53 protein-coding genes (1 of these 53 running past the window's edge) are annotated in these 50,746 nt (G+C 61.6%); 30 read left to right on the forward strand and 23 right to left on the reverse strand.

The genetic code is table 11. The features are described 5' to 3' along the window. Window positions 1–1,452 carry the 5' portion of a S1 family peptidase gene (locus AC13F2_RS13360; RefSeq protein ID WP_482965475.1) on the reverse strand. 93 nt of this gene lie to the left of the window's left edge, so 1,452 of the gene's 1,545 nt are visible here — the first part of the coding sequence; its start codon is at window positions 1,450–1,452; its stop codon lies beyond the left edge, outside the window. Between the two features lie 83 nt (window positions 1,453–1,535). Between AC13F2_RS13360 and AC13F2_RS13365 the strand changes: the two genes are divergently transcribed. After that, window positions 1,536–2,579, forward strand: a complete 1,044-nt coding sequence (locus AC13F2_RS13365) for a bifunctional transcriptional activator/DNA repair enzyme AdaA (RefSeq protein ID WP_482965476.1) — start codon at window positions 1,536–1,538, stop codon at window positions 2,577–2,579. A gap of 71 nt (window positions 2,580–2,650) precedes the next feature. Continuing rightward, the gene (locus tag AC13F2_RS13370) at window positions 2,651–3,412 is read left to right on the forward strand and encodes a siderophore-interacting protein (protein WP_482965477.1); all 762 of its coding nucleotides are present in this window, start codon (window positions 2,651–2,653) and stop codon (window positions 3,410–3,412) included. Window positions 3,413–3,482: 70 nt separating this feature from the next. Here AC13F2_RS13370 and AC13F2_RS13375 read toward each other — a convergent pair whose 3' ends face one another. From AC13F2_RS13375 to AC13F2_RS13385, 3 genes are all read right to left on the reverse strand, one after another. Continuing rightward, a complete protein-coding gene (locus AC13F2_RS13375) occupies window positions 3,483–4,388 on the reverse strand; it encodes an OmpA family protein (RefSeq protein ID WP_196846517.1) in 906 nt (301 codons plus the stop codon). Window positions 4,389–4,643: 255 nt separating this feature from the next. Then, a complete protein-coding gene (locus AC13F2_RS13380) occupies window positions 4,644–6,209 on the reverse strand; it encodes a cryptochrome/photolyase family protein (RefSeq protein WP_482965478.1) in 1,566 nt (521 codons plus the stop codon). Between the two features lie 34 nt (window positions 6,210–6,243). Beyond that, window positions 6,244–6,840 (reverse strand): FMN-dependent NADH-azoreductase, encoded by a 597-nt coding sequence (locus AC13F2_RS13385; RefSeq protein WP_482965479.1) that lies wholly within the window; start codon window positions 6,838–6,840, stop codon window positions 6,244–6,246. Window positions 6,841–6,920: 80 nt separating this feature from the next. Between AC13F2_RS13385 and AC13F2_RS13390 the strand changes: the two genes are divergently transcribed. Beyond that, entirely contained in the window at window positions 6,921–7,307 is a 387-nt protein-coding gene (locus AC13F2_RS13390) for a winged helix-turn-helix transcriptional regulator (protein WP_103024824.1), read from the forward strand. Here AC13F2_RS13390 and AC13F2_RS13395 read toward each other — a convergent pair. Then, window positions 7,304–9,469 (reverse strand): primosomal protein N', encoded by a 2,166-nt coding sequence (locus AC13F2_RS13395; protein ID WP_482965480.1) that lies wholly within the window; start codon window positions 9,467–9,469, stop codon window positions 7,304–7,306. The genes AC13F2_RS13390 and AC13F2_RS13395 overlap by 4 nt on opposite strands. A gap of 65 nt (window positions 9,470–9,534) precedes the next feature. On the opposite strand from AC13F2_RS13395, the gene AC13F2_RS13400 reads away from it, so the two are divergent. From AC13F2_RS13400 to AC13F2_RS13445, 10 genes are read left to right on the forward strand one after another with little or no spacing between them, the layout of a single operon-like run. Continuing rightward, on the forward strand, window positions 9,535–10,230 hold the full coding sequence (locus tag AC13F2_RS13400; RefSeq protein WP_482965481.1) for a DUF4197 domain-containing protein: 696 nt from the start codon (window positions 9,535–9,537) through the stop codon (window positions 10,228–10,230). Between the two features lie 45 nt (window positions 10,231–10,275). After that, window positions 10,276–11,121 (forward strand): sugar phosphate isomerase/epimerase family protein, encoded by an 846-nt coding sequence (locus tag AC13F2_RS13405; protein WP_482965482.1) that lies wholly within the window; start codon window positions 10,276–10,278, stop codon window positions 11,119–11,121. Further along, a complete protein-coding gene (fsa, locus tag AC13F2_RS13410) occupies window positions 11,118–11,777 on the forward strand; it encodes a fructose-6-phosphate aldolase (protein WP_475209474.1) in 660 nt (219 codons plus the stop codon). Before AC13F2_RS13405 ends, fsa begins: the two co-directional genes overlap by 4 nt. Next, window positions 11,778–13,601 (forward strand): cobaltochelatase subunit CobT, encoded by a 1,824-nt coding sequence (gene cobT / locus AC13F2_RS13415; RefSeq protein ID WP_482965483.1) that lies wholly within the window; start codon window positions 11,778–11,780, stop codon window positions 13,599–13,601. Continuing rightward, window positions 13,602–13,874, forward strand: a complete 273-nt coding sequence (locus AC13F2_RS13420) for a hypothetical protein (protein WP_482965484.1) — start codon at window positions 13,602–13,604, stop codon at window positions 13,872–13,874. Further along, window positions 13,871–14,545 (forward strand): nitroreductase, encoded by a 675-nt coding sequence (locus tag AC13F2_RS13425; protein WP_221597704.1) that lies wholly within the window; start codon window positions 13,871–13,873, stop codon window positions 14,543–14,545. The genes AC13F2_RS13420 and AC13F2_RS13425 overlap by 4 nt, the downstream gene beginning before the upstream one ends. 26 nt (window positions 14,546–14,571) lie before the next feature. Next, window positions 14,572–16,017, forward strand: coding sequence for a cysteine--tRNA ligase (gene cysS / locus AC13F2_RS13430; RefSeq protein ID WP_482965485.1), 1,446 nt, complete (start codon window positions 14,572–14,574; stop codon window positions 16,015–16,017). Continuing rightward, window positions 16,005–16,325 (forward strand): DUF559 domain-containing protein, encoded by a 321-nt coding sequence (locus AC13F2_RS13435; protein WP_158246665.1) that lies wholly within the window; start codon window positions 16,005–16,007, stop codon window positions 16,323–16,325. The genes cysS and AC13F2_RS13435 overlap by 13 nt, the downstream gene beginning before the upstream one ends. Before the next feature lie 37 nt (window positions 16,326–16,362). Beyond that, window positions 16,363–17,301, forward strand: coding sequence for a D-2-hydroxyacid dehydrogenase (locus AC13F2_RS13440; RefSeq protein ID WP_482965486.1), 939 nt, complete (start codon window positions 16,363–16,365; stop codon window positions 17,299–17,301). Window positions 17,302–17,350: 49 nt separating this feature from the next. Next, a complete protein-coding gene (locus AC13F2_RS13445; RefSeq protein ID WP_482965487.1) occupies window positions 17,351–18,784 on the forward strand; it encodes an aldehyde dehydrogenase family protein in 1,434 nt (477 codons plus the stop codon). Window positions 18,785–18,806: 22 nt separating this feature from the next. Here AC13F2_RS13445 and AC13F2_RS13450 read toward each other — a convergent pair whose 3' ends face one another. Both AC13F2_RS13450 and AC13F2_RS13455 read right to left on the reverse strand, forming a co-directional pair. Then, window positions 18,807–19,160: a hypothetical protein gene (locus tag AC13F2_RS13450; RefSeq protein ID WP_482965488.1), complete on the reverse strand. Its 354-nt coding sequence runs from the start codon at window positions 19,158–19,160 to the stop codon at window positions 18,807–18,809. Further along, a complete protein-coding gene (locus AC13F2_RS13455; RefSeq protein WP_482965489.1) occupies window positions 19,150–19,368 on the reverse strand; it encodes a hypothetical protein in 219 nt (72 codons plus the stop codon). Before AC13F2_RS13455 ends, AC13F2_RS13450 begins: the two co-directional genes overlap by 11 nt. A gap of 139 nt (window positions 19,369–19,507) precedes the next feature. Between AC13F2_RS13455 and AC13F2_RS13460 the strand changes: the two genes are divergently transcribed. The 3 genes from AC13F2_RS13460 to AC13F2_RS13470 all read left to right on the forward strand — a co-directional run bounded on the left by AC13F2_RS13460 (window position 19,508) and on the right by AC13F2_RS13470 (window position 21,407). After that, the gene (locus AC13F2_RS13460) at window positions 19,508–20,197 is read left to right on the forward strand and encodes a LexA family transcriptional regulator (RefSeq protein WP_482965490.1); all 690 of its coding nucleotides are present in this window, start codon (window positions 19,508–19,510) and stop codon (window positions 20,195–20,197) included. Window positions 20,198–20,339: 142 nt separating this feature from the next. Continuing rightward, window positions 20,340–20,675: a hypothetical protein gene (locus tag AC13F2_RS13465; protein ID WP_103024812.1), complete on the forward strand. Its 336-nt coding sequence runs from the start codon at window positions 20,340–20,342 to the stop codon at window positions 20,673–20,675. Between the two features lie 90 nt (window positions 20,676–20,765). Beyond that, window positions 20,766–21,407, forward strand: coding sequence for an MBL fold metallo-hydrolase (locus AC13F2_RS13470; RefSeq protein WP_196848128.1), 642 nt, complete (start codon window positions 20,766–20,768; stop codon window positions 21,405–21,407). A gap of 29 nt (window positions 21,408–21,436) precedes the next feature. Here the strand turns inward: AC13F2_RS13470 and AC13F2_RS13475 are convergent, their stop codons facing one another. Beyond that, on the reverse strand, window positions 21,437–21,835 hold the full coding sequence (locus tag AC13F2_RS13475; RefSeq protein ID WP_103024811.1) for an MAPEG family protein: 399 nt from the start codon (window positions 21,833–21,835) through the stop codon (window positions 21,437–21,439). A 242-nt stretch (window positions 21,836–22,077) separates the two neighbouring features. Between AC13F2_RS13475 and rpmF the strand changes: the two genes are divergently transcribed. From rpmF to AC13F2_RS13500, 5 genes are all read left to right on the forward strand, one after another. Next, the gene (gene rpmF, locus AC13F2_RS13480) at window positions 22,078–22,257 is read left to right on the forward strand and encodes a 50S ribosomal protein L32 (RefSeq protein ID WP_067464131.1); all 180 of its coding nucleotides are present in this window, start codon (window positions 22,078–22,080) and stop codon (window positions 22,255–22,257) included. Window positions 22,258–22,284: 27 nt separating this feature from the next. Then, entirely contained in the window at window positions 22,285–23,322 is a 1,038-nt protein-coding gene (gene plsX, locus AC13F2_RS13485; RefSeq protein WP_103024810.1) for a phosphate acyltransferase PlsX, read from the forward strand. Continuing rightward, a complete protein-coding gene (locus tag AC13F2_RS13490; RefSeq protein ID WP_482965491.1) occupies window positions 23,319–24,284 on the forward strand; it encodes a beta-ketoacyl-ACP synthase III in 966 nt (321 codons plus the stop codon). Before plsX ends, AC13F2_RS13490 begins: the two co-directional genes overlap by 4 nt. A gap of 129 nt (window positions 24,285–24,413) precedes the next feature. Next, complete coding sequence (locus AC13F2_RS13495) at window positions 24,414–24,710, forward strand: integration host factor subunit alpha (protein WP_103024935.1); 297 nt, start codon at window positions 24,414–24,416, stop codon at window positions 24,708–24,710. Window positions 24,711–24,720: 10 nt separating this feature from the next. Further along, on the forward strand, window positions 24,721–25,089 hold the full coding sequence (locus tag AC13F2_RS13500) for a MerR family transcriptional regulator (RefSeq protein WP_482965492.1): 369 nt from the start codon (window positions 24,721–24,723) through the stop codon (window positions 25,087–25,089). A gap of 10 nt (window positions 25,090–25,099) precedes the next feature. Here AC13F2_RS13500 and AC13F2_RS13505 read toward each other — a convergent pair whose 3' ends face one another. Together AC13F2_RS13505 and AC13F2_RS13510 are read right to left on the reverse strand one after the other, a co-directional pair. Beyond that, a complete protein-coding gene (locus AC13F2_RS13505) occupies window positions 25,100–25,258 on the reverse strand; it encodes a hypothetical protein (RefSeq protein ID WP_482965493.1) in 159 nt (52 codons plus the stop codon). Window positions 25,259–25,836: 578 nt separating this feature from the next. Then, complete coding sequence (locus AC13F2_RS13510; RefSeq protein WP_482965494.1) at window positions 25,837–26,397, reverse strand: hypothetical protein; 561 nt, start codon at window positions 26,395–26,397, stop codon at window positions 25,837–25,839. An 812-nt stretch (window positions 26,398–27,209) separates the two neighbouring features. Here AC13F2_RS13510 and AC13F2_RS13515 point away from each other — a divergent pair. Further along, on the forward strand, window positions 27,210–28,241 hold the full coding sequence (locus AC13F2_RS13515; protein ID WP_482970472.1) for a DUF6624 domain-containing protein: 1,032 nt from the start codon (window positions 27,210–27,212) through the stop codon (window positions 28,239–28,241). Between the two features lie 459 nt (window positions 28,242–28,700). Continuing rightward, window positions 28,701–29,423 carry a hypothetical protein gene (locus tag AC13F2_RS13520; protein WP_482965496.1) on the forward strand — a complete coding sequence of 241 codons (723 nt, stop codon included), beginning with the start codon at window positions 28,701–28,703 and terminating at the stop codon, window positions 29,421–29,423. 415 nt (window positions 29,424–29,838) lie between these two features. Here the strand turns inward: AC13F2_RS13520 and AC13F2_RS13525 are convergent, their stop codons facing one another. The 7 genes from AC13F2_RS13525 to AC13F2_RS13555 all read right to left on the reverse strand — a co-directional run bounded on the left by AC13F2_RS13525 (window position 29,839) and on the right by AC13F2_RS13555 (window position 37,998). Further along, entirely contained in the window at window positions 29,839–30,369 is a 531-nt protein-coding gene (locus AC13F2_RS13525; RefSeq protein WP_482965497.1) for a GNAT family N-acetyltransferase, read from the reverse strand. A gap of 119 nt (window positions 30,370–30,488) precedes the next feature. Further along, window positions 30,489–30,926: a hypothetical protein gene (locus AC13F2_RS13530; RefSeq protein ID WP_482965498.1), complete on the reverse strand. Its 438-nt coding sequence runs from the start codon at window positions 30,924–30,926 to the stop codon at window positions 30,489–30,491. A 132-nt stretch (window positions 30,927–31,058) separates the two neighbouring features. Beyond that, on the reverse strand, window positions 31,059–32,432 hold the full coding sequence (locus AC13F2_RS13535; RefSeq protein ID WP_482965499.1) for a M24 family metallopeptidase: 1,374 nt from the start codon (window positions 32,430–32,432) through the stop codon (window positions 31,059–31,061). A 33-nt stretch (window positions 32,433–32,465) separates the two neighbouring features. Further along, window positions 32,466–35,888, reverse strand: a complete 3,423-nt coding sequence (locus tag AC13F2_RS13540; protein ID WP_482965500.1) for an AAA family ATPase — start codon at window positions 35,886–35,888, stop codon at window positions 32,466–32,468. 27 nt (window positions 35,889–35,915) lie between these two features. After that, window positions 35,916–36,656: a thioredoxin domain-containing protein gene (locus AC13F2_RS13545; protein WP_221597689.1), complete on the reverse strand. Its 741-nt coding sequence runs from the start codon at window positions 36,654–36,656 to the stop codon at window positions 35,916–35,918. Window positions 36,657–36,766: 110 nt separating this feature from the next. Then, window positions 36,767–37,471: a thioredoxin domain-containing protein gene (locus AC13F2_RS13550; protein WP_482965501.1), complete on the reverse strand. Its 705-nt coding sequence runs from the start codon at window positions 37,469–37,471 to the stop codon at window positions 36,767–36,769. Further along, window positions 37,468–37,998 (reverse strand): DUF721 domain-containing protein, encoded by a 531-nt coding sequence (locus AC13F2_RS13555; protein ID WP_234003093.1) that lies wholly within the window; start codon window positions 37,996–37,998, stop codon window positions 37,468–37,470. Before AC13F2_RS13555 ends, AC13F2_RS13550 begins: the two co-directional genes overlap by 4 nt. Before the next feature lie 29 nt (window positions 37,999–38,027). Between AC13F2_RS13555 and mutY the strand changes: the two genes are divergently transcribed. Next, window positions 38,028–39,050 (forward strand): A/G-specific adenine glycosylase, encoded by a 1,023-nt coding sequence (mutY, locus tag AC13F2_RS13560; RefSeq protein WP_482965502.1) that lies wholly within the window; start codon window positions 38,028–38,030, stop codon window positions 39,048–39,050. Here the strand turns inward: mutY and AC13F2_RS13565 are convergent. After that, window positions 39,047–39,268 (reverse strand): hypothetical protein, encoded by a 222-nt coding sequence (locus tag AC13F2_RS13565; protein ID WP_103023102.1) that lies wholly within the window; start codon window positions 39,266–39,268, stop codon window positions 39,047–39,049. The two genes, mutY and AC13F2_RS13565, sit on opposite strands and share 4 nt — an antisense overlap. Window positions 39,269–39,379: 111 nt before the next feature. Here AC13F2_RS13565 and AC13F2_RS13570 point away from each other — a divergent pair, with 111 nt between their 5' ends. From AC13F2_RS13570 to AC13F2_RS13580, 3 genes are all read left to right on the forward strand, one after another. Beyond that, window positions 39,380–40,690 carry a serine hydrolase domain-containing protein gene (locus AC13F2_RS13570; RefSeq protein ID WP_196848124.1) on the forward strand — a complete coding sequence of 437 codons (1,311 nt, stop codon included), beginning with the start codon at window positions 39,380–39,382 and terminating at the stop codon, window positions 40,688–40,690. A 78-nt stretch (window positions 40,691–40,768) separates the two neighbouring features. Then, the gene (gene nudC / locus AC13F2_RS13575; protein ID WP_482965522.1) at window positions 40,769–41,551 is read left to right on the forward strand and encodes an NAD(+) diphosphatase; all 783 of its coding nucleotides are present in this window, start codon (window positions 40,769–40,771) and stop codon (window positions 41,549–41,551) included. Then, window positions 41,548–42,231, forward strand: a complete 684-nt coding sequence (locus tag AC13F2_RS13580; RefSeq protein ID WP_482965503.1) for a DsbA family oxidoreductase — start codon at window positions 41,548–41,550, stop codon at window positions 42,229–42,231. Before nudC ends, AC13F2_RS13580 begins: the two co-directional genes overlap by 4 nt. A gap of 16 nt (window positions 42,232–42,247) precedes the next feature. Here AC13F2_RS13580 and AC13F2_RS13585 read toward each other — a convergent pair whose 3' ends face one another. From AC13F2_RS13585 to AC13F2_RS13595, 3 genes are all read right to left on the reverse strand, one after another. Beyond that, window positions 42,248–42,493, reverse strand: coding sequence for a hypothetical protein (locus AC13F2_RS13585; protein WP_221597684.1), 246 nt, complete (start codon window positions 42,491–42,493; stop codon window positions 42,248–42,250). Between the two features lie 62 nt (window positions 42,494–42,555). Beyond that, on the reverse strand, window positions 42,556–44,325 hold the full coding sequence (locus tag AC13F2_RS13590) for a methyl-accepting chemotaxis protein (protein WP_482965504.1): 1,770 nt from the start codon (window positions 44,323–44,325) through the stop codon (window positions 42,556–42,558). Window positions 44,326–44,495: 170 nt separating this feature from the next. Then, window positions 44,496–44,885 (reverse strand): DUF1489 family protein, encoded by a 390-nt coding sequence (locus AC13F2_RS13595; protein ID WP_103023108.1) that lies wholly within the window; start codon window positions 44,883–44,885, stop codon window positions 44,496–44,498. Window positions 44,886–45,015: 130 nt separating this feature from the next. Here AC13F2_RS13595 and AC13F2_RS13600 point away from each other — a divergent pair, with 130 nt between their 5' ends. Further along, window positions 45,016–46,737: a serine hydrolase gene (locus AC13F2_RS13600; RefSeq protein ID WP_482965505.1), complete on the forward strand. Its 1,722-nt coding sequence runs from the start codon at window positions 45,016–45,018 to the stop codon at window positions 46,735–46,737. Between the two features lie 9 nt (window positions 46,738–46,746). Here the strand turns inward: AC13F2_RS13600 and mgtE are convergent, their stop codons facing one another. Then, complete coding sequence (mgtE, locus tag AC13F2_RS13605; protein WP_482965506.1) at window positions 46,747–48,201, reverse strand: magnesium transporter; 1,455 nt, start codon at window positions 48,199–48,201, stop codon at window positions 46,747–46,749. Between the two features lie 101 nt (window positions 48,202–48,302). Between mgtE and AC13F2_RS13610 the strand changes: the two genes are divergently transcribed. Both AC13F2_RS13610 and miaB read left to right on the forward strand, forming a co-directional pair. Further along, on the forward strand, window positions 48,303–48,764 hold the full coding sequence (locus AC13F2_RS13610) for a peptidylprolyl isomerase (RefSeq protein ID WP_482965507.1): 462 nt from the start codon (window positions 48,303–48,305) through the stop codon (window positions 48,762–48,764). 93 nt (window positions 48,765–48,857) lie between these two features. Further along, the gene (miaB, locus tag AC13F2_RS13615) at window positions 48,858–50,207 is read left to right on the forward strand and encodes a tRNA (N6-isopentenyl adenosine(37)-C2)-methylthiotransferase MiaB (protein ID WP_482965508.1); all 1,350 of its coding nucleotides are present in this window, start codon (window positions 48,858–48,860) and stop codon (window positions 50,205–50,207) included. Here miaB and AC13F2_RS13620 read toward each other — a convergent pair. Further along, on the reverse strand, window positions 50,196–50,543 hold the full coding sequence (locus AC13F2_RS13620) for a hypothetical protein (protein ID WP_482965509.1): 348 nt from the start codon (window positions 50,541–50,543) through the stop codon (window positions 50,196–50,198). The genes miaB and AC13F2_RS13620 overlap by 12 nt on opposite strands. Window positions 50,544–50,746: the final 203 nt, after the last annotated feature.

Here is a 50,746-nt window from a genome sequence, read left to right on the forward strand (position 1 = left end):
GGCGGCACCTTCGCTTCCACACTGGGGCGCTTCGAATTTGGCCCGGGCTTCGCGCGCCTCGCTCATTTCGCTACGGGGAAGAAGATACCGTTCGCTGCGGAAGATGCGGCGGTCGGGATCGAAGCTGTTGACCGACACCGCCGCCTCGTCGTTGGGCACGAACACGCGGCTCCACGAACCGCCGGCAAAGCCATATTGCGTGCGTTCGTTGACGCAGCCATCGGCGGTCCAGTCGAATTCCACGTCCTGCGTATCCGCATTGGTAATACGGCTGCGTTCGGGCACGAGCGTGCACAGCAGGGCCAGATCCTTGGCCTCGCCAGGTTCCGCATCGGACCCATCGGCGCCTTCCTGCATGGATGCCGCGACGCGGCGGTCGATTTCATCGAGGCCCGGGCGGGTCAGATAGGCGGCGAGGGCGATCAGGACGACGACAGCCGTCGCACCGCCGACGATACGCAGGCGCTTCTCGTCACGCTCGCCTGCGTCCTGCTGCCACAGGGTGAGCGCCCACTGGCCCAGGCCGAAGGCGACGAGCAGGAGCACGAAGGCCAGGAATACCCGGTCTTCACGCTCCATGATGACGGCCTGCTGCGCTTCGATCTGGGCGCGTTCGCGCCTGGCACGCGTGGCTTCGGTGCGTTCGGCCAGATCGGCGCGTGCCGCCATCTGTTCGCTCTGCATGCGTTCCCGCTCGGCCGCGTCGAGATCGGCCATGGAGCGGCAGGTGGTGTTGTTGACGCGGGGCTCGACCTCGTTTTCGCGCAGGAAGGGAAGAAGCTCGCGATTGGATACGGCGAAATAGAATTCCGCATCGCCGCCATCGTTGTCGGCACCGAAACTGTTCACCCCGACCACGCGGCCGCAGGCGTCGAGCAGGGGACCCCCGGAGTTTCCGCGCGCGATGGGGGCGGTGTGCAGGATGGTGTCGAACTGACGGCTGGGGCGCGCGCCCGAAATGAAGCCGCGACTTTTCACCGGAGGCTGGCTGCGGAAGATGTCGCTGATGTCGAGCCCCTGGGCGCGGTCGACATTCATCGGATAACCGACGCTGGTTACCTCGCCGCTGTCGGGCGGCAGCCCGCCGGCAATCGCCAGTGGGGGCAGGCGCAGATCGCCCGTGATCCGTATGAGCGCCAGATCGTTGCGCGTCGAAACGGCGATAAGCTGGCCATAGACCGCCTCGCCGCCGCCAGTGGGGACGATGCCGATCTTCATCACCTCGTCACGCAGCGCGTCGCGCACGACATGGGCGTTCGTCACGACCTTGTCCGGGGCGACGGCGAAGCCCGTGCCGTGGCTGATCGGGAACAGCTCGCCATCCTCTTCGCCGATGATGACGACGCGCACCACACCGCGGGCGGCCGCATCGATATCGGCAGGATCCGCATGGGCCATCGCCGGCGCGAGGAGCGTGAGCAAGGCGGCAAGGAGGAGTGGAAGGCGTCCCATCGGAGCCGCCTTGTGAAGATCATTGGCTTTGATCGCAAGATGCGGGATGCATCGCGCGGGGGACTGGCGCACATCGGCGTTCCATGCGCTATAGGGAGGCTGCCGTGACCATCACCGACGACACTGCCTGGGCCGCCGTCATGCGGCGCGACCGAACCTATGACGGGCGGTTCGTCACCGGCGTGCTGACCACGGGTATTTATTGCCGGCCATCCTGCGCCGCGCGACATCCGGACCGGGGCAATGTGCGCTTTTTTACCGATTGTGCGGCGGCGCGGGCGGCCGGCTTGCGGGCGTGCAAGCGCTGTCTGCCGGACGACGTCGGGCGGGACGAGGCAGCCGTGCTGGCCGCGATCGACGAGATCCGCAATGCGCAGGACGTCCCTTCGCTTGCGGTTCTGGCCGAGTTGACCGGCTATTCGCCGACGCATTTCCAGCGCATCTTCAAGCGCGCGATCGGTCTTTCGCCGGCGAGCTACGCCCGGGCCCTGCGCGAAGAACGTGCGCGCAATTCCCTGTCGGCCGGTGAGAGCGTGACCGGCGCAATCTATGAGGCCGGCTATGGATCGGCATCGCGCTTTTACGAGAATACGAAAGGACGGCTGGGGATGACGGCAAGTGCATGGGCGAATGGGGGAGCGGGCGTGACGATCAACTGGGCGGTGGTCGAAACGAGCATGGGGCCGATGCTCGTCGCGGCGACGCAGAAGGGCGTCTGCCGCCTGTCGTTCGGCGAGGACGAGAGCGAGCTGGCACGCCGGTTCCCGAAGGCCGAGCTTGTGGAAGGCGGAGACGCGTTCGCAAAATTGCTCGCCGAGGTCGTGGCCAGCGTCGAGGCACCGGGAGATTTTTCGCATATCCCGTTGGACGTGAAAGGAACCGCTTTTCAGGAGGCGTGCTGGGACGCGCTGCGTGCGATCCCCACCGGCGAAACGCGCACCTATTCCGAAATCGCCGCGGCGGCGGGCAATGCCAAGGCGGTACGCGCGGCAGGGAGCGCGAACGCAAGGAACAATGTGGCCGTTCTGATCCCGTGCCACCGCGTCGTGCGCAAGGGCGGCGACCTCGGTGGCTATGCCTATGGCCCCGATATCAAGCGCGAATTGCTGAAGCGGGAACGGCGGTAAGGGGCGCCTGCCCTGAGAACCGGCGGAACGATCGGGCTTGAACTGCGAATGATTCGCATTAACTAAAGGCGATGAGCACGAGACCAAGCCCGCGAACCCTTACAGTCCAATCCAGCCAGCGCCTGTCCCCATCGATGATCCGCATCACGCTGGGCGGCGATGAGCTAAGAGACTTTCCCACCGGCTTTGTAGGCGGTTATATCAAACTCATCCTGTCGCCACCGACTGCGACATCGAAAGCGGTTATACGAACCTATACGATCCGCCATCAACGCAGCGATGCGATCGACGTCGATTTCGCATTGCATGGAGGAGAAGCCGCAGGACCAGCGACACGCTGGGCGCTGTCGGCAATGCCGGGCGATACCGTCCTGGTCGGAGGGCCGGGATTGCCCAAGCCCCTGCCGGAAGGTCGCGACTTCTATCTTGTCGCCGGTGATATGACTGCTTTGCCAGCCATCTGCGTCAACCTTTCTGCTCTTTCTGCGAATGCTCGGGGATTAGCCGTCATCGAGATACAAGATGAGGCAGACCGACCGGACATCATCGCTCCCGAAGGCGTGCAGATCCGTTGGCTTATCAATCCGGAACCGGGACGGCATCCCGATCTCTTGGTCGAGGCGCTGCGATCGATCGGGCAGCCTGAAGGAAAGCTCGCCGCGTGGGCAGCGTGCGAATTCACCTCCATGCGGAAACTGCGCGATTACCTGCGCGGCCAGATGGGCCTTGGCGGGGACGATCTTTATATCTCGAGCTACTGGAAGCACGGACTGATCGAAGACGAACACAAAGAGATCAAGCGGGCGGATGCAGATGCTCAGCTGGTATCCTGACTGCATGAACGACCGATAGAAAAAGGGCGGACCGTGAGGCCCGCCCTTTTCGCTGAAAGATCGGTTCGGATCAGAACCCGGAACCCATCCCGTCTACACTCTTGCTGACGAGGATGTTGACGGCAACGCGGCGGTTCTGCGCTTTGCCGGCTTCGGTCGTGTTATCCGCCGCAGGATCCGCCTCGGCCATGCCGGTCGGCGTCATCATGCGATACGGGGCCCATTTGCATTCCTGCTGGAGGAAGTTGACCACGCGCGCCGCGCGCTTTTCGCTGAGTTCCTGGTTGAACTCGTAATCGCCGGTCGAATCGGTGTAGCCGACGACAAGGAGCAGGGCGTTCGATGTTGCATCTGCCTGGCCAGCGGTCTGACAGAGTTCGGCCCGCGCCGAATCCGACAGGGCGTACTTGCCCGTGTCGAAATAGACGTTGGTGACGCCCTTCACGTTGTATTCGTCGATATTGGCGACCCGGCCACGCAGAGCCTCGGTGGCGGCTTCGTTGGAAGCAAAGCGCTGATCCGTTCCGTTGTGGATCATCCGCGCCGTCTTGAGGTCCTTGCTCTTGAGCGCGACCTTGGTCGCGATCAGACCGCGATTGGCCCATTCGACCGTTTGGACTTCAACAGGCAGACCATTCAGGAGATCTGCAGGGGGCAGGGTATCCTTGTTAAGGCCGAGGAAACCGCCGCTGCTGCGGATTTCAGTCGCCGGGCTGATCGCTACGATGGTGCGCGCGCCATCGACAGTGGTCACCTGCATCTTGTCGTCCGTGCGGGCGGAAATGACGCCTTCGACGGTCGGGCCATCGGGCATGCCGGACAGATCGCTGGGAGTGGTGCCGGTGACAGTGGTTAGAACTTCACCTTCCTGACCATCCTGCGGTGCGATTTCTTGTGCGTAGACACTACCGGTCACGGGCAGAGTCAGTGCGGCAATTATGGCCAATGTCTTCGAACTTTTGGAAATGGCAGTCATAATCTTCTCCTTAAACCGTCAACCGCATGTGCCATGTGCCCGGACCAAACCTGTCCGATGCACCCCCTCCGTTAAGCATATGCGGGCAAATGAGCCCCCTTTGTCCATCATCAATCACATGCGGCACACGGCCGCGGGTCGGCACCGGTGTGCAGGTCGACCTTATGCGCAAATGAACGTCCCCCCATTTGTCTCCAAACGAGTCGTCAATCTGACCTCAATATGCGGTGAAGCGACGTTCAGGCGGTCGCAGCGTTAACCATCTTCGCGCCGGGCCCAGCCCGAACCGGCCGGAGTCAGTGTGTCGAGGAAGCGATCTGCACTGCGCAGATAGTCCTGCTGCTTTTCAGACCCCATCCGATCCCAATTGGCGTAAATCCGGCCGATCCGCCGGTTCTTTTCCAGCCGGTCACGGTGCCGGTGCATAAAGTGCCAATATAGCGGGTTGAACGGGCATGCGCCTTCGCCGGTCTTCTTGTTCGGCGCGTATGCACAGCCCGCGCAATAATTGCTCATCTTGTTGATGTAGTTTCCGCTGGCGGCGTATGGTTTGGACGCGAGCTTCCCACCGTCGGCATAAAGGATCATGGCCGACACATTGGGCAGTTCGACCCATTCGTAAGCATCGGCATAAACGACAAGGAACCAGTCCTGTACGTCGCGCGGAGTTATACCCGCGAGCAATGCAAAATTGCCCAGCACCATCAGGCGCTGGATATGGTGCGCATGCGCGTTATCGCGTGTCGAACGGATACAGTCGGCAAGACAGGCCATGTCGGTTTCGCCTGTCCAGTAGAATTCGGGCAGCCCCCGTTGCGCATTGAGTTCATTGGCAGTCTGCAAATGCGGCATCTGGTTCCAATAGAAACCGCGCACATATTCCCGCCAGCCGATGATTTGCCGGATGAAGCCTTCCACCGAATTGAGTGGCGCCTTGCCGTCACGATAGGCTTGCTCGGCGCGATGGCAGAGATCGAGCGGGTCGAGCAGACCGAGATTGAGGCTGGTGGACAGCATAGAGTGAAACAGGTCGTCCTCGCCCGCGAGCATTGCATCCTGATAGGGACCGAAGCATTCGATCCGTTCGGCGAAAAACGCGTCGGCAGCGTCTTCTGCTTCCTCGCGCGTGACGGGCCATTCGAATTTCTCGAGGCTGCCGAAATGATCGCGAAATCGATCTTCGACCAGTTCGATGACCTGCTGTGTGATCTGGTCTGGTTCGAACTTCGGGCGTTCCGGCGCGGCAAGGCCTTCCTTAGGTGGCTGGCGGTTTTCGCTATCGTAGTTCCATTCTCCGCCTTCGGGCCTGTCCCCATCCATAAGCAGGCCGGTCTTTCGGCGCATTTCGCGATAAAAGAACTCCATCCGCAATTCGGTGCGGCCTTCGGCCCATTCATCGAATTCCGGCTGGGGGCAGATGAAGCGGTCGTCTCGCAGGATCTCCACGTCGCAGGGAAATTCATCGGGCCATTGTTCCATATCCTGGCGGACCCGCCATTCGCCCGCTTCCACGACCCTGATCAGGCGCGGTGCATGGTTTTCGACCGCGCGGGCCAGCTCGCCAGTAAAGCTGCCCGCATTGTTCTTGTCGTCGAGCTTGACGTAATCCACCGTCCAACCAGCTTCGCGCAACTCGTCGGCGAAGTGGCGCATGGCTGAAAAGATCAGGGCGATCTTCTGCTTGTGATGTTTGACGTATGTTGCCTCGTCCCAGACCTCCATCATCAGGAGGACGGTGTCGTCCTTGGCGCACCCACGGATCGACGCGATTTGGCGACTCAGCTGATCGCCGAGTATGGGAACGAGAACGGGGCCGGGCATTGCCGTTTCAATGCCCGGCGTCCGTCTTGGTGCCTCAGAGTTTTGCGATCGTTTCTTTTGCCGCTTCCATTCCGGCGGCGATCGCGTCCGGACCGAAGCCGGCTTTTTCGACGCGCACGAAATGAAGGTCGTCGACCCCGATGAAACCGAAGAAAGTCGTCAGCAGGCTTTCCTGGTTTTCCGCCATTTGATCGTTGGAATATTCGCCGCCACGCGCCGATGCGATCACGACCTTGCGCCCGCCCGCCAAGCCTTCCGGTCCAGCTTCCGAATATTGGAACGTGACGCCGGGCACGCCGAGGCGATCGAGCCATGCCTTGAGCTGCGAGGGGATGGTGAAATTGTACATCGGCGCACCAACGATCACGATGTCGCTCGCGAGAAATTCGTCGAGCACGGCGCGCTGGTCGGGATAGGCAGCCGCGACGGCTTCTTCATGCGTTTCGGGCGCGGTGCGGATCGCCTTGGTGGTGATCGGGTCGATGTGGGCGAGCGGTTCTGCGACGAGATCGCGGGTGACGAGAGTGGCGTCGGGATGTTTGGCCGTGAAGTGAGCGACCAGCTCGTCGGTCAGCTTGCGGCTGATCGATTGATCGCCGGTGGTCGAACTGTCGATGCGAAGGATTTGCACTATTGAAACTCCGTAGTTACTATCGATAACTTGGAGGCTATATGGAAACTACAACCCGACTTGCACAAGAAGGCACTTTTGTGTCCGATAGGGACACCGGTGTAACCCTTGAAGTTCACGACGCGCCGCAATGTACGGCGGTGAACGACATTCTCGCCCGTGTCGGGGATAAATGGTCCGTGCGCGTGGTGATGGCGCTGACCGAGGAATCGCGCCGGTTCAATGAATTGCGGCGCGAAATTCCCGGTATTTCCCAGCGCATGCTGACCCGGACGCTGCGCGGGCTGGAGCGGGACGGGCTCGTCAGTCGCGCAGTGACGCCGACAGTGCCGCCCCGTGTCGATTACGCGCTGACCGCGCTCGGCAAATCCTTGTGCAACCCGGTCGCCCAGCTCGGCAATTGGGCTATCGCCAACATCGGCAAGGTAGAAGCCGCTCGCGCCGTGTTCGACAGCGAGCAGGATTAGACGAAACTGTAAGGATCGATATCGACCGCTACGCGCACGCCTGCGGGGTGATCGACCTGTGTCAGCCACCGCCGTATGACGTGCTGTAGTTGCACACTGCGACGGGCATTGATGAGAAAACGATAGCGATAGCGCCCGCGCAGCAGGGCCATGGGGGCAGGGGCCGGTCCCAGGATCATGCAGTCCGCCACATCCGGCCGGAAAGCACCAAGGCGATTGGCCGCCTCACGCGCTTCGCCGTCGTCTTCCGACGATATGATGATTGAGGCCCAGCGACCGAACGGCGGAGCGCCGGCCTCGCGCCGCATTTCGGTTTCGGCAGAATAGAAAGCGTCCCGGTCCCCCGCAGCGAGTGCGGCAATCACCGGGGCCTCGGGATGGCGCGTCTGGATCAGCACTTCACCCGGCTTTGAACCGCGTCCGGCACGCCCGGCCACCTGGGCCACCTGCTGATACGTCCTTTCGCCTGCACGCAGATCGCCGCCCTCCAGCCCCAGATCGGCATCGACAACGCCGACCAGCGTCAACTCGGGGAAATGGAACCCCTTGGTGACCAGCTGTGTACCGACGATCACGTCGATTTCACGCGCTTCGACCGCAGCGATAAATTCTGCGGCACGGCCCGGTGAATTGAGCGTGTCCGACGTGGCCACGAATACGCGGGCCTGCGAGAGCCGTTCGGCCACTTCGTCGGCAATCCGTTCCACGCCCGGGCCGCAGGCGACGAGGCAATCGGGTTCGCCGCATTCGGTGCAGGCTTGCGGTGCAGGCGCCTCGTGCCCGCAATGGTGGCAGGCCAGCCGGCGGGTGAAGCGATGCTCGACCAGCCAGGCGCTGCAATTGGGGCATTGATACCGGAAGCCGCAATTGCGGCACAAGGTCAGCGGTGCATAGCCGCGCCGGTTCAGGAACAGCAGCGATTGTTCGCCGCGCTCCAGCCTTTCCTCGATCCCGTCGACCAGCCGCTGCGCCAGCCACATGCCATGAGGCGGCTTTTCTTCGGTCAGATCGATCAACTCGATCGCCGGCAATTCCGCGCCGCCAAAGCGGCTGGGTAGATCGACCTTCTCGTAAATCCCGCTTTTTGCCATCTGAAGGCTTTCCAGCGCGGGGGTGGCGCTTGCGAGAATGACGGGCACCTTTTCGAAATGGCCGCGCATAACGGCGACATCGCGCGCATTGTAGCGCACCCCGTCTTCCTGTTTGAAACTCGTTTCATGCGCTTCGTCAACGACGATCAGCCCCAGCTTTGCGAAGGGCAGGTACAGGGCAGAGCGGGCGCCGACCACCACCTGCGCCGAGCCTTCGCAAACCGCGCGATAGGCGCGCCTACGTTCGGTCGATTTGAGCGAGGAATGCCACAGGATGGGGGCGGCGCCGAAGCGTTCTTCGAACCGGTGGAGGAAGTTCTCGGTCAAGGCGATTTCGGGCAGCAGCACAAGCACCTGCCGCCCCATGCGCAAGGCTTCCGCCACAGGTTCGAAATAGGTTTCCGTCTTGCCCGATCCGGTGACCCCATCGAGCAGGAACGGTGCGAAGTCGCGCTTGCGCACCGCAGCGGAGAACACGTCGGAGACCGCTTGCTGCTCGTCGCTCAGATCGACCTGTACGAAATCCGGGCGTGCGGTGTCGTAAGGCCGGTCGCAATCCACCTCGACAGGTTCGAGGACGCCCTGATTGACCAGCCCGCGCAGGACTCCTTCGGACACGCCTGCAATGCCCGACAGTTCGCGGATATTGGCCTGCTCACCGTCCAGTGCGTCGATGGCTGCCTGGCGCTGGGGCGTCATGCGTTCCGGCAAGCCGCCGGTGAGGCGATATTCGGTCATCGTCGCCGGGCCCTTCAGCGCTCCCCCTGACGACAGCGCCATTCTTGCCACCCCGGCGAGAGAGGCGACGTAGTAATCGGCTGTCCATTCGATCAGGCGGCGCAGAGGGGCCGAAAGCGGCGGGACGGGTAGTATGCCGCGTAGCGGTCGCAGCTTTTCGGCCGGAACCTCGGTACCCGGCAGCCGTTCGGCCTCCCAGACGATTCCGATGACGGTCCGCGGCCCGAGCGGGCATTCGACCACCGATCCGGGTTCGACCCTCAATCCTTCCGGCACCTTGTAATCAAGGGGCCCCAGGGCAGCATTGAGGACAAGGCAGCGCACGCGGTTCATCGCTCGGCCATATGGGCGGCGCAAGGCTATGGAAACAAGGGTGGGACGAAATGAGGACCAACAATATGAACGATATTCTCGTGAAACCCACCGGGCGACGTGCCCTGCTGGGCGGCATGGCGGCATCGGGCGGGCTGCTTTTGCTGCCGGCCTGTACGTCGGTGCCGCGCTTCAGTCTCGTCGATGCCGTGCAGCGCATGCTGTTCCTGTCGAGCGAGCGGGCCTTCGCACGCATGCTGCAGGCCGACGGGTTCTGGGACCAGCAGGTTGCGCAGGTCGGTTTCAGAAATCTGCTGGGCGCCCGCGGGGATGTCCTGTCGCGGATACTGACCTCGGCCCTGTTCAAGGACCGACTGGACCGCGCGTTCGGCGACATCGCCTATGAAGGAGCAGCGCGGGCCGCGCCGCTGGTTTCCGACGCCGTTCGCGTAGTCGGTATCAACAATGCCCTAGACCTGGTGCGCGGCGGGCCGACGGCGGCGACCACGTTCCTGCGCGGTTCGATGGGGGCCACGCTGGTGGAAGCGATGGTGCCGGAACTGGGCGAGGCGATACGAATTTCGCAGGACCCCCTGGTCGGCGAACTCATCCAGGGACTGACGGGTATCGATTTTGCTGGCGCGACCAATCGTTTCGCGACCAGTCTGGACAACACGATCTGGCGCGAAATCGGTGCGGAGGAAGCGGCGATCCGCCGTGATCCGAGGGCGACACGTGATCCCCTGATCATCGGCGTGTTTGGAGCCGCTGCGCAATATTGATCTAGACGGCTGGGCGCGCGGGGCTGGGAATGGCATAGAACATCCATGCGAACCCTTCTCGCCGCTTTCCTTCTGGGCACCACAGCCTGTAGCACACCTGTGGTCGAGCCCGGCCCGATCGTCGGCGCGCAGCTTTACACGGTGCGTGAAAGCATGTCGGCCAATCCTCTCGCAACGCTGCGTCGCGTTGCCGATCTGGGGTATCGCGAGGTGGAAATTGCCGGGACCTTCGATGCCAAGCCCGAAGCGATTTGCCAGCAAGCGCGTGCGCTGGGAGTGCGGGTTGCGGCTGTGCATGCAGACTGGCAGTTGCTGCGTACGGATCCGGCGGCTGCAATCGCGGAAACCAGGGCGCTATGCAGCGATACACTCATTCTCGCCTGGTTGCCTGAAGATCAGCGGCAAACCTTGGCTCAATGGCGCGACTGGGTGGAGCATTTGAACCTGATCGCCGACCTGGCAGAGCGGGAAGGCGTGCGGATCGCGTATCACGCCCATGATTTCGAGTTTGCAGAGTTAGACGGGATCCGGCCCATCGATCTGCTCATGGACGAGCTCGATCCGCGTATCGGCTTCGAACTGGACACATACTGGCTGGCGTATGCGGGCGAAGATCCTCTGCGTTTTCTTCAACGGCATGCCGATCGGGTCACCCATCTTCATCTTAAGGATATGGCGGGTGACGGAAGCATGGCCGATGTGGGCGAAGGCACGCTGCCGCTGGCTCAAATCATCATTCAGGCGCAGCGACAGGGTGTGCGACACTTTCTGGTCGAGCGCGACGATGCATCCGATCCGTGGGCCAGCCTAGCCGCAAGTCTTGACTCGCTGCGCGCTATGCCCTTGCAGCAGGACACAACTTCAAACGCCTTCCGGAGCGCGAATCCATGAAATTCTTCGTCGACACTGCCGACATCGCCGACATCAGGGAAATGGCCGACACCGGCCTGCTCGATGGCGTCACCACCAATCCGTCGCTGATCGCAAAGTCGGGCCGCGATTTCATGGAAGTAACCAAGGAAATCTGCGACATCGTGGATGGGCCCGTGAGTGCCGAAGTCGTCGCGCTCGATCACGACACGATGATGAAGGAAGCGGAAACGCTGCGAAAGATCGCCGACAATGTCTGTATCAAGGTTCCGCTGACGATCGACGGCCTGAAGACCTGCAAGAAGCTCACCAGCGACGGCACACAGGTCAACGTAACGCTGTGTTTTTCGGCTAATCAGGCGCTGCTCGCAGCCAAGGCCGGCGCGACCTTTGTTTCGCCCTTCGTCGGGCGGCATGACGATAACGGCTTCGACGGCATGGAGCTTATCGCCGACATTCGCCAAATCTATAACAACTACAGTTTCGGCACGGAAATTCTCGTCGCCTCGGTTCGCAACCCGGTTCACGTGCTCAAAAGCGCGCTGATTGGCGCCGATGTCGCTACAATGCCGCCCGCCGTCATCAAGGGTCTGTTCAAGCATATCCTGACCGACAAGGGCATCGAGGGCTTCGTCGCCGACTGGGCGAAGACCGGTCAAAGCATTCCGACGCAGTAAATGACCGACCAGACGCCCCTCGACCGTTTCAAACAGGCGCTGACGAGCGCGTCGCGCGCGCTCGCGAACGAGCCTGAGGTCGAGGTGGCGTGGAGCGCGGATGCTCCTGCGCAATCGGGCAAGAATTTTCGTGTCCCGCTGCCTGGCCGAAATCTGCCCCGCGATCAGGCGATCGAGGCGCGCGGTTTCGCTGACAGCTTCGCGCTGAAGCTGCGCCATCATAACGAGGCGCTTCATAACAAGGGCGCGCCGCCAGAGCCCATCGCACGCGCTTGTTACGATGCCGTCGAACAAGTTCGCTATGAGGCGATCGGTTCGACCCGCTATGCAGGCATTCGCGATAATCTGAATTCGGCAGTAAAGCTCCGTACGGCATCGGATCCGATAGTGCGCGCGGACGAAGCGAAAGACGTGCCGCTTCCCACGGCGCTGTCGCTGATGCTGCGCGAGGCTTTGACCGGCGAGGCGATCCCCGAACGGGCTCAAGCGGCCGTCGATCTGGTTCGAGACGATATTCTTGCAAAGATCGGCACCGATATGGACGGGCTCGCCGATGCTCTCGACGATCAGCGCGCCTTCCAGGATCTGACGCTCGATATGCTGCGGCATCTCGACCTTACCCTTCCCGATAGTCCCGAACCGACCGATGCCGAAGATGGCGAGGACGAGGAAGGCGAAAAACCGGAAGAACAGGATACCGACGAGGAAGACGAAGGCGGGGCCGAACCGCAGGCTGCCGATGCGCGCAGCGAAGTCACCGACGGTGAGGCGGAAGGCGATGCCGATCAGGATGTCGATGGCGAGCAGGAAATGGCCGACGGCGACCCTTCGGACGACGGCGAAGAAGGCATGCAGCCCGTCCGGCCAAATCGGCCATGGACCGATCTTCCCGATACTTTCGAATACAAGGCCTATACCGAGAAATTCGACGAGATCGTCGAAGCACCGGAACTGTGCGACAACGAAGAACTCGACCGGTTGCGGACCTATCTCGACAGCCAGCTCGCCGGATTGCAGGGCGTGGTCACACGTCTAGCCAATCGCCTTCAGCGCCGCCTCATGGCGCAGCAGAACCGCAGCTGGGATTTTGACCAGGAAGAAGGCCTGCTCGATGCCGCGCGTCTGACGCGGGTGGTCGTCAGCCCCGGTCACGCGCTTAGCTACAAGATGGAGCGCGATACCGAGTTCAAGGACACGGTCGTCACGCTGCTGATCGACAATTCGGGTTCGATGCGTGGGCGGCCGATTTCCATTGCCGCAATCAGTGCCGACATACTTGCGCGCACGCTCGAGCGGTGCGGCGTGAAGACCGAAATTCTGGGCTTTACAACCCGCGCCTGGAAGGGCGGTCAAGGTCGCGAGATGTGGCTGGCCGATGGGCGGCCTGCCAATCCCGGTCGCCTCAATGATCTACGGCATATTCTCTACAAGAAGGCGGATGAGCCTTGGCGCCGTGCGCGCCGCAATCTCGGCCTGATGATGCGCGAAGGTCTGCTGAAAGAGAACATCGACGGCGAAGCGCTGCTCTGGGCGCACGACCGCCTGCTGCGCCGCCCCGAGGACCGCCGCATCCTGATGGTGATTTCCGACGGTGCGCCGGTCGACGACAGCACGCTCTCGGTCAATCAGGCGGGCTATCTCGAAGGCCATCTGCGCAAGGTGATCGACTGGATCGAGAAACAGTCGCCGGTGCAACTGGCGGCCATCGGGATCGGCCACGACGTGACCCGTTATTACAAGCGATCGGTGACGATTATGGATGTCGAGCAGCTTGGCGGGACCATCATCGAGCAGTTGGCGGATTTGTTCGAGGTGGACGGCTGAATGGATTGGACGCTAGCACTCACCGGCATGCTAATAATTATTTGGTCTTTATCCGGTCTTTGGCGGCCTGAGAAAAATATCGCTAGCGTAGAAGTGTGGCGGAAGAGGCTGAACGAATTAAAGGCCGGTGCGTCCGAAAGCTATTTTGAAGAACGGCGGCAATTGGAGGCGTATCCTCCACCAGAACATGCAACAATCACAAAGTTACGTGCTGTCAGCCTTGTGGGTATGAGCATTGGGGCAATACTGATCGTGATTTCAGCATTCAGATGAACGTCACCGAAGCCGTTCAGTCGCGCCGTTCCGTCCGCGCATTTCTCGACACGCCTGTCGAGCGTGAAATGCTGGCACGTATCCTAGAAAAGGCGCAGCGTTCACCGTCGGGTGGCAACACCCAGCCGTGGCACGGCATCCTCCTGACCGGCGATCCGCTGCAAAAGTTGTTCGACCGGATTGCGGAGGAATTTCCCAAGGGCCGCGCGGCGCATGCGCCCGAATATCACGTCTATCCCCCCGAACTGGATGGCGCCTACGAACAACGCCGCCGCGGGGTGGGCGAAGATATGTACGGCGCGCTCGAAATCTCCCGTGAGGAGAAGGCCAAGCGCCTGATGTGGTTCGCACGCAATTTCCAGGCCTTCGGGGCACCCGTATTGATGCTGGTCCACACGCCGAAATACATGGGGCCTCCACAGTGGAGTGATATCGGTATGTGGCTGCAGACCATCGCCCTGCTGCTGCGCGAGGAAGGCCTCGATTGCTGCTTCCAGGAAGCCTGGGCGGTCTATTCGCCGCAGATCCGCGAAGTGGTCGACATTCCCGAAGACCACATCTTCTTCTGCGGCATGGCAATCGGCTACCGCGATACAGAAGCGCCGGTGAACAATTTCGACGTCAAACGCGCCGGGACCGACGAGAGCGTGCGCTGGGAGGGTTGGCAGTAGGCGTGCCGCCACCTAATGCGCGTTTCATGACCGACGCGCCCCTGAAGCTGTTCAATTCGCTCACCCGCAAGCTGGAGGAATTCCGGCCCGTTCACGAGGGGGAAGCGCGCGTCTACAGCTGCGGGCCGACGGTCTACAACTACCCCCATATCGGCAACATGCGGGCCTATGTCTTTGCCGATGTCCTTGGCCGCACACTGAGCTGGAAGGGCTACGAGCTCACCCACATCATCAACATCACCGACGTGGGTCATCTGACCGATGATGGCGATGCGGGCGAAGACAAGATGGAAAAGATGGCTGCGGCCAAGGCGCAGTCGATCTGGGACATCGCCAAGCATTACACCGAAGCCTATTGGGCGGACGTGAAGGCGCTCAACATCCGCGAGCCGGCCAAGTGGTCGGTGGCGACCGATTACATCGACGAGATGATCGATTTCGCAAAGGGCATTGCCGACAGGCATTGCTACGAACTCGAAACCGGCCTCTATTTCGACGTGTCGACAGTCGCCGATTACGGGAGGCTTGCTCGCGCGGTAACTGAAGAGGGCGAGGGACGGATCGAAACGGTAGAAGGCAAGCGCAACGCTGCCGATTTTGCGATCTGGCGCAAGACACCTGCGGGCGAGACACGGCAGATGGAATGGGACAGTCCGTGGGGGAAGGGCGCGCCCGGCTGGCATCTCGAATGCTCGGTCATGGGCGAAAAGCTGCTCGGCTTCCCCTTCGATATCCATACCGGCGGCATCGATCACCGCGAAATCCATCACCCCAACGAGATCGCGCAGAACCAGGCCTTCTGCGGTTGTGGCGGGCTCGACGTGGCGACCCATTCGGGCGCGAAGATCTGGATGCACAACAACTTCCTCGTCGAACGGTCGGGGAAGATGTCGAAAAGCTCGGGAGAATTCCTGCGTCTGCAATTGCTGATCGACAAGGGCTACCACCCGCTCGCCTACCGCATGATGTGCCTCCAGGCGCATTACCGCAGCGAGCTGGAGTTTTCGTGGGAGGGGCTTGGGGCCGCCCTCACGCGGTTGAAGCGGATCGTCATGGCGGCGGAAAAGCTGCAGAACGCGCCCTTAGGCGATCCCTCGCACCTGAAATTTGCAGCCCTGCGGGACAAGTTCGCGGCCGCCATGTCGGACGATCTGAACACGGCGGTCGCGCTGGTCGCACTGGAAGAAACGCTGGCGATGAAAAAGGTCGATGCCAGTGTAAAGCGCGCTGTCATCGAAGAGATGGATCAGGTCCTGGGACTGGGCCTGTTCGACCTGACCCGCACAGATCTTCGCATCCGCCCCAGCGATGCCCGGATTACCGAAGCCGAGATCGAGGCCGAACTGTTCCGCCGCAAGGAAGCGCGCGTAGCCAAGGATTTCGCTGCGTCGGACGCGATTCGGGAAAGTCTTGCAGACAGTGGCGTAGAGGTTATGGATGGCGATCCTCTCGGATGGGAATGGAAGCTTTGACGAAGGCCGATCCGCAAGCACTCCTGTGGCAACATTTGAAAGACACGCCGCAGGGCTTGTTTTTCGTCCGCGACCATCCGGCAGAAGATTTCGTTCTGCCGTTCTATTGCGAAGAAGCGCATCTCGCCATCGAAGTGGATGACGATCCGTTCCGCCCACGGGACGATGCCGCGCGCGAACGGTGGCAGGATCGGCACAAGGTCGACATCATGCAGGTTCCGCCCAGCCACGTGCTGCGCAATGCCGGCGAAGTTGCGGAAGCAATCCTCGACATCGCTACCCGTCGCAAGGAACGGTTTGCGAAATAGTTTCTGAGCGGCAATGACAGGCGTCGAGGAGAAATCGATGACCAAAGCCGCCCTGTCCGCCATGATCCGCCCACTGGTCGAACCGCGCCTTCCCGAATGGGTCGAGCCGCTGTGGTTCACCAGCAAGGAACAGGCGCTGGATTTCGCGCCGCAGGCAGCGATCGGCTGGTTCGATCTCAACGAGAAAGAACCGATGATCGAAATTGCCCGGGCGGCGACCAACCTCAAATGGTTAAATTCGATCTATGCCGGGCTCGACTTCATGCCTCTCGACGTTCTGAAAGAACGCGGTGTGGTCGTCACCAACGGGGTCGGCATCAATGCCATCACCATCGCCGAATATGTCGTCATGCTCATGCTATCCCATGCCAAGGGATATCGCGATGTGGTGCGGGCGCAGGATCGTCATGAATGGCTGCGTGACAGTCCGGGCAAGCGGGAATTGTCGGGCGAGCGTGTGCTTCTGCTCGGCATGGGCGCCATCGGTTCGCTGATCAAGACACGCCTCGAAGCCTTCGACATGACGGTCGTTCCCGTGCGCCGTTCGGGTGCCGACGGTGCGCTTCGTCCGGGCGAATGGCGCCAGAAACTGGGCGAATTCGACTGGGTCGTGCTGGCCCTGCCATCCACCCCCGAAACGAAGCATATGATCGGCGCGCTGGAACTTGCTGCAATGCGCCCGAACGGTGTGCTGGTGAACATTGCGCGCGGCGATGTCGTCGATCAGGAAGCACTGGTCTCTGCCCTGAGGGAAGAAAAGATCGAAGCGGCGCTGCTCGACGTGACGGATCCCGAACCACTGCCCGAAGATCACCCCTTGTGGGAACTTGGCAATGCGCAGGTCACCATGCATCTGTCGGGCAGAGCGCAGACGAAGATGTTCCAGCGGTCCGCCGATCGCTTCATCGAAAACCTCGAACGCTGGCACAAGGGCGAACCCGTCCAGCCGCAGCTCGACCTCGAGCTCGGCTACTGACGGAACGCTCCCGCTTGTCGCGCCGTTGATGCTCCGAACAGGAGATCACATGCCCAGCCTCAAGGAAACCTACCCGCTCTATCTGAACAACAAGGCGCAGCAGCCGAACACCGATCTCGAGGTGACGGACAAGTTCACCGGCAAGGTCGCCTTCCGGACCGCCCTGGCGACGCCCGAAATCATCGATCAGGCGATCGCGGGGGCGGTGCAGGCCACGGAACCGATGGCGAAGCTCGCCAGCTACGAACGGCAGGCGGTGCTGCAGCACTGTGTCGATCGCTTCAAGGAACGCTTTGACGAGCTGGCCTATGCCCTTTGCGTCGAAGCGGGCAAGCCGATCAAGGACAGCGAAGGCGAAGTCACGCGCCTGATCGACACGTTCCGTATCGCGGCCGAAGAATCGGTGCGGATGTATGGCGAAGTCATGCCGCTCGACATTTCCGAACGGGCGAAGGGCTATCAGGCGATCTGGAAACGCGTTCCGGTCGGGCCCTGCAGCTTCATCTCGCCATTCAATTTTCCGTTGAACCTGGCTGCACACAAGGTTGCCCCCGCCATCGCCGTGGGCTGCCCGTTCGTGATGAAGCCGGCCAGCATGACCCCGCTCGGTGCCATCATCATGGGCGAAGTTCTGGCGGAAACGGATTTGCCGGAAGGGGCCTTCTCGATTCTGCCAGCCCATCGCGACGGCGCCGGTATGTTTACCGAAGACGAGCGGCTGAAGCTGCTCAGCTTCACCGGCTCGCCTGCCGTCGGCTGGGCGCTCAAGGCCAAGTCGGGCAAGAAGAAGGTGGTGCTCGAACTCGGCGGGAATGCAGCGGTGGTCGTCGACCGGGATGCCAATCTGGATGACGCGCTGGAACGGATCATCTTCGGCGCTTTCTATCAGAGCGGGCAGAGCTGCATCGGCGTGCAGCGGATCATCGTTCACGAAGACGTGTACGACCGTTTCCGCGATATGATGGTCGAGAAGACCAAGAGTCTTGTCGCGGGCGATCCCAAGGACCGCGATACCTTCATCGGGCCGATGATCTCGGAAAAGGAAGCGAGCCGGCTCAAGGGATGGATTGACGATGCCATCGACGGCGGCGCCTCTCTGCTGACCGGCGGCGGCTGCAAGGGCAACATGCTCGAAGCCACGCTGCTCGAAAACGTGCACAAGGATGCCAAGGCGCTTAACGAAGAAGCCTTCGGCCCGCTTGCCATTCTCCAGAAATTCTCCGATTTCGACGATGCTCTGGCAGAGGTTAACCGAAGCACGTTCGGTCTGCAGGCGGGCATCTTCACGCGGGACCTGTTCAAGATGTTCGACGCCTGGGACCGGCTCGAAGTGGGCGGTGTGGTTATCAACGACGTGCCCAGCTACCGGGTGGACAACATGCCGTACGGCGGTGTGAAGGATTCGGGCTTGGGCCGCGAAGGGATCAAATTCGCCATGGAAGACATGACCGAAATCAGGAACCTCGTCGTCCGCCGAAACTGACCCCGTCGCGTCGCCGGACGGATCAACTCTCCTCCAGCAACAGCAGTTCGCACTGCACCACCAGCCGTGGCTCGGGTAGCAGCCGATGCTCGACCTCGAGTATCGCTGCGTCCGCCACGATCTGGCCGGGAATGGCAAATTCGTGTTCTGGCAGTTCTGCGACGAACATTTCGCCAGTCGCGACGACGTCCGCTCCTGCGAAAACAAGCTTGAGCGAATGGCGGGTGCCAGCGAAGGTTATGCTCGCCCATGCTTTCTCCGTATGGGTGAGTACTACCCCGTGGCCGCGATGCAGTTCGGCCAGAGCCTTGAGGACACGATCAGCAGCCGTCCGACGGGGCCGGGGCGATTTGGCTGAATTGCCTTCAAGCAACATGGGCAGTCTCCTGGGCGGCGGGGGTGACGGTGCGGGCAGCTTCGAAGCCTGCCATGAACCCGCGGATGCGTTGCTCGGTGCGGTCGCGCGGCTCGCGACCCATCCGCAAATCGAGCACGAATCGCGGGTCCTGAATGGCCAGTCGGCCGAATTTGGTGGCCGGCATTTCGTGCTGCCGGAGGAATTTTTCGACGGATCGGATCAGCATGCGAAGGCTCCCGGTAGGCTGGTCTGACAGACGAATCGCTCGCCGTGTTCCGCATTTGTTCCAACCGAATTCCTACTTGTCTAGGAAAAATACTATAGTATAGGATTTTTCCGCGACCCAACCAACAAGGAGGCCGGTCATGGACTTTGTCGAACCGCTCGATCGGTACGAGCCCGAGGAACGCTATGCCCGCGCACGATTGCGGGAGATCATTCGTGAGAAGGGTCACAGTCTGTCGGCCCTGGCCCGCCTGATCGGGCGTAATCCGGCGTATCTGCACCAGTATGTCGGTCGTGGGAGCCCCCGGCATTTGGACGAGCCGGACCTGATGAAGATTGCCGAATTCCTGGGCGTCGATCACGAGGTGATCGCCACGCGGGAGATCGTCAGGCCGCGCTCCTCGCGAATGCAGGACTCGGGCGATACTGAAGGCTTCGTGCAGGTGCCGCGCCTGCCGTTGGAGGCTTCGGCCGGGCCGGGTGCCTTCAGTGCAGAGGAAATTTCCTATGACGCCTTTCAGTTCTCCCGCCGCTGGCTGCGCGAGATGGGGCTGGAGGGCGCCGACCTGACCGCTATCCGGGTCGAAGGCGACAGCATGGAACCGCTGCTACGTTCGGGCGACGAGATCTTCGTCGATCGCAACAAGCGGGGCGGTGAGGGAGTGTTCGTGGTCCGCATCAGCGATGCGCTTCACGTCAAGCAGGTCCAGTCCCGCGGTCCCGGCGACATCGCACTGATCAGCGCCAACGATGCCTATGCGCCGATTGAACTGGCGCGCGAGGAAATCGAGGTCATCGGTCGGGTCGTGTGGAAGGGAGGCAGACTTTGACCCTACGCCGAAATCCTCGGTGGATCGCAGTGCCTAGGGCGGCGAGCATGCGCAAATGGAACAAACGCTGGGTGACGACGTAACTTCCATACTCCTGGCGCTCTGGTGGATGTGGCAGGGACATCACACGAGGAGACATCGTATGCGCAAGGCTCTACTTCCCATCGCTATCGTCGGCGCACTGTCGCTGTCCGGTTGCGCAAGTTACGGCCTCGGCGGAATTGGCGGCGGCTCGGATGGCTACGGTTCCGATTACGGATATGGCTATAATGGTCGCGACGATTTCGAACGCGCCGCTGTCAATGCCTGCGGGCGTGAAGCTTCGCGCTATGGGCGAGTTTCGATCAACTCTGTCAATCAGGAAAGCCGCGATAGGGTAGTGGTCACCGGGCGTATGGAAACGCGCCGTGGCGATCGCGATCGCTTCGGCTGCACCTTCGACAGAAGCGGTCGGATCACCGATTTTCGTCGCCTCTGATACGCGGGCGGCAATGGCAATGTGCGCTTGCAAAAGGGTAGGCGCGCAGCCATTTCAGCCCGCATGACCGACACTGCAAGTAAGCCCCCGATGAAAGCCGGTATCGTCCCGGTCACCCCTCTGCAGCAGAATTGCTCGCTGATCTGGTGCACTGCGACCAACAAGGGCGCGCTGATCGATCCGGGCGGCGATCTGGACAAGGTGAAGGCCGCCGTGGCCAAGACCGGTGTCGAACTGGAAAAGATTCTCATCACTCATGGTCATATCGACCACTGCGGCGAAGCCGGGGTGCTGGCCAAGGAACTCGGCCTGCCCATCGAAGGGCCGCAGGAAGCTGATCGTTTCTGGATCAGCCGCTTGGATGATGATGGCGCAAAATACGGCGTCAACGGTCAGGTTTTCGAACCCGACCGCTGGCTCGAAGATGGCGACACCGTTACTGTGGGCGATCTGACGCTGGAGGTCATCCACTGCCCCGGCCACACGCCCGGCCACGTGGTTTTCTTCCATCGCCCCAGCAAGTTTGCCGTCGTCGGCGACGTTCTCTTCCAGGGCAGCATCGGGCGTACGGATTTCCCCATGGGCAATCACCAGGACCTGATCGATGCGATCACGCAGAAGCTCTGGCCACTGGGCGACGATGTGACCTTCATCCCCGGTCATGGCCCCACCAGCACATTCGGGCAGGAACGCAAGACCAACGCCTTCGTCAGCGACTACGCGCTTTCCTGATACTTTGCCGGGCCCCGGCCTGCGCAATCCTACATCACGCCAAGCACGATCAGCACGGCTACCGCCGCCAGCCCGAGCTGTGTCAGCATCGTCACGATCGTCCCGATGGAGCGACCTTTGCCCAGCGTCCCGCCGTCCATTCCGAAACCGTGGGCGACACGGCCCAGCATGTAGATGGCAACCACCCAGGCCAGCCAGGGATTCCCGCGGCCCGCCAGCTCTATGCCCGCCACCAGCACCAGTACGAAGGCCGTATTCTCCACGAAGTTTAGCTGCGCCCGCATGCGGGCGGTCAGCGGGCCGCCGTCATCGTCGCCGACGGAAATCTTCGTCGCCATGCGCATCTGGCCCACGCGAATGCTCAGCCAGAGATTTATGATTGCCGCTGCTGCAGCCGCAGTCAGTGTAACCGGCAGGATAACGCCCATGCTTGTCCTTCCCTTGCGATCTCTCCACCGGAGACCCATCTGGGGTGCTAGGGTGATGGTTCGCGCCGCGCAATGCCGATCAGGCAGCGAGACGGGTTGCATCCCCTGTGAATTTCGCTATAGCGCGCGCCTTCACCGCCACGGTCGGGATATTCGGGTTCACGCGCTCTTGTGCGGTGCCGGACCATCCCCTAGGGCGGCCACCGAAATTGATTGAAATTGTTTGAGGAACAGGTGCCGCCATGGCCGTCCCCAAGAGGAAAGTATCGCCCCACCGTCGCGGCAATCGCCGTGCGCATGATTCGCTCAAGGTTGAAGCGCATCACGAGTGCTCGAACTGCGGTGAACTCAAGCGTCCGCACAATCTGTGCCCGCACTGCGGCTACTATAACGGTCGCGAAATCATCGCCGTCGGTCTTTAAGACCGTCAGCAAAGCCGGAGAATCCGCATGAGTCTGCCGCGTATCGCCGTTGATGCGATGGGCGGTGATGAAGGCGTGCGCGTCATGGTCGAAGGGGCTGCGCTTGCGCGGCGCCGCCATGACAAGTTCAAGTTCTTGCTGGTGGGTGACGAAACGCGGATCAAGGCCGCGCTCGAATCCCATCCCGGCATGGCTGGGGCCTCCGAGATCCTGCACAGCGACGACGTGGTCGGCGGCGACGAGCTGCCGAGCCGCGCCTTGCGCCGCGCAAAGACCACCAGCATGGGTCTGGCGGTCAATGCCGTGAAGCAGGGCGATGCCGGTGCTGCGGTCAGTGCCGGCAATACCGGCGCGCTGATGGCGATGAGCAAGCTTGCGCTGCGCACCATGCCCGGTCTTGATCGGCCGGCGCTTGCCGCGCTGCTCCCGACGCTTACCGACAATGATGTGGTCATGCTGGACCTTGGCGCCAATCGCGAATGCGATGCGCGCAATCTGGTCCAGTTCGCCATCATGGGTGCTGCCTATGCCCGCGTCGTTACAGGACGGGAACGGCCGCGCACGCGCCTGCTCAATATCGGTACCGAAGAAACCAAGGGCACCGAAGATATCCAGGCCGCCGCCGAAGCGCTGCGCGCCGCGACCGGTCTTGCCATGGACTTCGAAGGCTATGTCGAAGCCGACAAGATCAATCGCGGCGAATGCGACGTGGTGGTGTGTGACGGTTTTTCCGGCAATATCGCTCTCAAGGCCATCGAAGGGGCGGCACGGTTCGTGACCGATCTGCTGCGCCAGGCATTCACTTCCAGCGTGCGTTCCAAGATCGGCTTCCTCGTTTCGCGCCCTGCCACCGAATTGCTGCGCCACCATCTCGATCCCAACAATCATAATGGCGCGGTCTTCCTCGGCCTCAACGGTGTGGTGGTGAAAAGCCACGGCAGCGCCAATGCCAAGGGCGTCGCCAACGCTGTCGAGGTCGCTGCCCGGCTGCTGGAGGACGACATTACCAACCGCATCAAACACGATCTTGCCGCAGTCGGTACAGAAGGATTGGCAGCCAAGTGATCCGCTCCGTAATCACGGGAACCGGCTCGGCGCTGCCGGCCAATTGCGTCAGCAATGCCGATCTGGCTGAACGTGTGGATACCAGCGACGACTGGATCGTCGAGCGGACGGGTATCCGCCAACGCTATATCGCTGGCGAAGGCGAAACCACCTCCACCCTCGCTATCGACGCATCGCGCAAGGCCCTTGCTGCGGCAGGGGTCGATGCTGACGAAATCGGCCTGATCATTCTGGCCACGGCCACGCCCGACCATACCTTTCCCGCCACGGCCACGCAGGTTCAGGCGGCGCTGGGTTGCGGCGGCGGTGTCGCTTTCGACGTCCAGGCCGTGTGTTCGGGCTTCCTTTACGCGCTGGCCACAGCCGATTCGCTGCTGCGGACCGGCATGGCGAAGAAGGCGCTGGTGATCGGGTCCGAAACTTTCAGCCGCATTCTCGACTGGGATGATCGCACGACCTGCGTACTCTTCGGCGATGGCGCGGGCGCAATCGTGCTCGAAGCGAAGGACGTGGCCGAAGACGGCCCCGGCATCCTCGCCAGCCGCCTCCATGCAGAAGGCGCGCATAAGGACATGCTCTATGTCGACGGCGGACCGTCCACCACGGGCACAGTCGGCAAGCTGCGCATGAAGGGCCGCGAGGTTTTCCGCCACGCCGTGGTCAATCTGGCGGACGTGCTGCGCGAAGTGCTCGAAGAAACCGGTATGAATGCCGCGGACATCGACTGGGTGGTGCCGCATCAGGCCAATGCCCGCATTCTCGATGCCACCGCGCGCAAACTCGATTTGCCATCCGAAAAGGTGGTCGTCACCGTCGATCGTCATGCCAACACCTCGGCCGCGTCCGTCCCGCTGGCGCTCGACACGGCCGTGCAGGATGGCCGTATCAAACAGGGCGATCTCGTCATGTTCGAAGCGATGGGTGGCGGCTTCACATGGGGCGCATCGCTCGCACGTATGTAGGTGCGGCCAAAAATACGCCGAGCCGATTTGCCAGAACTGCGGCAAACCTCTATATTGCTTGGCGAAGTTTGAATTTGGGTCGCATTCTCGCTCAGGGTCGCATCTGGGGGGAAAGAAAGAATGAATATTATGCGTTCCGTAGGCACACTGACACGGGCCGACCTCGCTGAAACCATCAACCGCAAGATGGGTCTCAGCCGCGCTGAATCGCTCGACATGGTCGAAGCGATCCTGGCCAAGATCTGCGATGCTTTGTCCGATGGCGAAAACGTGAAGATCTCCGGTTTCGGCAGCTTCGTCCTGCGCGACAAGTCGGAGCGGGTCGGCCGCAATCCCAAGACCGGGGTCGAAGTGCCGATTACGCCGCGCCGCGTGATGACCTTCCGCGCCAGTCAGCTCCTGAAAGAGCGGATCGCGAACGGCTGAGGATATCCGCATGGCGAGTTTCGACGACGGTAAGGACAGCGGCGCTCTGCGCACCATCGGCGAAGTCGCCAAGGCCACCGGCATCAAACCGCATGTGCTGCGTTATTGGGAACAGCAGTTCCCCTCGCTCAGGCCGCTCACCCGCAGCGGCGGGCGGCGCTATTACCGGCCCGAAGATATCGAACTGGTCGAACGCATCGAGCGACTCGTCAATCGCGAAGGCTATACGCTGAAAGGCGCGAAAGCCGCCTTGCGCGGCGCGTCCGATCAGCAGGCGGCACCGCCGGAAGCGGCAACGCCGGAATCGCCGCCAGCCGCTGACCTACTCCGCCAGCTCGAAGCAATCCGCAACGATCTCAAGGCAGCCCTCGCGGCCTGAAACCGATTTCTCACGGCTCCGGAGCGTAGGGCCGCGATGCCGTGGTTGCCGTGCCGAGGTAAAGTTGGCCCGAATAGGGGGCATCGGGATCCTCTTCGATAACCAGAGATGGCTCTGGAATTGCAACGAGCACTGCCGAGAGAACGGCGGAACAAAGATGCAAGTTCATGCACATTTTCGTCCGCTTGACAGCGAAGTGCTGTCGAGCACGCTGCCTGCTTTCCGCCTCAATTCACGACACTTTAGCATCGTGCCAAGAGCGGACAGTCAGGCAACGCCCCCATTGCGGACATTATCAATCACCGCACGATGCTGAGCGGCGTAGAGGTCAGGGCTGCAGTGAGGTTATCATGGGCGTTGGTTTATTTTTGCTCGGCTATTACGCCGCCGCCTTCCTGATAAGCTTTGTCGTCCAAGGTTTCCTAGCATCGACGCGCTGGAAATTGGTAGCTCTTGTTGCTCTATTACCGTGCATAGCGTTGCTCACAATTGGTTCTGGCTCGGTGCGACTCGCTGCTTTCGTCTTCGGGTTTAGTCTAACAGGCTCTGCTCTTGCGGCTCTTGCGGTCGCCGGCCTGAGATTGGTGAAAGCTCGGCTTGATTGATTATGATGGAAGTCCGCTAACCACCCATTGCAGACCTTCCCGGCCATTTCGCACAGCGCCTGATAGCCGACCGTTAGCTAATCGTGCACGTATGATAAAAGCGGACCTTCTGCGAACGCCCCCAACCTCTGACACTTTCGCGTCAGTCGAAATGGCAGGACCAATCGACCTTGCTTAGCCGCTGAAAGGACCTGATGTGTTCACCGGTGAGATCAAGCATTACATCCTGAGCGAAATACTCGGGGTTGCGCTCCGGCGATCGCACTATGGCGATCCCACCATCTGGAACGCCTTCGCGGTAGACAACCGCCTGAGGGGGTGTTCCTGCAAGTGTGTGCTCGTTTTGGTACGCAAAGGCTCGCTTTTCGCGATTTGAGATGGTGTTCATCACGACTGAACTCAATAACATCGCTAATACCATGGCCGTGATCGGCAGGATACGGCCAGCGAGCATTCTCAGGCGAGATGAGTGAAAATCGGGCTTGAAGAAAATCGTGGCGATGGCCGTACAGAACGCGACGAATATGATGATCGCCCAGCAAATATGCCAAAGGAAAAGTGCGCCAAAGTCCTCACGCGCCAGACTGCTGTCAGGTCCGAAAACGGTTGCCGCAGCAATATACACCGGACCGAACAGGATCAGCAGTCCAGCGGCCAATTTCTCATTGAAGGTCAATGCTTGAATAGCCTGCATGGTAGTCACGAGTATACAGCGCAGCTTGTTCCCGTGCCACCCGGACTTCCGCCAGAACGGACGATCGGCTTACGACCCCATTGCAGACATTGGGTATTTAGCTTAGCAATTCCACATGGACAGCTTCTACCTTTTCGAGAAGTTCGTGGGGATGCTGGGGTGAGGTGGCTCATTACTTGCGTCGTGGCACTAGTATCACCCTTATCCGCTTGCTCGAAGACGAGTGATTCCGACCGGTTGCCATACGGCACGAGGGAAAATGCAAGGCTGGCGGCTGAAGAGTGTGGGATCAAGACCTGGTACTGGGGAAAGGCAATCCCGATGCATGGTCCAAAGTCTGAGCACCCATCTTTTGCTTTTAATCCTGAGCTAGATTCGGATGGCAAATCTAATGAAGCTAATCTCAGCAAGATTTATGATTGCCTTGACGCCTCGTTCACGCGGCAGAAGGTGCGGATCAATTTAGCAGGTGCCGCCTAGCTGAAACCGGACATCACTTCGATCCTCCTCATAGGAGATTGTCAGCAACAGTAGTCCGCTTCCCACCCTAAATTTACACCTTTCCGACTACATGCGCAGCGCTTCAATGGCGACCGTCCGATATTCTAGCAACCGCGGCAAAAGCAGTCCTGCTGTTAAAGACCCCAATGCGAACGTTTGAGCACTGATCGCGCAGTTCCGAAACCGGACTTTCTTGGCGCAGCCAGCATAATGTTCTGCTTCACATCCGCGGCGACTACTTCCACCGCCGGTCTCATTCGTATACGCTGGGAAACTGCCGATCGCGTCTTCGTCCGCTTGGCCTATCGGAGGGAAAAGCTTTGGCGTTGCGACATCTCCTCTTCCTGCTTCCCGTCACGCTTCTATCCTTGGCCAGTGGTGCGCAAGCGGACGGTATCAAAGCGGATAATGACGCAGCTTTGCCCGAACTGCTCGAACCCCACGTATCGAGCGATCGCCCTACACTCGGCGATTATCGATGGATGCGCGGTGGCTTTCCACGAGCCGATGATCACCAGATAGCCGTTTGGAACGCCGCAAAAAACCACGGATACCAATGCTATCAGAGACATCTCGAAGCATGGCGCGCAAAGTTGCGGGAAATGGGTATCGATCCGATCGAGCAAGATTCCTATTCGATCATATATGACTGTAGCGCGTTCAACACGCTCCCTATTCCAGAAGGCACTTCGTGGGAGGACTTCGAGCGCAATATCGAGATGGCGCGTCCAATTGTGGACGGTATCGTGTATGCAAGTCAGTTCGTGCTGGACTCGGCCAAGGATGAGGACTTGTCATTGGCCGGTAAGTTGCGGTCCCGTTTTTTAGCCGATCAGATCATGCGCACCGCCTTGATAGCGTCCTTTCGCGGCACAGGTCTGTTTGCTGGCATCGAAGGCCTGCGGCGCCAGATCGCAAGTGACATGATCACTCAGCAAATGGCGAAGATCGACGCCGATAACACAGCGTTCCTTAAGGCTCTTGTCGCATCAGATGGCTGGCCAAAATCACGCGTTGTCGGGGAAGAGGCAGCGCACGATGCCTGGTTGCTTGTGCAACATGCGGATGCCGATCCACCGCTGCAACTCACTGCTCTTCGTCAGATGGAGACGCTACTACAGACCCAGAATGTCTCGGCAAAAGATTACGCCTATCTGTATGATCGCATCATGCTGAAACTCGTCGGGAGGCAGCGCTATGCGACCCAGTTCGAATGCAAAGACGGAACGCGTGTTCCCCAGCCTTTGGAAGCCGATATTGCATCCGCCGATAGTTATCGCGCCGCCGCCAAGATTGAGACTGTTGCCGAAAATGCTGCGCGGATGGAACGGACCTACGGAGCCTGCTCGTAGCCTTTGCAGTCAATAAACGATGCCGGTTCCCTGCGGATCGGGTAGCGCCTTGATCCTAAGTCCCCAATCCCGCCAGTCCGCTTACCACCCTAATTGCAGACCTTGCCGGCCACTTGCGCAGCGCGTGCAAGCCGTCCGACAGGAAATCAAGCAATTGTTACAAAAGCAGTCCGGCAGCTACCGACCTCGTTTTGTCGTAGCGTATCGCTTTTTTGTCCTAGGAAGCAGGCGCTCGTTCAGCTTAGCTGTGTCAACGAGCGGTGGCGCTGGTCCACTGCGGGGATCGATCGTCGGAAAGCCGTCGTATTTCGAGGGAATGGGGATTATTCCTACCGCCACGCATACGATCCAGGATGCTTCATGGCACAGTTGAAGGCAGTCTGAGTTGTCGGTTTAATCGCCAATTCAGGCGTGAAATAGCTCCGACATAGCGAAGCACCAATTTTGACGAATGGACTGATGTTGCGATTGACCTTTTTCAGCGCTGCCATGCCGGTGACGAGCTTATTTTTGGTGACCGGGTGTGTAGCTGTGCAGCCGTTGCAAAGCGTCGCTGCAGCAGGCAACGCGCTAGCAAACACAGTGACCGGGAGCGGAGAGAAGTCCGCCCTTACCGCTGTCGAGCTCCGGCAACTCCAAACCAGAGATCTCGGCATTAGCAAAGCTGCAGCCTTCGCCAGCGTGATGACAGTGTTACTAGATTCGGGCTATCGGGTGACCTCGGCAGACCTCGGCAGCGGCTTGATAACCGCCGCATCTTCGACCACGGGGCGGCTCAGACTAGACCCAACTGGCCTATCCAGAGCTAACCAAACCCCGGTAGCCTCCGCGTTCGTGGAGGAGCGATATGCGAATTTGACTCGGGTCAGGATCGTTTTTTCGATCGGCACCGCAGCAACAGGGCAGCTCGCAAGTTCAGGCGAGCGAGCTATACTGGAGCATGGTATCTACGACACCTTCTTCTCGCGGCTCGAAGAAGAAGTTGAGCTACGTCCTGCGGCTACCCCACCAGTTCCCGTGCAAATCGCTGCGCCCTCACCTGATGCAGATCTGAGCCTTGAGGTCGAAGCGTCGCGTGCGGACGAGGCAAGCCGTGCGGCAGAAGAGGAGGCAGAGAGGCAGGAAGCGCCGCAGGTAGATAATCAAATTCCGGAGGAATTACGCTCGCCCTCAGCTTTTTAAAGCTAGCGCGCCTTTCTTTATGGCCCTTGTGGTAGAATGTTGGAGTGGCCGTTGGGCGGTAATGGGGCTCAAGCATCTCTTGGGAATGCTCGTCGCATTAGGTTTAAGTAGAAACTATGCTGAGCAAATCGCTGTTGCAAAGACTGAGCCAGACAACCAGCACGGCGTTATAAGGGCGCGCTGCCACGCCGGACGCGTTCCTGCATTATGGCTGCTGACAAAGCCGCCTGTCGAGAAACCACCCCAATTGCTGCCGTTAGACTTCTAATTGACCAATCCCAAGACCAGTCTCTGTCACGTATGCCGATAACGCGTAGTTCGCTGAATCACATTTGACCGGCAGCCGTAAATCACGAACTGATCAGAATGTCCGCTGGTGCTATAATCGGTCGTTCAGCAAACGACCCCATTGCGGTCATTGGGCACCCGCGTGAGCTTGCCAGACGAGCCCCTGCCAAACTCCCCCTGAAGCCTTTTCAACAACGAAATCACGTTTCGGCATTCGACGTAGCTTGAGCCTCGACATTACAGCCTGTGATCTCAGGTTATCAGGACTCGTATACGTTAGAATCTCGCTCGGCCGAACGCGTGCTACAGCGTCGAGCAAAGCTGCCTGCGCGCTCTCGGTCGCGTAGCCATGGCCCCAAGCGTTCACCACAAGACGCCAGCCGATTTCAAAATGCGCGCCTAGAGGATGGGCCTCATCTAGACGATGCACCACTCCGGTGTAGCCCAGAAAACTTCCGTCCCTGTTCTCTATCGCCCAACGAGAAACTCCCTCTTCGATCCATCCAAGGCGATAGCGGTCGAACTTGGCATCGCTCTCTGTGGGATCGATGGGACCATTCTGATCCGCCATCACAACAGGGTCAGCATGCATGGCCGCGAAAGCCGCTCGGTGCTGTTCACCCCAGAGAACCAGCCTCAGATTACGAGTTTTGATCATGAGCAGGATAATGACGCCAGGACCGTCTGCTTTCCACCCCATCAGCGGCCTAAATGCCGACCGCAAAACATCCAAGAAACGGACCAGCCGCTAACGACCCAAAGCGGACTTAGGGCCCATTAGAAAAAGCGGCTGTCTTGCTCGTAGATGGCATCTACGATTGAAAAAACCTGTGGCGCGAGAGGGGTGCCGATCACGTCGCTTCTTCCCAGCGTGGTTGCTGCCAAGGTTCCATCTCCGATCGGCCTGCCTGCGGCGTCGATCACCATGAGGGATGGCGACCCATGCTCCTGATCTCGATGCAATAGCGACACGCCGCAACGTTCCTTGCTGGTTGTGCCATCGCCCCAGGGTCCAATCACCAAATCGAGATTAGCACCTTCATCATTCAGATGCCCAGCCGCCCAATGCATGAAATAGGCAGCAACCGTGGGGCCAGCTACTTCGTGAACAAAGCCCCAAACACTGCGGCTTTCGTTGCCACAACAATCGCATTTGCCACTGCTTTCGCCCGTGGCTTCGACCTCATAATTGCTGCTGGGGTGCTCGTCTCTCACGTCTCAGAACATACGAGTGCTTTCGGCAGTTAGCCACCCACAAGCAGCCGATAGCGACACTCCAAAATCCACCCAGCAGCGGCCCTTCAGCGATCCACGGTTCCTCGCCAACACCACGCCCTGCTCCTCGCATCACTCCGACGGGATCAGCGTAAGCTCCGTCTGTCTGCCATCCAGAAACCGCACCTTTTTCCCGTCGAACCAGGCGTCCTCCTCGGACCGGAAGTCCACCATTTGTCCGCCCCATTCGGGTACGGCGTTGTAGCTGGTCAGTTCGATCGACCAGGCGGTGTCGGGGCGCAGGGCGTATTCGCCGCGGGGATCGCCGTTCTGATTGTCCCAGAAACCGATGGGCGTTCCCGCGCCGTGTCCGTGATATCCGATTGGATGCGAATAGATCGACGGCATCAGTCCCTGCGCAATCGCCTTCGCGCGCGCGCGTGACAGGATCTCGTTTCCGCTCAGCCCGGTTTCGAACGATTCCAGCAGTGCATCCTGCACGCGGTTCGTCGCGGCAAGGCCGTCTGTCAGCCCTTGCGGGGCGGAGGTTTCGCCCGGTTTCAGCACATAGGCCAGATGCTGCGTATCGGTGTTCAGCCGCAGATAGGTAATGCCGAAGTCGGTCCACAGCAGATCGCCCGGCTGGATCACCGTGTCGCCGCGCAACATCTCTTCCGCGCCCTCGCGCTGGATGCCGGCCGACGGGTGGAACCAGGGCGTCAGGCCCAGCGAAGCCAGCGTATCGCGATACCACCATTCGACATCCGCCGCGGTGGTCGAGCCGGGCGTGATGACTTCGCGGGAAAAGGCGCGCGCGATCAGCGCATGCGCAATGCGGACAATGCCGGGATAGATTTCCATCTCTTCCGGAATGCGGTGCTCGAGCCAGCGTGTCGCCAGCGTTTCGCCCGACACGATGCGGTCGCGGTAGGTCTGCGGCAACGCCGCGCTCATCAGCCGGTACTGGCTCAGCGTCATCCCGTCGCCAAAGGCGCTGAGGTCGGAGAAGTTGATCGCGATCTTCTGCGGGTCGCGCTTGGCCACGATATCCGCGACCGCCTGCCACTGGTCGGGTTGCGTACCCGGCTCCCATGCCGCTTTGAACAGATCGCCAAGCCCGTATCGGCTCACCGTCAGCCGCTCCACCGGCTGGCCTTCGCCCGGATCGTAAAAGACCAGGATGGTGCGGCGCCGCGCACTCATGCTTTGCCCGTCCAGCATGGTCGCGATGACGGGCTCCTCGAAATATTCGCGCGCCATCAGCACCCACATGTCGATGCCCTCTTCGCGCATGATCTGCGGCACCACCGTGTCGAGCCGTTTGGCCAGGATGCGGTCGATGACCTCGGCACGCTCTCGCATCGACAGCAGTTCCGGCATGTCCGGAGCGGCCTGTTCGCTATCGCTCATGGCGATCTGCGGCGGCGCGGCGTCCTGCGCATGGGATGGCGATGCGGCAAGGGCGGCGCACAGCAGGGCGGCCCTGATCGGAAAACGCAGTAACATTGTCGGAAAAATTCTCCCCTCGGGCCGGCCAGCCTATTCCGCGGCCAGCAATTCCTCTGCCCCGCCAAGGTCCACACTGACGAGACGGCTGACGCCTTTTTCGATCATCGTCACCCCGAACAGGCGGTGCATCCTGCTCATGGTCACGGCGTTGTGCGTGACGATCAGATAACGGGTCTGCGTTTCGCGCACCATCGCGTCCAGCAGGTCGCAGAACCGGTCGATATTGGCATCGTCCAGTGGCGCGTCTACTTCGTCCAGCACGCAGATCGGTGCCGGGTTCGTCAGGAACAGGCCGAAGATCAGCGCGGTGGCGGTCAGCGCCTGTTCGCCGCCCGAAAGCAGGGTCAGCGATTGCAGTTTCTTGCCCGGCGGCTGGGCGAAGATTTCCAGCCCTGCTTCCAGCGGATCGTCGCTGTCGATCAGCGCAAGGTGTGCCTCGCCCCCTTCGAACAGCCGGTTGAACAGGCGCTGGAAGTGGTCGTTTACCTGCTCGAACGCCGTGCGCAGCCGCTCGCGCCCTTCGCGGTTGAGATTGCCGATCGATCCGCGCAACCGGCTGACCGCCTCGCGCAATTCCTCCTGATCGGCGGCATTGGTGCCATGCTCGCTCTCGATCCGCTCCAGCTCGTCCGCGGCGACGAGATTGACCGGGCCGATGCGCTCGCGGCTGGCGGTCAGGCGGTCCATCTCCTCGCTCTCGGCCTCGGCGGACCGGATGGCGTCCTCGTCGAATTCGAAGCGCTGGGGCAGCAGCGGGGGCGGGCACTGGAACCGTTCGCCCGAGATCCGCGTCATCTCGATCCGGCGGCTGTCCTGATTTTCCGCGCGGGCGGCAAGGCCAGCGCGGTTCTCGCGCGCATCGGCCAGCGCCTCGTTGGCTGCGGCAAAGGCGCGGTCGGCGTCCTGTGCGGCGCCGTCCGCCTCGGCCACCGCCTGTTCGGCTGCGGCGAGTTCGCGCGTCAGCCGCTCGCGGACCTGATCGCCCTGTTCGATCTCGCGTATCAGCCCTTCCGGCTTGGCGGCGACGATCGCGCGCTCTTCCTCGATTTCTTCCGCCCGGATTTCCATCTCGGACAGGCGCCGTGCGGCATCGCCGCTGCGGGCCTGCCAGTTCGCGATGTCGCTGCGCTGGGCCGATGCCCGCTCGCGCGCCACGGCGAGCGCCTGGTCGTGGGCGGCCAGTTCCGCCGCACGGGCCTGCAGGTTCGACCGGGATGCTTCGTTGCTGGCGCGCGCCGCTTCCAGCGATGCGCGACCGGCTGCGGGATCGGGCAGGGCATCGCGCTTGGCCTCGGCGGATGCGAGATCGGCCCTGGCCGAGGCGATCACCTCGCCATGCTCGGCCTCGCTGCGGTCGAGCTCCTCCAGCCGCGCCGCCAGTCTCTCGCGCGCGGCTTCGGCCTGATCCAGTGCGCGCAGCGCCTGTCGCTCGGCATCGGCGGCGCCGGCCAGTTCGCGTTCCGCCGCGATCAGATCCCGCTGAACGTTCACCAGCTGTTCGGCGGCCCGATCAAGCGTATGATTGGCATGCGTTGCAGCGTCTTGCAGGGCAGGCAGGCGCTGGTCGAGTTCGGCAAAGCGGTTCTCCGCTTCGAGCCGTGCGGCCTCCGCAGAACCTTCGCCGCGCACCACCAGACCGTCCCAGCGGCGCAATTGCCCCGCCATTGTCACCAGCGCGTGGCCCGGCTCAAGTGCCCTTCCATCGTCGTCTTGCGCGACATGCACAAGGGCCAGCAAAGCGCGTAATTCCGCGGGACAGGTCTGGACATGGGCCGACAGGCTGTCCTCCACGGGCGCGGGCGCATCGGCTCCGGTCCAGTACCGCCCCTCCGCATCGCCCTCCGGCACGCCCAGCAGCGCCTTGCCATCGCGGCCCAGCGCCGCGGCCACGGCCCGCTCGTATCCCTTGGTCGCCCGCACGCCATCGATCGCCTGCTGGCGACCGCTGCGCTTGGACATCGCCCGCTCGCGCGCCTCCCGGTCGCGCTTCAGCGCTTCCCATTCGCGCTGTACGCCGGACAGTTCGGCCCTGGCTTCGGCGAGGTGCGACGATGCCTCGTCGCGCTCGGCCTGTAGCTCCGCCTTACGCGCCTGCATGCCCTCCAGCTGTGCGCGAAGGCTCGCAAGCAATGACCCGGCGTCTTCGGCTGCGGCTTTGGCAGCATCGACATCGGCATCCGGATCTTCACCGGCCAGCGCGGCGCGCTGCTGCGCCATGCGGCGTGCCTCCGCTTCGGTCCGCTCGAGGCGGGCCTTCGCCTGGGCGATCTCGGCCTCCGCCACGCGCCACTCCGCCTCGACCCCGGCGTTGTCCGCTGTCGCCTTGGCCAGCGCGAGTTCGGCGGTGCGGCTGTCCCGCTCGGCCTGTTCCTGCGCGCGCTCGAGGGCAGGGCGGCGTTCCTCGTCCGTGGAGAGAGCCTTCTCGCTCTCGGCCAGATCGCGCTCCAGCTTCGAAAGCGCCTCGGCCGCATCCCGCGTCAACCGGTCTGCATCGCCCTTGTCGGCTTCGAGCCGCGCCTTCTGCCGGTCGAGATCGGCGAGCCGCTGCTCGGCCGCTTCGAGCTGGGTGCTCAGTGCCGCCATGCGGTGCCCGTGCGCGCTCGCATCGTCCCGGCGGTCCGCCTGTTCCTCGCGCGCTTCCGCCAGCGCTTCGGCCGCACTACGCTGCGCCTTCTGGGCCTCGTCCGCAGCTTTCTGCGTCTCACTTACCCTGGCTTCGGCAGCCGCCGCTGCTTTCTTCGCCTCTTCCGCAGCCGCCGCCGCGTCGCGCCAGCGGGCGAAAACCAGCCGCGCTTCGGCGGTCTTTATCTCGTCGGACAGCTTGCGATAGCGTTCCGCCTGCTTGGCCTGCCGCCGCAGCGAAGCGATCTGGCTGTCGAGCCCGGCCATGATGTCTTCGAGCCGTTCGAGGTTCGTTTCGGTTTGCCGCAGTTTGCTTTCGGCATCGCGCCGCCGCACGTGGAGGCCCGCGATGCCCGCGGCTTCTTCGAGCATCTGACGCCGTTCGGTGGGCCTGGCGGCGATGACCTGCGCGATCTTGCCTTGGCTGACGAGGGCAGGGCTGTGCGCGCCGGTGGCCGCATCCGCGAAGATCAGCGCCACGTCCTTTGCGCGCACGTCGCGCCCGTTCAGGCGATAGGCGCTGCCGACGCCGCGTTCGATCCGCCGGACGACTTCCATCTCGTCGCCGTCATCGTCCGCGCCGTTGAGAACGACTTCGGCGAAATCACGCTGCGGGCGGCTTTGCGTACCGGCGAAAATGACGTCTTCCATTCCGCCCGACCGCATGGATTTGGGCGAGTTTTCGCCCATCACCCAGCGGATCGCCTCGAGCAGGTTGGATTTGCCGCAACCGTTCGGGCCGACGACACCCGTCAGCCCCGGTTCGATATGCAAGGTGGAGGGCTCGACGAAGCTCTTGAAGCCACTCAGCTTGAGCTTCGAGATCTCCATTCCTGTCCCGGCCCCCCGTTGCCAGCTTTACCTGGCGCCGGCGCGCTGCAGTATCGGTTCAAGCCCGGCCCAGGTGTTGGCATCGACATCGCGGCCGTTCAGCTTGAAGGTCGGGGTGCCGGTAATGTCGAATTCGCTGCCGTAACGCTGGGTGAAGTTCGCCTGTTCTTCCAGCTTGGCGGTATCGGCCAGGCACTGACGTCCCTGATCTTCGCTAATCCCGCGTGCGGCGAAAAAGTCGAGATAGCCCATCTGTTCCGCGGCCACCACGAAGCGTTCCTGCATCGGGCGCTGCATCGCTGCTTCGAAAGCGGCCTGATTGGTCTGGATCGGCTGCATGATAGTTTCGTAATTCATCCAGACCTGGTCCGAAAGCGGCAGGACCGCTTCTACGGGGCCGCATTGGGTCAGCCGGCCTAGCAGCAGGTCGAGCGGGCCATGGATGGCGTATTGGCGCAGTTCGAAGCTGACGACGCCGCTGTCGATATATTCCATCAAGGGCTCGCTGCCTTCCACCGCGAACCGTGCGCAGGTCGGGCAGGTGAGCGAGCCGTATTCCATCAATTTGAGCGGGGCGTCGGGATTGCCGACGAGTACGCCGCCATCGTCGGTCATGACTGCCGTGCTGCGCCATTCCGTACCTGCGGGTGCGGGGATGGCGGCAATGGCATCGCCCTTGATTTCACCGGTTTCCTCTGCACCCGACCCGCAGGCGGCCAGCGCCAGGGCAAGCGGAGCGGCAAGGGCGAAACGCAAGGTCTTGGTCATGAAAATCCTCGTATCTATGCTGGGGAGGCTATGCCGGGGGATGTCCCCAAGGAAAGGCGCTATTGTGCGTATCCACAGGGCTTTCCCCCGAAAAACGGGTTAACTGGTCTTCAGATTGCGTCCTTGAGACGTTTCTCGAGCGAAGGCCAGTCATGCGCTTCGAGCAGCTTGCCATCGAGTACGAAGCTGGGCGTGCCCGTAAGCTGGTACTTCGCAACATCGGCTGCCGAAGTATCGGCCAGAGCCTTCGCTTTCGCTTCATCGGACAGGCACCGGTCGAGATCGGCCCGGCGGTAGCCACGGGTTTCCATTATTTCGTAGAAATCGAGGTCGCTGGCGATCGCCTGGAACCGCGCCGAATTCGTGCCGAACTGCCAGCGCGAACGCTGCGCCTGCGTCGCATTGCGCGCCTTGTCCATCCATTCGTCGAAACGATACATGATCGCTTCGTGATTGCCGCCGAACTTCTTTTCATCGCCGCAGTGGGTCAGCAACGCGGCGGTCAGATCGACGGGGTCGCGGATCAAGTGGCGGACTTCATAGCTGATCTTGCCGGTGGGAACGTAGGACAGCTTGATTGCCGCATCGCCCTTGCGCGCGAATTCCGCGCAGTGAGAGCAGGTGTAGCTCATGAATTCGATCAGCTTCTTTTCGGCTTCCGGGTTGCCGAAAAGATGCCCGCCATCGGATGCCTGCAGCATACCGGCCCAGTTGCCGCCGGGCTTCATCAAGCGTTCCTGCGCATTTGCGCCAAGAGCCAGCGTGCTCGCAACGACCAGCGCGAGCGCTGCCATGGCCAACGATTTGATTTTCACTTTATGTCATCCCCGTCTTCTCGAGACCCCATGCTGCGCGCCAGCGATTCCAGCACCGTACGCAATTCCGGGTCTCCGATATCGCGCAGACTGTCACCCAATTCCATCGGAATCGGTTTGAGCGAAGGCGGCGCTTTCTGCGCCTCTCTTCCCGGTGGTGGCTTAACCTCGCCTTGCCGCAGCTTGATCCGGGCGACGGCACGATATCCGAAGAACCGGTTCACCCGTTCGATTATTTCCGGAATGACCTGCTGGACCAGCGGCGCATGTGCAGGTTTGACCACCAGATGCATGATGCCTTCGGATTTCTCGCCCGGCGGGAAACGGATCATTTCGGGTGTGCATGTCCGGGCGTGTATTTCGCCTACGATTTCAGGCCAGCGGCTGACGACCGAGCTCTGGACGAAGCCGTAACGGCGAAACGCGCTGCGCCCGATCTGCGGCATGAGGTCGCTGATAGGCTTGGCTACGCCGCCGCGTGGACGCCGGTAGTGTTTCGCCTCGGATTTCGTCTTGTCGCTTCCCATGTCGCCTGGCTCCATGCCATAGGCAAGCGGTGGCCGCCACTGTCTCTGACAATTTGCTCGACTGGTATGACGCGCATGCCCGCGAACTGCCGTGGCGCGCACAGCCGGGAACGCCTCCGCCGGAACCGTACAGCGTCTGGTTGTCGGAAGTCATGCTCCAGCAGACCACGGTCGCCGCGGTGAAACCCTATTTCGAAGCGTTTCTCGCGCGCTGGCCCAATGTGGAGGCGCTTGCGGCAGCGCCCGAGGAAGACGTCATGGCGGCGTGGGCGGGGCTGGGCTATTACTCGCGGGCCCGAAATCTGGTGAAATGCGCGCGGGCTGTGGCCGAACTGGGGCACTTTCCCGAAACGGAAAGCGACCTTCGCAGATTGCCGGGCCTCGGGGCCTATACCGCTGCGGCAATCGCAGCGATCGCATTTGAAAAACGTGCCGTGGTGGTCGATGCCAATGTCGAGCGCGTCGTCGCGCGACTGTTCGCTATCGAGGAACCGCTGCCGGCCGCCCGCAAGGCCATTCGCATAGCAGCCGATGCCATCACACCCGATATGCGTGCCGGCGACTTTGCGCAGGCCATGATGGACCTCGGCGCGACGATCTGCACCGCGCGCGATCCCAGATGCCTCCTGTGTCCCTTGTCGAACGCCTGCAAGGCAAGGGCCGAGGGCGATCCGGGACGATTGCCGGTCAGGGCCCCGAAGAAGGCGAAACCGGTGCGACAGGGGCAGGCCTACTGGATGGAAAACGATGGGGCCGTGTGGCTCGTCAGGCGTCCCGGCACCGGCATTCTCGGCGGCATGCGCGCCTTGCCTGACGATGGCTGGAACGCCCGCTCCAGCGGTTCGATGCAAACGCCATCACCGGGGATATGGGAGAGCGCCGGCGTCGTGCGCCACACCTTCACCCATTTCTCGCTCGAGCTGACGGTCCTCACCAGCCTCGGGGCGAGCCGACCTGACGGCCAGGGCGAATGGTGGCCGATCGACAGCCTCGACGAAGCAGGTCTGCCGACCTTGTTTGCCAAGGCTGCCCGGTTGGCGCAGTCGGGTTAGATAAGCCCGCCGCCAAGCGACAGCCGGATCGCCGCAATCAGCAGGACGATGAGGCAGAAATTCCGTCCCCCGTTGCTCGACGAAAACTGGCCAAGCACCACGCCGATCACGATCAGCGGCAGTGCGAACCAGTTGGCCCAGCCGAGAAGAGGAATAGTCGCCGGAATGACGACGACGAGGGACACGAGTCCGAACAGGATTGAGAGAAGGTTCAGCATGTGTTCGGTATGGGTAAAGCACCGGGGCAATGCAACAGTTTCAATTCGCAATTGACGGCCCTGCGCCGCTCACGCACAAACCTTCGTAAACAGAGTATCGGAGAGAGACGAATGGCCTATCGCGAGTTCGACACCCCCAGCATGTCCCGCCGCGCGCTGCTGCGCGGGGGCGCCTGGCTTACCGCAGGGGCGGCGCTGGCGGGTGCTCCGATGGGCCGCATGGCTTTCGCTCGCGAAGCTGCTGCGGACTGGAAGAACGTCAGCGCGATGGTCCAGAAATACGTGACCGAACGCAAGGTGGCGAACATGGTCGCGACACTTGGATGGGGCGACAAGGAGCCTCTCTATATCGCTCGCGGCACGTTGGCATTGGGCGGAACGGTCAAGGCCGATGCCGACAGTCTCTATCGGATCTATTCCATGACCAAGCCGATCACCGGCATGGCAGCGATGATCCTCATTGACGAAGGCAAACTCGGGCTCGATCAGCCGATCGCGGAACTGCTCCCGGCCTATTCCAACATGATGGTGCAGAAGACCTATGACGGCTCCATCACCGACGTGGTCCCGGCCGAACGCCCGATCACGGTGCGCCAGCTCCTCACCCACACTGCAGGTCTGGGCTACAACATCGTGCAGAAAGGCCCGATCGCGGCGGCCTATACCGAACAGGGCCTGATCCCGGGTCAGGTCAGCCGTCTTCCGCTTCCCGGCCTCGGTCGCGCGACGGCAGTAAAGGGACTGGATGTCTTCGCGGACCGGCTGGCCAAGATGCCGCTGGTGCTGCAGCCGGGTTCGAAATGGAGCTATTCTGTCGGGCTCGATCTGATGGGGCGCGTCATCGAAGTGGCATCGGGCATGAAGTTCGATGAATTCCTGCGCACGCGGATTTTCGAACCCACCGGCATGACCAGTACCTGGTTCACCGTGCCGGAAAGCGAAATCGGCCGTCTGACGACGAATTATGGGATCATGAACGGCTCGCCGCTGCCGATGGACCCGGCGCGGGCGTCGATCTTCCTCGACAAACCGCCATTCCCGTTCGGTGGCGCCGGGCTGGTATCGAGCCCGCGCGATTACGATCGTTTCCTGGAAATGCTGCTGGGATACGGCGTCATCGACGGACGGCGCGTGATGAGCGAAAAGGCCGTGAAGCTTGGCACCTCGGACCTTCTTCCGGAAACCGCCACGACCAAGGGTACGTGGATCGAAGGCCAGGGCTTCGGCGCGGGCGGGCGCGTAAGCGACGGCGCCTACGGCTGGGGCGGGGCTGCCGGTACGGTCGCCCTGGTAAGCTACAAGGTCGGCCTGCGCGCCAATCTGATGACGCAGTACATGCCGTCCGAAGCCTACCCGGTCCACGACGCTTTTCCAAAGGCGGTGCTGGAAGACCTTGCCGTCATGCAGGGAGCGAAGAGCTAACCCGTGCTCTCCTTCACTGGCTCGCGCCTCGACCGCGCCGACCATGTCCGCGCCGATCCGGAACGGCTTAGCGGCTATATGAACTGGAAAGCGCGGTTGCTGGCGCTGGACGGGTTGATGCCGTCGCTGGACGATCAAGGGCGGCTGGCATTCGGCACATTGGCAGATGCGCCAGAGAATGCGGAGCTGTGCTTTCTGGGACTCGATGACGGCAAGGCCTGTTTCGCTGCGGTTCCGCCGCGCGGAGACGCCGCTCCGCGCATGGCTAACCCGCAACTATGGTCGTTGATGGCGACACTGCAGCCCGACGATCTCGCGCTATATGGCGGTGCTCGCAGCCTGATCGACTGGCATGCGCGCCATCGTTTCTGTGCTGCCTGTGGCGGTGAGACGGTACTGGCCAAGGGTGGTTGGCAGCGCGACTGCACGCAATGCGGTGCCAGCCATTTCCCGCGCACCGACCCCGTCACGATTATGCTGGTCGAACACGAAGGACGGCTGATGCTGGGCCGCGGTCTCGGCTGGCCCGAGGGCCGCTTTTCGGCACTCGCCGGTTTTGTCGAGCCGGGTGAGAGCATTGAAGAGGCTGTCGCGCGGGAGGTGCTGGAAGAATCGGGCGTGCAAGTGCGCGATGTAACCTATGTCGCGAGCCAGCCCTGGCCGTTTCCGAGCCAGTTGATGATCGGCTGCCACAGCCATGCCGATAGCGAGGAACTTACCATCGACGAAACCGAGATGGCCGAAATCGACTGGTACACGCGTGAGGAGGTTGATGCGGCACTGGCGGGAAACGGCCGCTTCGTCGCCCCTCCGCCGCATGCTATAGCGCATCACCTGATGCAGTGGTGGATAGATCGATGAACAGCCCGCGAACCTTGCGGATCGACATATGGTCCGACGTGATGTGCCCGTGGTGTCTGGTCGGCTGGGGATCCCTGCAGAAGGGGCTGGAACTGCTCGACGGCGAAATCGAGGCGGATGTGCGCTGGCACGCCTTTGAACTCAATCCCGACATGCCGGCCGAAGGGGAAGAAAGCGCCGCGCATATCGCGCGTAAATATGGCTCCACCCCCGAACAGTCCAAGGCGGTACAGGGCCGGATGCGCGAAGCGGCCCAAGGCGCTGGCGTGTCGCTGGATTATGAAGGTCCCGATCCCGAGCCGCAGCGCTGGATGTGGAACACTTTCGATGCACACAAGCTGCTGGCATGGGCTGGCGAGCGGTTCGGACCCGAAAAGCAGACCGAACTCAAACTTGCGCTGTTCAAGGCGCATTTCAACGAGCGTCGCCGCATTGCGGATCATCAGGTCCTGATGGATATCGCCGAAAGCGTGGGTCTCGATCGTTCCGAAGCGCAAGCTGCGCTAAAGAGCGAAGAACTGGCCCATAAGGTTCGCGCGGAAGAGAGCGCTGCCTGGGACCTGAACATCACCGGAGTTCCGGCGATGATCGTAGAAAACAAGTTCATGATCCCCGGCGCTCAGCCACCCGAAGCCTACGCGGATGCACTGCGACGGGTGGCGGCAAAGATTCCGGCCTGATCGCTGCTGCGCCGATCTAGCTGCTGCGCGAATTCTGCATGGCGGAAAGCGTCTTTTCGCCTTTCCGAGCATCCTGATCGGGATTGTCCGAGCCTGTTTCCGGCTCGCGGTTGGCAGGGTCGGTAGCGCTGTTTTCTTCGCCGCGCTTGCCCACACGGCGGTTGACTTCACCGCCAGCGGAACCCTGCTGCGATGGCGTGTCGCCTTCGGTGATTTCCTCGATGAATTCGTTGTCGGGGTGACGCGATTGGCGTTCGGGCATTGGTACATTCTCCTTTGCCGAATCAATGGGCGAGGGAGGGGGCCTGTTCCGAGATTCTGGACTTATGCTGCGCGCACTGATTCCACGAACTCCCGCGAGCGGGCATCGAGATCGTGGGCGGTCAGGTCTAATGTATCGGCAGAAGCGAGTACCTGCTCGCAAGCTTTGCCCGTATTGCGGGCCATCTGTGCTATCTGCGAGATGCTGCTGCCGATGTTGTCGACGCCATTGGCCGCAAGGTCGAGGTTTCGCGCCAGTTCGCGGCTCGAAACCGACTGTTCGTCGACTGCTTGCGCGATGGCGGTCGCCGTCAGTTCGACCTCACGAATGCGCTCACCGATTTGCGCCAAGGCATCGACGCTCTCCCGGCTCGTTGCCTGCATGCCGATTATACGGGCGGCCACCTCGCCGGTTGCATCGCGGGTCTGCCGGGCCAAGTCCTTCACTTCGGAGGCGACGACCGCAAAGCCGCGCCCGGCTTCGCCACCGCGCGCTGCCTCTATCGAGGCGTTGAGGGCGAGGAGATTGGTCCTGTCGGCAATCGCTCCGATCAGATCGACGACACCGCCAATTTCTTCAGCCACGTGAGCCAGCTCAGCCATCTTGGTGTCGGCCAGTTCGGTCGATTGCCGCGCGTCCTGGACCACGCTAGCCGAATTGCCCGCCTGCTTGCCGATCTCCGCTATAGAGAGGGCAAACTGGTCGCTGGCCGCGGCGGCCGCGGTGACGCCGATCTGCGTTTCTACCATGTCGCGCGAAACCTGCTCAACGAAACCGATCGTCTGGGTTGCAGCTCCGGCCATGTCGGTCGACGTTGACTGAAGCTCCCGCGAAGCCTGCGCAACGCTTACGGCTACTTCACCTACACCGCCGCGGAAATCATCGACCAACCGCCGAAGGACCGCATTCTGCTCTTCGCGTGCCTTTCGCTGAAGGTCCGCAAGCGCATCGGCGCTTTCGCGGAATACTACCAGGGCTCTAGCCATTTCGCCGATCTCGTCCTCTCGGCCGGTGCCGGGTATGGCGATGGACCGGTCGCCTCCGGCCAAGCTCGTCATCGCGCCCGTGATCTCGCCCAGTGAATCCGAAACCTGCTCCGAAAGTGCCTTGGCGCCGAGGTGGACCAGCGCGATACAACCCGCGATCAGCGTCAGGGCGATGACCATGGTCCAGGTCTTCAGCGTTTCGAGTGACTGCTGGGCGGCATCCGACTGCGCGATCAAGGCGGCTTCGATGTCTGCCGACTGCTGCGCCAGCTGGTCTCCGCTTATGTCGATCGCGTTCGCCAATGCGTCGCCTGTGGCGGAAGGACCATGTGCATCGATAGACGATTGCAGGGCGCGTAGTTCCGGGCGGAAGCCTTCGACCTGCGTGACCAGCCATTCCATCTGCTCGCGCGAAGCGGCATCTCCACCCTTCAGCGCGATTGTCGCCTCGACCTCGGTGTGTGCCTGTTCGAGCGTCGCGAAAGCCGATCTGATGACCTCGGAATCGCCACTCGCGGCGAAGCGCGAAGCGAAATAGCGGCTTTCTGCGATCGACGTCGCGAGCTGCGCAGCGGCCATAGCGCGTGATGCGCTGGCGCCTGCCTGATCGGAACGGGCGGTGAGGGCGGCTTGTGCGCCGCCAAGGATAACACCCAGCAGAACCAGGATCACCGTGAAGGAAATTGTGAACACGCGGACCTTTCCCGCAATGCTGGTGCGCACGAAGCCATAGCGATGGAGGATGTCATTCCGACCTTCGGCCTGGCTTGTGGCAGCCCGTTCACCCCATAATCGCGGGTGGCCCTTGCTAGCGAAACTATCGGCAAAATTCGGCTGGTCGGTCATGGGGGGCGCTACGCTGTTGAAGTCAGCCGCGCCCTAGGTCAGCCCCCTTACCATGGCGTAAACGATAGAGCGGAAATGCCCGCAAAAACAGATACTTATTACTGAAATCTTCCGGTCGTCCGACGGTCACAATCGTTCTAAAGCAAGGGCTTGTGCCGTGTTCCACCAAATCAGATCAGTCCGAGGCGCTCCAACTTGCCTGCCAGTTTCCCCGGGAGCGCGTCGCCAATGTCCTCGCCTTCGGCCAGATCGCGCGGCACGTCTCCCTTGAGATAACGCCAACCCTGATGCGCACGTTTCGGGCGGGGATGCACGCGGACGAGTTCGGGCTTGAGGTCGATCGACCAGCGCCCGTCAGCCGTCTCGGAAAATCCAATGATTTCGCTGCGTGCCACGATGCTGTGCTGATGGATCCAGTAAAGCGATCCGCCGATGCACTCTTCCCACTTCGTCGGGCGATAACGCGTGGTCAGGTTCGGGCTGCGCCGCTGCGCATACCAGCTTTCGATATCGCCATAGCTTTGCGCCCCGAAAGCGATCTTGGTCAGATTGAGCGGCATGGGGAACAGATGGGATGATGGGGCGCCGCACTCAAGTGCATTTTGCCGATAGTGCCAAAAGCGGCGCGACATTGATCTGATCGGCATCAGGCGTAAGAATGCCCAGGCAATTCAGCCTGGGGAGCGTGCTTTGAACATCAGAAGCCACATCGGGAATGCCGGTATCGTCGCAGCGTTTGTCGCTGCAGCGCCGGCAGTAGCGCAGCAGGCGGACGGCTATTGGCGCGGCAGTCTCGACCTCAACGGCACCAGTCTGACGATCGGCGTCGCTCTCGAGCGAGCGGCGGACGGGGCCCTTGTGGGTACGCTCGACAGTCCGGATCAGAAAGCCTTCGACATTCCGCTTTCGGAAGTGGCGGCTGATGCCGACACTCTATCCTTCTCCGTCCCCGCCATAGGGGCAGCCTATTCGGGCACGTGGGATGCCGAGGCCGCAGCCTGGCAGGGGGTGTTCAGCCAGGCAGGAATGCAGTTTCCGCTGACCCTGAGCGCCGGCCAGCCCCCCGAACGGACCGCCGAGGTCAAACCGCCATCCCTGCCAAACAATTGGGAAATGCCGACTGACGACGCTATCCGGACAGCCATAACCGATCGGCTTGCCGGCAGACCCGGCGCCGAAATGATCGTCGGTACGGTGGAAGCGGCGAATGCGCGCACAATTTCCAGCGACGAGGCGAGCGTGAATGCGCGAACCTTGTTCGAGATCGGCTCGATGACGAAGGTTTTCACCGGGCTTCTGCTGGCCGACATGGTGCTCGATGGGACGGTTTCCCTCGATGACCCTGTCGAGCGTTACCTTCCCGACGGCGCCACAATGCCCCGGCGCGACGGCAGGCAGATCACTCTTCGAAATCTGTCGCAGCAGGATTCGGGTTTGCCGCGCTTGCCCGACAATCTCAGCCCGTCCGATGTCACGGATCCCTATGCGGATTACACCGAGGCGGACCTGCTCGGTTTTCTCGCCGGCTATGAATTGCCCAGAGAGATCGGCAGCCAGTATGGCTATTCGAACCTCGGCGTCGGCTTGCTCGGTTATGTTCTGGCCCGCGCGGCGAAAAGCGATTTCGAAACCCTGCTGCGAACCCGCATCCTTGATCCTCTGGGAATGGAAGATACCGCCATTACGCTCACGCCCGATCAGCAGGCTCGGTTCATCGGTGGGTTCGACGAATATATGCGGCCCACCAGTGCCTGGAATCTGGCGGTTCTCGCCGGCGCTGGTGGATTGCGCTCAACGGCGCACGACATGAATATCTTTCTCAAGGCAGCTCTCGACCCGGAATCTCCCATCGCTCCGGCCATGAAACTGACGCTGGGCGAGACGAGGCAGTGGCCGGGATTCAAGGCCGGTCTTGGCTGGATGATCACTATGGCCCCGGCGGGCGAAGTGATCGGGCACGGCGGCGGGACAGGTGGTTTCCGCTCCTACATGGGTCTGCAGCCGGCCACCGGTCGCGGGGTTGTGGCCCTGACCAATTCCGCCGCCGAACCGTCTGCGCAGGATATCGCGCTTCACGTGCTGATCGGTGCGCCGATCGCGGAGGCGAAAGCCGTTCCCGAAGCGCCTACAGGCGTGGACCGCACGGAAGTGAAGCTGTCGCAGGAACAACTGGACCGGGTTACCGGCACCTATCGGTTCAACCCCGATCTGGCCCTCGTCGTCACGCGGAAGGGCGATCAGCTTATGGCTGCGATCACGGGGCAGGGCGCATTGCCGATCTTCCCGCGTTCGGAAGCGGAATTCTTCTGGCGGGCCGTCAACGCCGAGATCGTGTTTGCAAAGGACAACGGGATCGTCACGGGCGCGACCTTCACCCAGGACGGGGCCAGTTCGCCGCTCGTGAAAGAGTAATGCCGCCGGTCAGCTGCCGACGATACCGCTGGCCACCGCAAGACCGAGAAACGCGAAGAATCCCATGGAATCGGTGATCATGGTCACGAAGACGCTGCTGGCCACTGCCGGGTCCTGATCGAGCCTGTCGAAGATCACCGGCACCAGCACGCCGGCGAGCCCGGCGATGACCACGTTGATGATCATGGCAAGTGCGATGACGCCGCCCAGCATCGGGCGGAAGATCACGCCAGTTGCCAGCCCGATGAGGACCGCGATGGTCATGCCGTTGAGTACTGCCACGCGCATTTCCCGCAGCAGGATGCGCCGCGTGTTGCTGCGCGTCAGCTGGTTGGTGGCGATTGCACGGACGGTCACTGCCATGGTCTGCGTGCCCGCATTGCCACCGATGCTGGCGACGATCGGCATCAGCACGGCAAGGGCAACCAGTTGCTCGATCGCTGCGCCGAACATGGCGATGATGAGCGATGCGACCAGCGCCGTGCCCAGATTGGCGATCAGCCAGCGAACACGCGCGGAATAGGCTTCGCGGATCGGTTCGTTGATGTCGCCATCACCCGCACCCGACATCAGCAGGGCGTCTTCGCCCGCTTCTTCGGAGATGATGTGGACCACGTCGTCGACCGTCATCTGGCCGACTAGCCGATCGTTCTCATCGACCACGGCAGCGCTGATCAGATTGTATTTCTGGAACATCAGGCCGACCTCTTCCTGGTCAAGCATGACCGGGATGAGCGTCTGATCGCGCTTCATCACGTCTGCCAGCGCTACATTGCGCGGCGCACGCAGTACCCATGACAGGGCGCAGGTTCCCACCGGATGATGCTTTTCGTCGACCACGAACACTTCGAAGAATTCGTCGGGCAGGTCGCGCCCGTCGCGCAGGTAATCGATCAGGTCGCCCACCGTCAGATGTTCGGGCACGGCCACGAACTCGCGGCTCATCAGACGGCCGGCGGTTTCCTCGGGATAGGACAGGGCGGACTGGATTGCGATCCGGTCCTCCAGTTCGACCTCGGCCAGAATGGCGCGCTGGTCGGCCTCGTCCAGATCCTCGATCAGCTGGACGGCGTCGTCGGTTTCGAGCTGATCGACGATCTGCGCCACGGCCTCGGGCGGCAGCGCTTCCATCATGTCCTCGCGGACATAATCGTTCAGCTCGGCTACCACCTCCGACGTCATCAGATCGGTTATGGCGGCGGCTAGCTGGTAGCGTTCCTGCCGTTCGAGAAGTTCAAGAAGGTCGGCAATGTCGGCCGGGTGAAGCGGCTCGACCAGTTCGTAGACCGCCTTGGTGTCGCCCTCCTCGAGCGCATCCTCGACGGCCCGGACGAACTCCGGCTTGAACGTATTTTCCTCGTCCATGCGCTCGTCGTCGATGCGGTCGTCCGGGCGACCTTCCTCGGCCGGCTCGTGCGCGAGCAGGAATCCGTCTTCATCGAGGGGGCGGTCGCTCTCCGACATGAGCATCGCTCTAGGCACCCGCCATGGGATTGCAAGCAGAGGGTGACACGCTCTGCACAATCCCTATGTAGGCGCCAATCGATTTACAGGAGACACGACACATGGCTGAGAAGCTGACCTTCACACTCGACACGGGCGACGGCGAAAACAAGGACGTGGTAATCAAGCTGCGCCCCGATCTGGCTCCGGGCCACGTCGAACGGATCACCGAACTCGTCGGTGAAGGATTTTACGACGGCGTCGTTTTTCACCGCGTCATCCCCGGCTTCATGGCGCAGGGCGGCGATCCGACTGGCACCGGCATGGGCGGTAGCGACAAGCCCGACCTGAAGGCCGAATTCAACAGCGAACCGCACACCCGCGGCACCTGCTCGATGGCCCGCACCCAGGTGCCCGACAGCGCGAACAGCCAGTTCTTCATCTGCTTCGACGACGCCGAATTCCTGGATGGCCAGTATACGGTCTGGGGCCAGGTAGAGAGCGGCATGGAGCATATCGATGCGCTGCCCAAGGGCGAACCGCCGCGTGACCCAGGCAAGATCGTCAAGGCGACCGTCTCGTAACCGATCCGGTCAGCAATTAGACGGGAAGGGCGGCCATGTGCCGCCCTTCTCATTGAAGGAACCCCTCTTCTTCGCTATTGGCGCACACCTGCTATGAAACCGACCACCGCCCCCAAGACCTACAGGGTCAAGAGCTTCGGCTGCCAGATGAACGTCTATGACGGCGAGCGCATGGCCGACATGCTGGACAAGCGCGGGATCGTGCCGGCGCCCGAGGGCGAAGAAGCCGATCTCGTGGTCCTCAACACCTGCCACATCCGCGAAAAGGCGGCAGAGAAGGTCTATTCGGACATCGGGCGCCTTACCAAGGCGGGGCGCAAGGTCGGCAAGGAACCTCTGATCGCGGTAGCAGGCTGCGTCGCGCAGGCCGAAGGCGAGGAGATTATGGCTCGCAGCCCGGCGGTCAGCATGGTTGTCGGCCCGCAGGCCTATCACCGCCTGCCCGACATGCTGGACAAGGCGGTTCAGGGCGAACGGGCCACCGATACGGACATGCCTGCCATTGCCAAGTTCGCGGCCTTGCCGGAGCGGACAAAACGCTTTCCTACAGCTTTCCTTACGGTGCAGGAGGGCTGCGACAAGTTCTGCACCTATTGCGTCGTGCCTTATACGCGTGGCGCGGAGATTTCCCGCCCCTTCGCCGATCTGGTAAAGGAAGCGCACCGTCTGGCGGAGCGCGGCGCGCGTGAAATCACGCTGCTTGGGCAGAACGTCAACGCGTGGAGCGGTGTGGATGCGAAAGGTGACAGTTGCGGGCTGGACGGGTTGATAAGAGAGCTTGCCAAGATACCGGAATTGCAGCGTATTCGCTACACGACCAGCCATCCCAACGATTTTGAAAAAGGGCTGGTTAGGTGTCATGCCGAGGTCGAAAAGCTGATGCCCTATCTGCACCTGCCGGTGCAGAGCGGATCGGACCGCGTGCTCAAGGCGATGAACCGCAGTCACACGGCAGACAGCTACCTGCGGCTGCTGGAAGATATGCGCGCCGCGCGCCCCGATATTGCGCTTTCGGGCGATTTCATCGTGGGTTTCCCCGGCGAAACCGACGCGGAATTCGAAGAAACCCTCGCGCTGGTCGACGAGGTCAAATATGCGCAGGCCTTCAGCTTCAAATACTCGCCGCGCCCCGGCACGCCCGCCGCCACGATGGACGGGCAGGTGGCAAAAGAGGTCATGGACGAACGCCTCCAGCGCCTGCAGGCGGCTCTCAACCGCGATCAGCTCGCATTCAACGAGGCAAGCGTCGGAAAGACCTGCCAGGTCCTCGTCGAACGCAAGGGCAAGCTGCCGGGCCAGTGGCTCGGCAAGACCCCATGGCTGCAAAGCGCGTGGTTCGAAGGCGACGTGGCGATCGGCGATCTGGTCGAGGTGGAACTGCTCGAAGCGGGCCCCAACTCGCTGAGCGCTAGGCTGCGCGATCAGGTAAGATCATTCGTCTGAGCTTGGTTCTGCGTTGAGTTTCAAGGCACGCTTGCGGTAGGCGGACCATGTTGCATCATGAATCTGTGCACCTCGCGCAGTGCGAGGAAGGTTATACAGTGCCTTAAGATAGGACCAGTCAAATGGGCTCAGTCCACCCGGTGCCAGACCGCCATTGTTGAATAAAGACAGGATAGTCGGCGTAGTGTGTGGTTCGCCCTCTGGTATATCGTTCACGGATGCGAAACTGCGCATGGACACATAGTCGGCCAGTTGGCGCACAGTCTTTCCAGGGACACGTGACTTTTCAATGATCACCACCGAACCAATCATATCGACCCTGATCTGTTGGGCCATGCGTGTCGCCATGAAGGGGTCTGCCGTATATACTTCTCGTGGCGGACAACTTGGAAAACATTTAAGAGCCTGACCCGAAACTAAGTTGGGTGATATCAGCGAGTTAGCTTGACGGCCAAATCCAGGGCTGATTCAGGAGTTTTGCGAAGAACTTCTGGAGATCAGTGATGTGGACCGATACCACCCGTTCGCAGTATGCGCGC

It is taken from the genome of Qipengyuania sp. L-5Y (genome assembly GCF_056859455.1).

Bases quoted from the DNA above. Each gene is read 5' to 3' on its own strand.
- AC13F2_RS13465 (WP_103024812.1), top strand. From the start codon at position 20,340: ATGCGCAAGGCTCTACTTCCCATCGCTATCGTCGGCGCACTGTCGCTG.
- AC13F2_RS13370 (WP_482965477.1), top strand. From the start codon at position 2,651: ATGAGCACGAGACCAAGCCCGCGAACCCTTACAGTCCAATCCAGCCAG.
- AC13F2_RS13595 (WP_103023108.1), bottom strand. From the start codon at position 44,885: ATGCCGCTCAATCTGACCAAGATCGCTTTCGGGGCGCAAAGCTATGGC.
- AC13F2_RS13565 (WP_103023102.1), bottom strand. From the start codon at position 39,268: ATGCTGAACCTTCTCTCAATCCTGTTCGGACTCGTGTCCCTCGTCGTC.
- cobT (WP_482965483.1), top strand. From the start codon at position 11,778: ATGACCGACCAGACGCCCCTCGACCGTTTCAAACAGGCGCTGACGAGC.
- AC13F2_RS13475 (WP_103024811.1), bottom strand. From the start codon at position 21,835: ATGGGCGTTATCCTGCCGGTTACACTGACTGCGGCTGCAGCAGCGGCA.
- AC13F2_RS13400 (WP_482965481.1), top strand. From the start codon at position 9,535: ATGAACGATATTCTCGTGAAACCCACCGGGCGACGTGCCCTGCTGGGC.
- cysS (WP_482965485.1), top strand. From the start codon at position 14,572: ATGACCGACGCGCCCCTGAAGCTGTTCAATTCGCTCACCCGCAAGCTG.
- AC13F2_RS13375 (WP_196846517.1), bottom strand. From the start codon at position 4,388: ATGACTGCCATTTCCAAAAGTTCGAAGACATTGGCCATAATTGCCGCA.
- mgtE (WP_482965506.1), bottom strand. From the start codon at position 48,201: ATGTCGGAGAGCGACCGCCCCCTCGATGAAGACGGATTCCTGCTCGCG.
- rpmF (WP_067464131.1), top strand. From the start codon at position 22,078: ATGGCCGTCCCCAAGAGGAAAGTATCGCCCCACCGTCGCGGCAATCGC.
- AC13F2_RS13440 (WP_482965486.1), top strand. From the start codon at position 16,363: ATGACCAAAGCCGCCCTGTCCGCCATGATCCGCCCACTGGTCGAACCG.
- AC13F2_RS13365 (WP_482965476.1), top strand. From the start codon at position 1,536: ATGCGCTATAGGGAGGCTGCCGTGACCATCACCGACGACACTGCCTGG.
- AC13F2_RS13585 (WP_221597684.1), bottom strand. From the start codon at position 42,493: ATGCCCGAACGCCAATCGCGTCACCCCGACAACGAATTCATCGAGGAA.
- AC13F2_RS13435 (WP_158246665.1), top strand. From the start codon at position 16,005: ATGGAAGCTTTGACGAAGGCCGATCCGCAAGCACTCCTGTGGCAACAT.
- AC13F2_RS13445 (WP_482965487.1), top strand. From the start codon at position 17,351: ATGCCCAGCCTCAAGGAAACCTACCCGCTCTATCTGAACAACAAGGCG.
- AC13F2_RS13620 (WP_482965509.1), bottom strand. From the start codon at position 50,543: ATGGCCCAACAGATCAGGGTCGATATGATTGGTTCGGTGGTGATCATT.
- AC13F2_RS13380 (WP_482965478.1), bottom strand. From the start codon at position 6,209: ATGCCCGGCCCCGTTCTCGTTCCCATACTCGGCGATCAGCTGAGTCGC.
- AC13F2_RS13525 (WP_482965497.1), bottom strand. From the start codon at position 30,369: ATGATCAAAACTCGTAATCTGAGGCTGGTTCTCTGGGGTGAACAGCAC.
- AC13F2_RS13495 (WP_103024935.1), top strand. From the start codon at position 24,414: ATGCGTTCCGTAGGCACACTGACACGGGCCGACCTCGCTGAAACCATC.
- AC13F2_RS13540 (WP_482965500.1), bottom strand. From the start codon at position 35,888: ATGGAGATCTCGAAGCTCAAGCTGAGTGGCTTCAAGAGCTTCGTCGAG.
- AC13F2_RS13590 (WP_482965504.1), bottom strand. From the start codon at position 44,325: ATGACCGACCAGCCGAATTTTGCCGATAGTTTCGCTAGCAAGGGCCAC.
- miaB (WP_482965508.1), top strand. From the start codon at position 48,858: ATGAAACCGACCACCGCCCCCAAGACCTACAGGGTCAAGAGCTTCGGC.
- AC13F2_RS13535 (WP_482965499.1), bottom strand. From the start codon at position 32,432: ATGTTACTGCGTTTTCCGATCAGGGCCGCCCTGCTGTGCGCCGCCCTT.
- AC13F2_RS13500 (WP_482965492.1), top strand. From the start codon at position 24,721: ATGGCGAGTTTCGACGACGGTAAGGACAGCGGCGCTCTGCGCACCATC.
- AC13F2_RS13610 (WP_482965507.1), top strand. From the start codon at position 48,303: ATGGCTGAGAAGCTGACCTTCACACTCGACACGGGCGACGGCGAAAAC.
- AC13F2_RS13470 (WP_196848128.1), top strand. From the start codon at position 20,766: ATGAAAGCCGGTATCGTCCCGGTCACCCCTCTGCAGCAGAATTGCTCG.
- AC13F2_RS13505 (WP_482965493.1), bottom strand. From the start codon at position 25,258: ATGAACTTGCATCTTTGTTCCGCCGTTCTCTCGGCAGTGCTCGTTGCA.
- AC13F2_RS13450 (WP_482965488.1), bottom strand. From the start codon at position 19,160: ATGTTGCTTGAAGGCAATTCAGCCAAATCGCCCCGGCCCCGTCGGACG.
- AC13F2_RS13580 (WP_482965503.1), top strand. From the start codon at position 41,548: ATGAACAGCCCGCGAACCTTGCGGATCGACATATGGTCCGACGTGATG.
- AC13F2_RS13570 (WP_196848124.1), top strand. From the start codon at position 39,380: ATGGCCTATCGCGAGTTCGACACCCCCAGCATGTCCCGCCGCGCGCTG.
- AC13F2_RS13545 (WP_221597689.1), bottom strand. From the start codon at position 36,656: ATGACCAAGACCTTGCGTTTCGCCCTTGCCGCTCCGCTTGCCCTGGCG.
- AC13F2_RS13420 (WP_482965484.1), top strand. From the start codon at position 13,602: ATGGATTGGACGCTAGCACTCACCGGCATGCTAATAATTATTTGGTCT.
- fsa (WP_475209474.1), top strand. From the start codon at position 11,118: ATGAAATTCTTCGTCGACACTGCCGACATCGCCGACATCAGGGAAATG.
- AC13F2_RS13405 (WP_482965482.1), top strand. From the start codon at position 10,276: ATGCGAACCCTTCTCGCCGCTTTCCTTCTGGGCACCACAGCCTGTAGC.
- AC13F2_RS13455 (WP_482965489.1), bottom strand. From the start codon at position 19,368: ATGCTGATCCGATCCGTCGAAAAATTCCTCCGGCAGCACGAAATGCCG.
- AC13F2_RS13395 (WP_482965480.1), bottom strand. From the start codon at position 9,469: ATGAACCGCGTGCGCTGCCTTGTCCTCAATGCTGCCCTGGGGCCCCTT.
- AC13F2_RS13460 (WP_482965490.1), top strand. From the start codon at position 19,508: ATGGACTTTGTCGAACCGCTCGATCGGTACGAGCCCGAGGAACGCTAT.
- AC13F2_RS13520 (WP_482965496.1), top strand. From the start codon at position 28,701: ATGTTGCGATTGACCTTTTTCAGCGCTGCCATGCCGGTGACGAGCTTA.
- nudC (WP_482965522.1), top strand. From the start codon at position 40,769: ATGAACTGGAAAGCGCGGTTGCTGGCGCTGGACGGGTTGATGCCGTCG.
- AC13F2_RS13555 (WP_234003093.1), bottom strand. From the start codon at position 37,998: ATGGGAAGCGACAAGACGAAATCCGAGGCGAAACACTACCGGCGTCCA.
- plsX (WP_103024810.1), top strand. From the start codon at position 22,285: ATGAGTCTGCCGCGTATCGCCGTTGATGCGATGGGCGGTGATGAAGGC.
- AC13F2_RS13425 (WP_221597704.1), top strand. From the start codon at position 13,871: ATGAACGTCACCGAAGCCGTTCAGTCGCGCCGTTCCGTCCGCGCATTT.